The organism is Kitasatospora sp. NPDC086801, from assembly GCF_044745805.1.
In the GTDB taxonomy this organism is placed as follows: Bacteria; Actinomycetota; Actinomycetes; order Streptomycetales; family Streptomycetaceae; genus Kitasatospora.
This window is the reverse complement of the sequence record NZ_JBIVAX010000049.1, coordinates 1-52,420: the sequence shown is the minus strand read 5'-3', so window position 1 is coordinate 52,420 and position 52,420 is coordinate 1. Positions and strand designations below refer to the sequence as shown.

Below are 52,420 nucleotides of genomic sequence, written 5' to 3'. Positions count from 1 at the left end.
GGAACCGGCCACACGGCAGCTGCGGCAAGCGCCGCAAACCGCGGAAAGCGTAGGCACCAGCAGCCCAAAGAGCGATCTACAGCTGGAGTACTAAGAGGGTCAATCTCGATCAAGGATTCACTCAACAGCTTCCATGGCCATTATCTTTTCTCGCTCGCCGCACCCGACGTGAGCACATCCGAGAAGACGAACGAATTCGTCGATCATGTGCAGACGTTTCTGGGAAGCATCGCGGGCGCAGGTGAACGGGTCTGCACTTGGCTCCCCAACTCCGGTCCGCCGCTGCGGAAAGGATGGGAGCGGTTCGGCTTCACCTTCAGAGCGGATGGCCGGACCTGGCGGTTGAATTCTCGCTTCGCCCCGCAGCTCCCTGCCGATATCGCCCTTCTGGTACCCACCGAAACGAAAGTCTCCGACGGCCCCACAGGGCTGGTCCTCTCCGGAGAGGGGTCCAACGAGATCTCCTTCGCATGGGAGGGCAGCAATGCTCCCAGCGTCGACCCGAACCAGTCCCGGCTTCCTCTCAGCGGCCCCTACTCGGGCTGCCTGCTGGTCGGCGGAACCCTCTATTTCGCGTCGACGCTGGACAAGTACCGGGCCGGCATGCGTTTCGCGCATCCCGGTCCTGAGGGGTCGTCGATCGCCCAGGTCTACCGGTTGCTGGCGGGCACCGCGCCAACCGAGCTGCCGTACATCGCCTCGTGCGACGTGTTGGACCCCTTCAACGAGTCCGACTCCACCGCGAACGGTGTGGACGGACTGCGGAGGACGCTGTTCGCCCTCTCCGCCCCCGGGACGACGGGCCTCACCAGCTATCTGCGCACGCCACCCGGCACGACCGTATCCCTGGTCCCCCTCGGCGGTGTCGACTCCCAGAACCAGCCCGTGGCGAACGCCGCGGGGGTCGTCTTCGAACGCTCCGATCCCACGGGCAAGGACAGGGGCGCCGCCTACCTCACCTTCTCCGGCGACTGGGGGATGGAGGTCGACGGCGCCGCCGGCACCGAGCAGGAACTGCTGTGCGGCGTCTACGGCCTTGAACGCATCCGCTTCCGGGCCTACACGCCGGAGGCAGGAGCTACCTTCGACCGGTTCCGCCTGGTACCGGGCCAACCGGCGTTCGCGGAGCGGTTCCCCTACACGGACGTGTCGCTGGAGCGCCCCACCGACTCGGCGCCGCCCCTGACCGACCAGTTGCGCACCTCCTACGCCACCGTGGTCTCGGGAGACTCCCGCCCGGTCGAGTACCGGGCGCAGCCGGAGAGCGACCCGCTCTACGCATCGACGGCCACCGGTGCCTCCACCGGGGTGCTGGACTTCCTGAACGTCGGCCTTCCGCTTCCGTCGAGCCCGGGGTTCGCGATGCCGCTGACGCCTTCCGCCGGGGTGAGGGCCCGGGAGGGCGACCCGCAGTTCCCGCCCGAGGAGCTCGGCCCCTTCGAGAGTCAGATCCTCTCGGTGGTCCGCAAGGCGGCGGTGCGTCCGGCCGCGCTGGAGACCTTGCGCGCAGCGGCTCGCACCGCCGCCGCTCCGGACGCGAGGACCACGTTGACCACGGCGACGACTCCGCAGGGATTCCTGGTCAGCCTCGACGGCGCACGCTACGAGACCGTCACCATGGCCCGGACCGAGCAGCCGGACTTCTCGTTCCGCACGCCGGACGCCGAGTTGATCAGCCTGCTCCAGACCAACCAGCTCTTCGCGGTCGTCGCCAGTCCGGCGCACGTGGGCACCCTCGGCTCCGGTGGTGCAGCGGCGTTCCAGAACACCGTCGGGATCAGCGGCTGGACCATGACGGCCGACATCGGCCGGGCGTCGACCGCCAGCGACTACCGCAACGTCCTAATCCTCAAGTTCTGCGACGGCTCGCTGCGCGACCGCGTCGCCAACCCGGACATGTGGAGCGACCCCGAGGACTTCTCGCTCCTGCCCGGCCAGACCGACCGCACCACCGCGCTCACCGGGCTGTCCCAGTGGCTCACCGGGTTCATCGACCAGGCCCAGCGCGAGGCTAAGTCCGGCAACAGGCTCTACACCGAGTTCGCCCGGGTGGCCGCGGACCCGGCGTGGAAGGGTCTGCTGGTCCTGCGCGCGGACGTGGACCCGACGGGCCTGCCGGACCAACTGCGCGGCCTCGCCGCCGGGATCGACTTCGAGCAGTTCTACGCCCACCACTTCGGGGTCACCGTCACCCCGGTGACCGCACCCGGCGGCTCCGTCGGGATCTCCGGCCCCAGCAGCACCTTCGGGCTGATCGACTACCAACTCCCGCAGTTCCGCGCGTCGGTCGCCAACGGGGCCTCGCCGGACCTGCCGCTGCCCCTGCCGGTCGACGGCCCGTACGGGTTCGCCGTCCTCCAACTCCAGGCGCTGTTCCGCAACTCGGTGCTGACCGACTTCCGCAGCCGGGTGCAGCTCACCGCCAACGAGCTGTTCGGCTCCCGGGTCCTGGCGGTGTACGGGGCGACCGGGCGTGAGCCCGCCAACGCCGTCGTACTGAAGGGCACCTACCAGAACCAGGGCGGCGCCCCGGCGTACGTGATCGAGAGCAGCGCCCCCACGGTGTTCACGCTGGACGGCAACGTGCTGCCGGCGGTGGGCTTCGACCGGATCCAGTTCAACACCCTCACCCCGAAGGCGGGGACGAGCGCCGAGATCCGCAGCCGTCTCCAGGTCTGGGGCAGCCTGGCCTTCGCCGAACTCGCCGACCCGAAGGGCGAATCGTTCGACCTGTTCTCCTTCGGGCCGGTGCCGAAGGACAGCACGCCCGGGCCCAGCGCCGACGGACTGTCCTTCTCCGGCCTGCACATCGACCTCACCTCCCCGTCGGCGACGCCGAACGCCGTCACCTACGCCTTCGACGCCACGGGGCTCGCCTTCAACCTCTCCAGCAGCAAACCGCGCGGCGAGGGCCTCTTCTCGACGTTCGCCCTGCAACTGGACGGCTTCCACGTCGGCTCGGACGACCGGCGCCCGCGCGACCTGGGCTATCTCCCCGTCGCCCTGGACGCGCCGGTCGACCAGCTCAAGGGGCCCTGGTACGGGATCTCCTACAAGGTCACCATGGGCACGCCCGGCGCGCTGGTCGCCCAGGCCGGCTTCACCTCACGGCTGATGGTCGCCTGGTCGCCGCAGACCAAGTCCGGCGATCCCACCTACGCCGCCTTCGCCGGCCTGCAACTCCCCGGCGCAGCCCCGGGAGCGAAGCTGCTCAGCCTCGAAGGCGTCCTGAAGCTCTCGATCGGCCGACTCCAGCTGCTCCGCCAACCGGTGGCGGGCGGCACCAACCAGAGGGCCTTCGTCCTGAAGCTCGCGAACATCGGCCTGTCCGTCCTCGGCCTGGCCAAGCTCCCGCCCGGCGTCGCCATCAACTTCTTCCTCTTCGGCGACCCGGCGGGGACGGGAGCGCTCGGCTGGTACGCGGCGTACGTCAAGAAAGGATGACGATGACCACTCGGATCCTGTACTGGAACATCGACAAGTTCGGAGAACTGGTCGACAAACGCGGCAGGCCCAATCCGGTGAAGGACGCCGACTACATCGAGAAGGTCATGACGGCCGCTGGCCCGCAGTTCGTCGTCATTGTCGAGGTATTATCCGACGACCCGACCGGCCAAAATTCTGAATCATTTCGCGGAAGCCTCCGAGATTCGAATACCGGCCCTCAGGAATGCCTGAAGCTGCTATCCGAGATCGCCAAATACCTCGGCGCGGACTGGAAGCTTGTTCCGCCGCTCCACACCGGCCCCAGTGAAGCTGTAGCAATTTTCTACGACTCGAGAAATTGGTATTTCACCGGTCCGAACATCTGGGCCGGATCCCTCTCGGATGCGCCAGCCCAGGGGAGGGGGGCCGGGTCCTATCCGGATCAATTCTCCAAAGCGATGAGCAATCGGAAGATCCCCGGATCCTCCCATAATAATCCAAATCTGGAGGAAAATAAGTGCGCAGCCCGAGTCATCCTCCGCGACTCCGCAGGCGCACTCATCTCCGAGATCGGAGGCCCCAAGCTGCACGCCCCCTACATGGCGACGTTTATGGCAGAGAACCCCAAGGGGGGCGACTGTAAAGCAGTCTCGATCATCGCCATCCACGGTCCGGCGAGCAATCAGCCTGCCACAGGTTATCTGACCGCGCTGGCGCGGGCGAAAGAAGTCTCCGAAGACCTGCAGGGGGGCGAGGTCAGAGTTGTCCTGGGCGACTTCAACCTGAACTCTGTCGCCAATGACGGGGTAAATTTTAAGCTGAACTCCACATATCATGCACTGACCGGCGCCGGGTCGGGCTACAGCCTCCTCCTGGAGGCGAAGGGTGGAAAAGTTGTCGCCAATGAGTCCGGCGGATACCCGTCCTTCTTCGGTACCTATCTAGAAAAGACGGGGGCGGCGTCCTACTGGCCGCTCGGGGTCAATACATCAAAATATCCCGGGTATCGTTACACGGCTAGCAGCGGCAAGAATTTCAGCCTTGACAACGCCTACCTCAAGGCTAAGGGATTCGATCTGTCCAAGGCTGATCTGACGGTCTTCAATCCAATCGTGGGATCCCCGTACACGGCATACCCGAGCTCTGAGAATCCACACACGGGCTCTCGGCCTCTGACCAACCTCCTGGCCGCAAATTTCACCCCCAGGGCGGCTGTTCAAGAGACCTGCACAAGTCAGGCGCCAAAGGGGGAGCAGCCGCGCTTCGACAACGCGTACAAAAGATTCTACGAGACAAGTGACCACCTGCCGCTCGTGATCGAGTTCTAGGGGAGGATATCCATGCCCACTGACCCGCTTGCCGGGCTCTTCGACGCGTTGGAGTCCGCCAAACAGGCTGGGCGGTCGATCTCCCTCTGCGCCGCCTTCATGACGTCCTCCGGGGCAACCCCGCCCAACGACCTGGACCCGCTGTTGCGCAAGGCGTTCCGCCTCCGTGAGGGGGATGGGCTCCAGGTCGGACTGGGCTCCGCCGAGATCGGGCCGGTTGCCGGTGACACGCTGACCGTGACGGGCGCTCAGGTCTCCTTCCTCGGCCGGGATGCCGCGAAGTCGTCCGTCACCCTGCTGTTCACCCGTGGCGCCAAGGCCGTCGAGGTGCTGGTCGCCGTGGAGCTGACGGGTGGGTGGACGTTCTCGGACACCTTCACCGCCATGGTGGACCCGCCGTTCACGCTCTTCCCCTGCACCGATGCCACCCACCCCACGTTCGCCTTCACGACCCTGGCGGGGCCGTACGTCTGGCAGCCGGGCGTGGAGGTCCGGCTCAGCCGTGGCCAGAACTTCGTCGGTCAGTTCGCCGATCCGAGCGAACTCGGCCCGTATCTGGCCCTTCTGGAACTGCGATCGGAGCGGACGGTCGTGCTCGCCGGGCCGATCGAGGTGGATCGGGTGACCGAGATCGACGGCGTTCCGGAGACGGACGAGGCCGTCGTTCTCTACCCCGACATGGACCTGTCGGCGGTACGGGCCGAGCAGCCGGTGGAGCTCTTCGACGGGCTGGTGTCCGCGAAGTCCCCGGGGCTTCGGCTGCTGGTGGCGACGGAACCGGCAACATCGGAGGACGACCTCCAGGTCGATCAGGGCGTCCAGCTCTTCGTGACCCTTCAGATGGACGTCAACGGGACGCCCTACGAGCTGCGCACGCCGGTCTCCACCTGGGGGAAGACCTTCACCCTCGATCTGCTCACCCCCGAGGGCAAACCGCTCCTCTCCCTGAGCGACGCCGTGGCGATCCTGGGCCGCACGACCCAGCAGAATCCCCTGTCCCGGGTCCCTTCCCCGCTTCAGGGAGCGCTGTCCTCCGTCGGCCTGCAAGGCCTGACTCTCCGGGGCGCTCTGGAACCGCCACCGGGCAGGTTGGCGTGGGCCGAAGTCGTTCTGGGCACGAGCGGCAAGGTGCCGCTGTTCACCGATCCCTCCAACGGGCAGGCGTTCGCCCTCGACGCCTTCGCCGTCGACTGGACCGTCCTCGATCCGCTCGACGCCAAGAACCGCTCCAGCCTGGTCGCGCTGTCCGCGCGGTTCCGGCTGTGGCCGAAGGTGTTCAAGGGGATCTTCGTGGTCTCCATCGACCAGAGCCTCTCCCTCCAGGGGCGGTTCGACGGCAGTGTGACGCTGTCCGACGTCATCACCGGGGTGACCAACGGGGCGGTGCAGCCACCTGACGGGGTGAACGTCAAGGTCTCCGACATCAGGCTGGGCGTCGGCACCCCGTCGAAGAGCTACGCGCTCTCCGGGGTCGTGGACGCCGACGTCTCGTTCATCACCCTGGGCGGCAAGCCGCTGATCACCGTCGAGAACATGAACGTCCTCCTCGCCGCCGTGACCCCCAACACGTCCGGTGCCAAGTCCGGAAGCACCGCCTACCGGGCGGAGTTGAGCGGGTACCTCGCCGTCGGGCCGCTGGCCGCCGATGTCGGCATCCGCTACCAGAGCGCCGGCAAGGCCAGCCTCTGGGAGCTGCACGCCGCACTCGCGCAGTCGGTGCCGCTGGGGGAGTTGGTCGACCAGTTCTTCCGGGCCTACTCGTTGCCTGCCGAACTCCTGCCCGAAGACCTCGCCATCTCCGAGCTCGCCGTCGACGCCGCCATCCCGTCCTCCGGCAAGGGCAAGACCGCGGAGTACGTCAACGGCGCCTGGGTGGTCCCGTCCGATGCCGAGCTGTCTCCGGGAACGCCCACCGCCACCCGGTCCTCCTACCGGGTGGCCGGCGAACTGCTGTGGACGATCGCCTGGCTGGACAACGCGAAGGCCAAGGCCGCCGTCGGGCTCCAGTACGACGGGGCCACCGGATTCTCCGGCCAGGTCGTGGGCGACCTCTACCTCCCCTCCCTCGGCACGCACCTGACGGCCGGCTACCGCTTCGGCACCGCGGCACAGGACGCCGTCTTCGCGGGGGCCGTGCCGCTCCCTCCCGGCACCGGGAGCGGCGCGGACAGCAAGGTGCTCTGGATCCAGTGGGAGGGCGTCACCGGGCAGTACGACAGCACGACCGGGAAGCTGACCCTGAGCCTGGCCGGCTGGACCGTCGGCGGGCTCGTCCAGGCGCTCGTCCACACCCTCGGCGACCCGTACTTCACCCTCGACGCGCCGTGGGACATGCTGAACAAGATCTCCCTCGACGGGCTGAAGCTCACCCTCGACCTCGGCGCCAAGAAGCCCACGATCGCGGCCTCGTACACCCTCTCGGCCCCCATCGACCTGGGCTTCCTGAAGATCACCGGGCTGACCTTCCTGCGCAACGACCAGGGCAAGGTGACCCTCCAGATCGTCGGCTCCTCCACGATCGGGGACATCCAGAGCTCCCCGCTGATGAAGCCCGGCGGCCAGGACGTGACCAGCCTGCCCGCCGCCCCGGGGCAGGGCACGCAGTGGTTCGACCTGCGGCTGCTCATGCTGGGCCAGCGGGTCGGCATCAACGGCGGCTCCTTCGCCGACACCGAGGCGGTCATCAAGTCCCTGGAGGGGATCCCCGGCACCCAGGGCGATACGAACCCGGTCAAGCCCGACGACCAGACCCCGGGCCAGGTGCGGTACGACGCCGACTCCAACTGGCTGATCGCCGCGCACTTCGTGCTGCTCAAGGGCACCATCGACGCGATGCTCGTCTTCAACGACCCGAACCTGTACGGGTTCCGCCTCGCGCTCAACGGCGAGAAGGCCAAGGTGCTCGACGGGCTGGTCCTGGACGTCATGTACAAGAAGGTGACCGACGACGTCGGCGTCTACAGCCTCGACTTCACCTTCCCCAACTCCCTGCGGAACCTGGACTTCGGGGCGGTCTCCGTCACGCTGCCCGCCATCGGGGTGCGGATCTACACCAACGGCGACTTCCTCGTCGACTTCGGCTTCCCGTACCGGATGGACTTCTCGCGCTCCTTCACCCTCCAGGCGATCGTCGCCGGCATCCCGGTGATCGGCTCCGCGGGGTTCTACTTCGGCCGCCTCAGCGTGGGCGCCAAGTCGGAGCTGCCCGCCAACGCCAGGGGCACCTTCGGCACGGCCACCACCTTCGGCATCGGCCTCCAGCTCGGGGTGGGCAAGACCATCGAGAAGGGGCCGCTCAAGGCCGGGTTCAGCGTCACGGCCTTCGGCATCGTCGAGGGCATCATCGCCAGCTGGGAGCCCGAGAAGGCGCCCGCCGTCCGCTCGGCGAACTCCGCCGCCCTGCAGAGCGACTACTTCTTCCGGCTGCGCGGCACCTTCGGGCTGAGCGGGCAGCTGTACGGCGCGGTCGACTTCGGGGTCATCAAGGGCAGCGTGGACGTCTCCGTCAAGCTGTCGGCGACCATCCTGTACGAGGCGTACGCCGACATCCAGCTGTCCGCCTCGGCCTCGGTCCGCGTCGCGGTCTCGCTGCACGTCAACCTCGGCCTGTTCAGCTTCGACCTGCACTTCTCCTTCGCCGCCACCGTCACCGCCGAGCTGACCATCCACACCTCCGACCGCAATCCGCCCTGGGGCCGGTCCCTCACCAGGCCGAGGGCCACCGAGCTCCCGGCCCTCACGGCGGCACCGGTCTGGAAGACCGTGAAGCGCACGGGCGCCAAGCCGGCCCTCACCCTGTGCCCGGTCCCGCAGTACACCGTGCACGCCCCCGCGTCCGCTTCCGCGGCCAAGGACCAGCAGGGGTCGTTCGTCCTGCTGCTCGCCACCGACGCGCCCACGGCCACCGGGGACGGCAATGCCTCCGGCTCCTCGTTCCAGTCGCTCTGCGACGCCCTGCTGCCCTGGGTGATCGACGCCTACACCACCGGGACCGGCACCGAGGTGGACCTCGACACGGTGCTCAAGCAGAGCGTGACTGGCGCTCAACTCCGGTCGCTCGTCGTCGAGTTCGGCTCGAAAACGGCACCGTTCACGGCGTCGGACATCGAGCGGAAGCTGCTGGGCGCAGGCTTCACCGTGAAGATCACTGCGGCGGCCGAGAACGGCGGGCTCAGCCGGGGCGCCACCACGTTCCCCGCCTTCGCCGGCCTGACGGTGACGTTCCCCGTCAGCACCGGCACCGCCACCGTCGCCCTCGACCAGTACACCACCATCGACTCCGCCTACCGCGACCGGATGGACGCCTGGTTCGCCGAACTGGCGGCCCGGGTCGAGCAGGAGCAGAAGAGCACCGAGGCCGGGGAGGAACCCGAGGCGGGCGCCGACACCCAACCGCTCGCCCAGTACCTCTTCGAGGACTGGTTCCGGCTGGTGATCCGCCAACTGCTCCAGGCCGGTGCCGACTCGTTCGGTGACTACCGCTACCCGCTGACGCAGCAGGGCAACGGGCTCAAGGCCGTCCTGGACTGGGCGCACGGTCGCGGCAACGAGCACCTCACGGCGCTGGACGTGGCGGTGCCGAACGCCGCCGTCCCGCTCACCACCGGCAAGCGGCTCCGGATCACCGCTCTCGCCTACACCGTGCAGAACGGCGACAGCCTCACCGGCATCGCCGGCCGGTACTCCGACACCGGCTCGTCGCCGCGCTGGACGTGCGACGCGGGGGAACTGCTGCGCACCAACGCCGACCGGCACGGGCTGGTCGCGGCCGGCGCGGTGATCAGCAGCTCCGGCCGGGGCCCGTACACCACCCAACCGGGCGACTCCTTCACCTCGGTGGCGGACGCGCTGGGGCTCACCGTCCGGCAACTGGGCGACGACAAGGCCCTGTCGGCCCGGACGGACCTGCTGGCGCCGTCCGTCCCGGTCGACATCCCCACGATCACGTACACCACCGGCGCCGACGACTCCCTCCAGTCCGTCGCCCAGCGCTTCGCCACACCGCTGGCCACCCTGGTCGACGATGCGGAGAACCAGGCCGTCACCGGCCTGTTCGCCGCCTCCGCACTCCAACTGCCCGACCTGGACCGGCTGCTGCTCTCGGACGTGCTCACCGCGATCACCGCCGACGGGCAGGTGGCCCACACCGCGGGCATGGCCGCGCGCTACTCGCTGCACGGGATGCGGCTGCCCAAGCTGGACGGCCTCGCCCTGCCGAAGGACTTCCGCTACCCCGCCGACCAGAGCGACTACGGCCTCTACCAGCTCACCGGCCAGCAGTTCCCGGTGCCCGAGACGATCCCCGCGACGTACGACATCACCCTGGGCAAGGGCGCCGGCCTCGGCTGGCTCACCTTCTCCGAGGGCGCGGCCACGGTCGACCTGTCCGAACCGGCCCGTCGGCTGCGCCACGTCCGCGACTGGGCCCGGAAGAACCTCTACGACCCCGCGCCGGCCCTGGAGCTCCAGCCGGCCTCCGTCGCGGACGGCAAGCGGTACGCCGCCCAGTCGGCGACGCCCTGGTCCACCTCCGACCAGGCCGCACTCACCGCACTCACCAGCTCCGCCGCCGGCGCCCGCGCGGCCGGTGCCGCACCGCAGGCGCAGCCGCTCCTGTGGGACCTTCCGCCGAGCCTGCTGCGCCACGTCGAGCAGCGCCAGGCCGCGTTGGCGACCCGCTTCACCCCCGTGCAGGCCCTGCCCCACCTCCCGCTGTTCACCCCCGAGACGGCGACGGCCGACCCGACCACGGCGCACGCCGTCCTCGCCCCCGTCAGCGACTACGTGTACGCGACGCGGGTGCAGTTCCAGGTCAAGAAGCTCGCCCAGACCGACGGCGGGGCCCCGCAGACCCCGCAGGCCAACGACGTCCTGCCGCCCGACGACGGCAACAAGGGCGGGCCGGCCCCACTGGCCCCCTTCACCTACCAGGTGATCGGCCCCAGCCCGGCCGACGCCGCCGTGCTGGAACGGCTCCTCACCTCGCTCGGCACGGACGGCACCCGGGACACCGACCTGATCAGCGGCCTGTTCCTGCTGCTGCCGGACTCCGGCCGCGGCCGCGCCGGGCTGACCAGCCGCGGCACGCGGGAACTGCTGGCCTTCCTGACCCGCACCAACCTGACGACCGAGACCGCGCCGCCCACCCGGCTCGCCGACGACGCGACCGGGGACGAGCCCGCGCGCGGCATCCTCACCCCGCCGGCCGAGCTCGTACGGCTGCTGTGGGAGCTGTCCACGGTCCGGACCGGCGGCTACTACCTCTACTACCAGGTCCCGAAGGAGGGCGCGGGCCTGCCCGACTCCGTCTTCGACAGCAGCGGCACGGCCACACTGACCCTGGTGGTGACCTACCGTCGGGACGGCGACGGGCAGCCGGGCGACGGACGGCTCACCGGCTACGTCAACACCCTGCTGACCACGGGGGCGATCGACCCCGAGCACGCCACGCTCACCTTCGCCTCCCAGCCTTCCCCGGCCCGGGGCGCCAAGCTCGACGGCCATGAGACGCTGGCCGACCTGGCCGGGCTCTACGGCACCGACCCCGGTGTCCTGGCCCGGCTCAACGCCTCCGTGGCGCTGCCGACCGGGCTGAAGATCCCCGTCCCGGACGGCCTGCACCAAGTCTCCGCGGACGACCTCAGGAGCACGGACGTGCTGGCCGCGGTCGCGGCCCACTGGTCCGAGAACGCCTCGGAGAAGATCACCAAGGAGCAACTGGCCGCCCACAACCCCGGAGTCACCCCGTCGCTCGGCACGGCCCTGCGCATCCCGCCGATCACCCGCCTCACCGCCTCGGGCGACACCCTCCGGAAGCTCGTCGACCACTACGGGATCTCCCCCGAGGAGCTCGGCTGGGCCGCCCGGGACGTCGTGGGCGTCTTCCCGGCCACGACGCAGCCGTCGACCGACTCCGAGGAACTGACGGTCTCCCCCGTCCTGGGCAGCGGGAACACCGGCGTCAGCCTCACCAGGAACACCCCCGCCACCCCGGGCGACCTGCCGAACGACCCGACGGAGCAGCAGGTCGAGGACTTCTCCACCGCCACCCTCGGCCAGCTGTTCTCATTGCTGTCCCCGGGCGTCGAGGGCAACGCCTTCTTCACCGCGAGCCCCCAGGGGCTGCCGGCCGGGCCGGTCGACTCGTCCGACGCCCCCGGGACGCGGCACGTCCGCAGGCCGGAAGCGGCCCGCGCGCTGCTGCTGGACCTGGCGAACGCGGGGACGCAGAGCTACCGGCAGACCGTGGGATTCCGGGCCTACGCCAAGGTCAACCCCGCACCCGCCGTCGAGGCGTCCAGCGGCCTGCCGTCCAGGGCGGACAACCCGTACGCCGGGGTCGGCACCCCGGCCCAGCTGCGGCTGCGCTGGCACGACGTGTTCGGCAACCTGGCGGTCACGCCCTTCGACGCGCCGCCCGCCGGTTACTCCGGCCCGCTGGACCGCAGGCCCGACCCGCTGCACTACGAGGACCGCGTGATCGGCCTCGCCCAGTGGCCCAACGTCCGCACCGGCTACTCCTACCAGGGACAGGCCGGATCCCCCAGCCTGACGGTCGGCCTCCAGCTGATGACCGAGGCCTACGAGGAGCCGACCGCCGCGACGGACCCGCGCGCCAGGATCCTCCCCACCGGCCTGCCCGACTGGCAGCAGCGCGCCGTCAACGACCTGCGGACCTTCACCACCGTCTACTACCAGCTCAACCAGGACTACGACCGGGTGAGCGTACCGGGGCTGAGCGGCAACGCGATGACCCTGACCTGGACCAACAGCCTGCTCAGGGAACCGGAGCAGTCGCTCACCACCGCCCACGCCACCGCGCTGCGGTCCTTCGTCGCCGACTGCGTGAAGTACCTGGGCAAGCGCGCCGCCGGACAGGCCGGCGGCACGGCTCCCGGCGTCGACCTGACGTCCCCGGTGCCCGTGACGGACCTCGTCCCCGACGACATCGTCCCGCTCAGCCTGGCCCTCACCCTGGCGCGCCGGGACGAACTGGTCGACCCCGCGCTGCGGAGCACCGCCGTCCACGCGGACACCACGGCGATCATGCCGGCGGCGGGCGCCGACGACCGCACGGAGGTCTCGCTGCAGTCGTTCGCCACGGCCATGGAGGCGGCGTTCCGCACCGACGACTGGCAGTTCCGCGTGGGCACCTCGGCCGCGGCCACCGGACCGGGCCCGGGCGACGACGCCACGCTCTGGGCCGTCCGGATGGCCCTCAAACCGGGCAAGGGCCTCGGCTACACCATCGGGCGGACCCCGGGCTTCTACGCCCCGAAGCCGCTCGCCACGGCGCTGCGGGACGGCACCGCCACGGTCGGCCGGTACAGCACCGGGCAGGAGTTCAAGCCCCGGTCCCAGTCCCTCGCCTTCACCGGCATCGACCTCAACACGTGGGCCCGGCAGGCACTCACCGCGATCGACGCCTTCCTCACCCCCACCTTCACCTCCCCGGCACGCATCGTCGACCAGCTCACCGCCACCGATCCGGAGGACAACGGCGCGCTACCGCAGATCCTCCAGCAGAAGAAGCGCCTCGCGGCGGCGATCGCCGCCACCGTCTCCCCGGTCCTGAAGGACAGCCCGGACGACGGCACCACCCTGGCCGCGGCCTCCGACAAGATGGAGCAGGCGCTCCTCGACCACCTCGGAGCGGCCTACACGGTCAGCGCCGTCACCGTTCTGCCCGTCACCGACGCCCGGGTACGGGAGCCGCTGCCCGCGGGCGTCACCGCCCCCCGCTTCTACGGGCAGGTGCGGCGCGATCCGGCGAAGAGGAGCGCGGAGGTCCAGGACTTCGCGCTGTCGACCGCCAAGATCCCGCTCACCCCGCAGAACGGGACCGGGACCAGCCGGCTGGCCTTCCTCTTCGAATCCAGGAACGCCACCGCCCGGACCCACGTCCGGCTCGACGTGCAGTACCCGGTGACCCACCTGGAACACGACATCAGGAGCGTGCCGGGCATCGAGGACTACCGGAGCAGCCGCTGGATCACCTGGGTGACCGGCCCCGTGACGACCCCGCTCGGCACGATCGACTTCCCGGTGGTCCTGCGCGAACTGCCGCAGCCGCCCTCGGTGACCGACCAGAGCGCCCTGCCCACCCGTCGCACCGCCGACGGATTCCCGCAGGAGAGCGGCACGCTGACGCCGAAGGACCTGACCGAGTGGGACTACGCCTTCGACTACCGCTACGACAGCGCGGCCCAGGACCTGGTCCATGCCCATGTGGTCTTCAACACCGGGAGCCAGGCCAGGGCCCTGCGCGGCGACGCCGAGGCCGCCCTGTTCACCGCCCTGGCCCAGTTCACCGCCGTCCATCCGGCCGTCGCCGCCGACCTGGAGACCCACCTGCGCCCGGTCGACGCCGCCGCCAAGGCCTCCGACACCGGTGTGGTCGACGGGAAGTTCGCGCTAGCCGCCCTCGTGCGGATCACCACCGATCTGGCGGACGCCTACGCGGCCTGGGCCGGGGCCGGGCCGGCGGCCGGTGCCGGAAAGGCCGGTCCGCAGCTCATCGAGTACGACTTCCGGCTCGGGCTGAGCGACGACGCGGGCAGCGCCCGGGTGGACGTCTACTGCGACAAGGCGAAGGTCCCGGAGCCGCAGGTCCGGATCGCCCCGGAGACCTACGCCGCCCAGCGGGTGACGCCGCCCTCGGATGCCCAGTACGCCTGGGAGTTCACCGACAAGGACGCCGTCAAGCTCCGCTACGCCGACGCGCCGGCCGAGCGTACCGTCGGCTTCTCCGGGCTGGGGGTCTTCGGCCACCAGGACGGCCACGCCTCGGTCAAGGTGGTCCGCAACGAACACCTGGTGCCGGCGAAGGCGACCGCCGACGGCTTCGTGTTCACCACTCCCACGGTGGCCTTCGCCGTCCCGGTGGTGCCGTTGCTCGCCCATGCCTCGTACGACCTCGGGTCGCTGAAGGTCACGGACAAGACCGTCAAGGGCTACCTCACGGAGTTCGTCCGGCAGTTGCTGGCCGACACCGGGAACCTCGCGGTGGCGGTGAAGCTCTCCGCGGCGTACGCCTTCAGCCTGCAGAAGGCGATCAAGGAGCTGCCGCTCACGGTGCTGCCGATCAGCCTGCTGCCGCTCACCGTGACCGGTTCCTCGGGCGCCGCGGCCTGGATCGGCCAAGTGGCCGAGAGCGTCGAGGACTTCCGCGCCGCGTACCGGCCGGTGAGCGACGAGAGCGCGCGGGTCACCTTCCGGTTGGAGGTCTTCGCCGCGGGGGAGGCGCAGCACACCATGCCGCTGCTGACGATCCGCGAGCTCTTCGTCATGGTGAGCCAGCTGAAGCAGGGCTGAAACGGCTGTGGGCCGGCTCGGGCCCACCGCTTCCCAAAGTGGTTTCACTTTCAACTATGATGGTGTGGTGACCTGCCGGCCACGAGTGATTCGTCGATCCGTAGATTTGTAGGTCCGCCGATCCGCCGATCCACCGATCTGTCAGAGGAGTTCCCGTGAGTGACGTGACCACCGATGCGACTGCGGCCCCGGTGCGCCAGCGGGTGTTCATCGACAAGCAGAGTCCTGAGGCCTACCGTGCGCTGCGCGCGACCGCCGAGGCGGCCCGGGCGGGTGCGGCGGAGGCCGGGCTGGACCGCAGGCTCGTGGAGCTGGTCAACCTGCGGGTGTCCCAGATCAACGGCTGCGCCTACTGCCTCAACGTGCACACCCGGGCCGCCCTTCAGGCCGGCGACACCGCGCAGCGCCTGGGCACGCTCCCGGCCTGGCGCGACACCGAGTTGTTCACGCCGCAGGAACGCGCCGCCCTCGCCCTGGCCGAGGCGACCACCGACCCGTCGGACGCCGTCGCCCAGGAAGCCGCCTACGCCGCCGCCCGCCAGACCCTGACCGACGACCAGATCTCCGCGGTCATCTGGGTGGCGATCGCCATCAACGCCTTCAACCGCGTGTCCATCCTGAGCAAGCACCCGGTGCGCCCGATCCCGGCGCAGTGACGGCGCAGTGGTGGTGTAGTGGCGGTGCCGCGCGGGATCCGCGTGACCCCGGTCCCGTCCCCGTGCGGCAGCCCTCAGCCGGCCTCGGTGATCAGGGCGCGGATCGCCGTGGCCACGGGGGCCGGCCGTTCCTGCATGGCGACGTGGCCGACGCCGGGCAGGGTGAGGAGCCGGGCGTCGCGAAAGGCCGCGTAGGCCCGGGACGCCGTACGGAAGGGGACGAGGGCGTCGTCCCGGCCGTACACGAGCAGGGTGGGGGCGGTGACGCGGCGCGCCAGGTGCCAGGCCGAGGCCTCGCCCCGGCGCAGGAGCGCGCGGACCACCGCGCGCACCCCCTCGGCCAGCATGTCCTGCGCGTACGGCAGTTCGGCGCGGCGTCGGCGCTCGCGCGCTTCCACCGCCCGCTGCTCGGCGCCGACGAGGGCGGGGTCGGCGTAGATCAGGCGGTAGAGGTCGTCCAGTTGGCGGTCGGGGCTCTGGGCGGCCAGGAGGCGGGAGTGCAGCCGCGGGGCGCCCGGCAGGCCGAGCAGGGCCACCCGCAGGGCCGGTGCGGGTGGGAACGTCGGCAGCACGGGCGAGATGAGCGTCAAGGTGCCGACCAGATCGGGCCGTTGGGCGGCGAGGCGCAGGGCGATCAGGCCGCCGAGGGAGTTGCCGACCAGGTGCACGCGGCGGTGCCCGCCCCGGTCGAGGTGGCCGGCCACGGCCGCGGCCTGGCGTTCGACGGTGACCTCGCCGTCGGGCGGGGGCGCCGACCTCCCGAAGCCCGGGAGGTCGAGGGCCAGGCAGTGCGCGGAGGTGCGCAGCAGGTCGATCAGGTGGGCCCAGTTGTGGGTCCAGCCGCCCAGCCCGTGCAGGAACACGGCGGTGCCGGCGGCCGGAGCGGCGCTGCGGACGTACTCGGCGGCGAGGGGGTGATACATGATGGTCGGTTCCTTCGGAGTGGTTCCGTCGGTCGTCGTTTCCTGACAGCCTGCTCAGCGCCGTAGGGTCCCGGCCGCTTCCGTGCGGGCGAACCGGTAGTGCTCGACGAGCCGGTCGCCGACCGTCTCCCAGCTGCGTTCCGTCGCCGCGGCACGGCCCGCCCGACCGAACGCCGCCCGCAGTTCGCCGCTGCGGGCGAGACTCTCGACGGCCTCCCGGAACCCGCCCCCCGCACCGGGCGGGACGAGGAATCCGGTGTGCCCCGGGCGTACGAGGTCGAGCGGTCCGCCGGCCGCCGGGGCGACGACGGGCAGTCCGCTCGCCATGGCCTCCTGGAGGGTCTGGCCGAAGGTCTCGAACGGCCCCGCGTGGACGAAGGCGTCGAACGAGGCGTAGAGCCGGGCGAGTTCGTGCCCGGACCGGCGGCCCAGGAAGACCGCGTCCGGGAGCACGGCCTCCAGCCGGGCACGGGACGGACCGTCGCCGACGACCACCAGCCGCACGCCCGGGATCCGGGACACCTCCGCCAGCCGGTCGACCTGCTTCTCCGGTGCCAGACGTCCGACGTACCCGACCAGGACTTCTCCGTGGCGGCCGAGGCGGCGGCGCAGGGTCTCGTCGCGATGGCCGGGGTGGAACCGCGCGCAGTCGACGCCGCGCGGCCACAGGTGGACCCTGGGGATGCCGTGCGCCACCAGGGCGCGCAGCGAAGCCCGCGACGGGGCCAGCGTCCGCGCGGCCCCGGCGTGCACCCGCCGCAGCCGCCACCAGGCCAGCCGGGGCCCGGCCGCGCCCAGCACCGGCAGGTAGGTCCTGGCGTAGGAGGCCAGATCGGTCTGGTAGACGGCCACGGAGGGGATCCCCGCCCGGTCGGCCGCCGCTGCGCCGACCGCCCCGAGCGCGAACGGGCTGGCCAGGTGGACCACGTGCGGGCGGTGCCGCTCGATGGCATCGGCCACCCCGCGCCCCGGGAGCGCGATCCGCACCTCCGGATACCCGGGCAGCGGCACCGACGGGACGCGGACCACCTCGTAGCCGTACGCCCGCTCCCGGCGCCCGCCCGCGTACCGTCGCGCGGCCTGCTCCGCCGGTACCGCCGGAGCCACCACCACCGGGGTGTGGCCCCGGGCGACGAGGTGCTCGGCGGTCCTGAGGACGCTGTGGGCGACACCGTTGAGCTGTGGGGCGAAGGACTCGGAGACGATCAGGACGCGGAGCCGTTCGCCGCCGGGGGCCGGGCCGTCCGCGGTGCGCGCCGCCGGCCCGTGCAGGACTCCGCTCACCGCGCCGCCGCCCCCGCTTCCGATGCGGCCTGTGGTTCCGGAACGGCCTGTGGTTCCGGTGCGGTCGGCTGGGTCGGCTGGGTCGGCTGGGTCGGCTGCCGAGGGTCGGCGGGGACGGAGCGGCCGACCGCCCGCAGGTCCCGCAGGATCTCCCGGAAGGAGGCGACCAGGCCAGCCTCGCAGTACGGTACGCCGAGCTCGGCGCAGTAGTCGCGCACGAGGCGCGAGGCGGGGCGCAGCGCCGCCACCGGCATGGCCGGGAAGAGGTGGTGCTCGATCTGGTAGCCGAGGCCGCCGAAGACGAAGTGGACGAACCGGCCGGCCCGCAGGTTGCGGGACGGCAGCACCTGCCGGCGGAGGTAGTCGGCACGCTCCGCGTCCGGGCCGATCATCGCCATGCCCTTGTGGTTGGGCGCGAAGATGCACCCCAGGTACACGCCGAGGACCGCCCCGAACAGCACGGCGAAGGCCAGCGCCTGGAGCGGTGCGAGCACGACGGCCAGGAGGGCCGTCGCCAGGACGTAGTGCAGCGCGGCGAGGGTGCGCTCCAAGGCCGGGTACCGGACCGTGCCGCGGGTCAGGGTCAGGCAGGTGGCGACGAGGAGCCCGAGCGCCTGCAGGGACAGCAGCGGGAAGAACAGCTCCGCCTGGTACCTGGCCACGATCCGCCTCAACCCCCGTGTCCGGTCCGCCTGTTCGGTGGTCCTGGCGAAGAGGAGGGAATCGGCGGCCGGGTCGTGGCCCTCGCGGTTCGGGTGCGCGTGGTGCCGGTTGTGGTCGCTCACCCACCACCCGTAGCTCATGCCGACCACGAGGTTGCCCAGCACGATGCCCGCCAGGTCGGTCGTCCGCCGGCCGGCGAACACCGCGTGGTGGGCGACGTCGTGCCCGAGCAGCGCCAACTGGCCGAGCACGAGCGCGAACAGGGGCGCGAGGCCCAGCTGCCACCAGCTCGCGCCGAGCACGACGAACCACACCAGGAGCAGCGCCAGGGCGGTGAACAGCCCGGCGCTGCGGCCCGCGTAGTACAGGGGCCGCCTGCGCAGCAGACCGGCGTCGCAGACGCGCCGGTGCAGCTCGGCGAAGTCGCCGCGCCGGGTGGCCCCGGTGGGCGGGGTGTCCTGAACGGTCATGCCACCATCTCGGTCTCGGGTTGCTCCGGCTGGCCGTGGCAGCCGTGCCGCGAGGCCCCGGGCCGGGTGGCGCCAGCCTTCCCTATCCGAACCGCCGTTGTCCCGGTGCTGCGCCGTGTCCCGGGTGGAGGTGGCTCGATCGGGTGGGTGGCGAGCCCGGCGGCTCCGTCGTGCGTGTGAAGGCCGGTTGTCCGTTCGCTTTCCCGTGCGTTCGGTGGGTGTTGTTCGTCTTGTTCGTCTTGTTCGTCAGCCCTCCTCCCGTTACCGGATCGTCTTCTCGACGATCGTGTGGTCGGGGAAGAGACCGCTGCGGGCCCCGTTCCAGTTGACGTCGATGCTGAACTCGTTGACGGTGGCGTTGATCGCGGGGTGTCCGTCGACGGCGCCAGGGCGCCGGCGGGCTGGTGCCACCCGTCCCGGGTGTCGCCGCCGGTGGAGGAGGTGTTGATCCAGACGTAGCCGTCGGCCCCGATGCGGGCGAGCATCTGCCGGCGCTGGTTCGCGTACTGGGGGTCGCCCGGGGCGACGGTGTAGTCCTGGTACGCCATCCGTGCGGCCGACACCCCGGAGATGCCGTCGGCTGGCCGGGCCGGCCGCGACGGCGCTGATCGCCTTCCTGGTGTTCGCGTTCGTCACCCAGCTCACCGCGATGCACGGCGAGAACGCCGGGACCCCGTTCCTCTTCATGGTGCCGCTGGCCGTCATCGCCTGGAACCGGCGCGCCGAGACGGCCGAGCTGCTCGGCCGCCGACGCTGACCAGGCGCTCGGAGAGGGCAGCATCCCCGACCCCGTCTTCGCCGGCTCCTCGGCCCGCGTGCGGGCCGAGGAGCCGGCGCGACCAACGCGCCCGCAACCCGAAGTTGCCGCCATGACGCGCACCCTTGTCGCAGACCCCCACGCACGCGTCGGCGAGACGGTCACTGTCTACGGCTGGGTGAACGTGCTCCGGCTGCAGCGTCGCACCGGGTGGTCGATCCGGGAAGCGACGTTCCTGTTCCGGGGGCCGCACCGGCTGGAGCCGTAGGCCTGTCTTCCGGATCGGTGTCCATCGGGCGTCTACTTCGACGTCGTCGGGGCACTAATCGCCACGCTGACATGGGTGTTGACCGATCGTCTGCCACCGTCCACGACCGTTGTCGGAGTCCGGTCACGGACACCGGCGCCCACCGGTTCGGGGCGCCGGCAGACGATCCAGGAGGACTCCCATGTCCGCAATCCCCTTCCGCACCCGCGCCGCGGCCGTCGCGGCCCTGGCGATGGCCGTCGCGCTGCCCCTCGCGGGCTCGGCCACCGCGTCGGCGGCGGTGCCGACCGGCGCCCAGCAGGTACAGAGCTCGATCCAGTCCGGGGACTCGCCCACGAGCTGGGCGACCAAGAACGGCGGCTACGTCCAGATCAACTGGAACCCGCCCTTCAACGTCGGCAAGTACGACTGGGTCGGCCTCTACAAGCAGGACCCCGGCGTCATCGGCCTCAACAGCTACGTGGACTGGCAGTGGGCCTACGGGCACGGCACCTCGTACCTGTCCAAGATCCCGGCGGTCAGCGGGGACTACTGGACCGCCTACGTCTCCTACGACTACTCCTCGGGCCAGTACCGCATCGTCTCCTCCTCCCACGACAAGATCGACTGAGTCATGACCGTGCTCACCAGGGCGGCGGCCACGGCCCTCGCGCTGCTGTGCGTGCTGCCGGTCCAGGCCGCCTCGGCGGCCGGGCCGGCGGTCCCTGCGGCGGTCCCTGCGGCGGTCCCTGCGGCGGCCGCAGCGGCCGCCGCCTCGTCCACGCCGGGCACCTGGGCCGCCGCCATCCACGTCAAGGAGACCCAGCTCGTGACGATCGGCTGGGACTACGGCGGCAACCCGGTCGGCAAGTACGACTGGGTCGGGCTGTACTCCTGCGACCCGCAGGAGTGCGGCGTGAACAGGTACGTCTCGGGCGCCTGGCAGTGGGCCTCGTCCGGCACCTCGTACACCTTCACCCGGGCGCTCAGCGACTCGCTCATCGGCACGTACTGGACGGGCTACGTCTCCTACGACTACGCGTCCGGCCAGTACCGCCTGCTGTCCTCGCACATGAACCTGCTCGCCTGAGCAAGGGCCCGCACCCCCGCACGTGACATCCATCGAAGGAGATGACCATGAAGGTCCCCAGGAAGGCGCTCGCCAAGGGCGCGGTCGCGGTCCTGCTCGCCGGGCTCGCCATGGCGCCCGGCGTGGCGCCGAGCTCCGCCGCCGGCAGCCTCGCCTTGCCGGTCCCGTTCACCCCGCAGACCGCCGCGCGTGTGGTGGCGGCCCAAGTCGGCCTCCCGGAGGCCGAGGTGGCGCAGCGGCTCGCCGCGCAGGACGGGCTGGCGGCCACCGCCAAGGCGTTCGAGGGCAGTCAGGGCGCGAAGGCCGCGGGCGTCTGGGCCGACGTGATGCGCGGCGAGGTCCACGCGAACGTCGTCGACGACGCGGGGGAGCGCGCGGCGAAGGCCGCCGGGGTCATCCCGCAGCGCGCCGCGTACACCACCGCCGTCCTGCAGGAGGTCCAGGCGCGGCTGGATGCCGCATCCCGCAAGGGGCTGATCCCGAAGGACAGCTCCTGGGGGGTGGACACCCAGGAGAACCGCGTCAGGCTGGAGCTTCCGGCCTCCGCGGACGGCGAGGCGCTGCTGCGCGAGGCCGGTGTGACCGGGGAGGAGCGCGGAAAGGTCGCGGTCTCCACGCATCAGGGGACCGCCAACCACCAGACCGGACTCGCCGGCGGTGACGGTCTGTCGATTCCGGGCAGGGGCCTCTGCTCGGCCGGGATCATGCTCCAGAGGGGTGGCGACACCTACCTGGCGACGGCCGCCCACTGCGTCGACATGGGCAGCGAGATCCGGCGGAACGACGGCAGCACGGACAGGAACGGCAACGGCCTCATCGGCAGGGTGGCCGTCAAGGAGTACCCCACCTCGGACTACGCACTGATCAAGGTGGACCACCCTCGGGACTGGAGCCCGTCGGGAGGGCAGGCCAAGTCCGAGGGGGCGTGGTTCAACATCTACAGCGGCTACGTCGCGAACCCGGCGACGGACATGGTGGGCAATCTGTACACCTGCATCTCCGGCGCGGCCGGCGGCTGGCAGTGCGGCAAGTGGTTCGCGTCGGGGTGGAGCTTCACCAACGGGGACAAAACGACCACGTACGGCGTCGTCGTCGTCAGGGACGTCGCCACGCACGGCGGCGACAGCGGGGGAGCCGTCCTGTACGGAACCAAGGCCGCCGGTACCCTGATCGGCACGGCGACCGTCGCCGGGGAGCAAATGTCGACGGTCCAGCCGATCTCCAGGATCGTCCAGGACTTCGACGGGACCATGACCCCCGTCGACTGGCGCACGTGACAGTCACCCCCGACCGGGACGGCCCCTCGCGCACACCCGCGGACGCTGGTGGCTCAGTGGGATCCTGGTCATTTTGCCCCGCCGAGCTGGTGTTCCAGCGAGGCGGGGCGAAGTGCTGCGAAGTGGCGGGTGCGGGTGCGGGTGCGGGTGCCCGCCCGCAGCGAGGTCGCCCCGGCCAGTACCGCGCATGCCGTCAGGGTGAGGACGACGGCCGGCGTGTACCGCACACCGCGCGGATCGCGTGGGTCAGGTACCTGGGCCACGCGCTCCAGCAGGCAGGGCACCTCCCCGGGAGCGGCGTCGGACTGCTCGCGTAGCTGGTCAAGGGCAGGCGGGATCGGTGGCGCCGCGTCGGCAGGCACGGTCTTCCAGACAGGTCACGGGGCGTCGAGAACTCCATGATCTTGGAAGCCGTGCCTGTCCTGCCTCCAGGGCACCCACCAGCCAACAGATCACCACAAACCGGCGTCAGACAACCGCGCCGAAGCCCTGGGTGCCGGATGGCGTGGAATCGCCATTCGGGCTGCATGGGCCGGGCCCTCGGCGAACGGCTGCTGCGCTGGCATCCGGGTGAAATGGTGCGGAGTCGCCTGGCGCGAATCGAAGCCGGGTACGACGCTGCCAGAATGCGATTTCCTTGAAGGACACCTGCACAGGCAGTGCCGCCGGACAGCTGGAGCAGAACATGCGAATCATTCGACCACGAAACAGTCCGGAAGAATCGCCCGGTGCAGGTGCGGGGCGTTTCCCGTGGACGCTGATGTACCACTCGGTGGCTTCGACGAGTGAGGACCCCTATCTGATCACCGTCGACCCCGCACGGTTCCGCCGTCAGCTGCGCTGGTTGTCCGCCCGCGGGCTGCGCGGGGTGTCGGTGGGTGCCCTGATGCGCTCCCACCGGGGTGGCGCCGCGGCGGGCATGGTCGGGCTGAGTTTCGACGACGGATACCGCGACTTCGTGGAGGAGGCCATGCCCGCACTGGCGGAGTACGGCTTCACGGCGACGGTCTACGTGGTGGCCGACCGGCTGGGCGGATACAACGACTGGGACCGGCAGGGCCCGCGCAAGCCGCTGATGACGGCGTGCCAGGTCCACGAGGCCGCTGCCGCCGGGCTGGAGATCGGCTCGCACGGGCTGACGCACCGGCGGCTGGCGGGCCTGGGGGCGCGGGACCTGGCGGCCCAGGTCGCCGACAGCCGCCATGTGCTGGAGGACCTCACGGGCCGGGCGGTCGAAGGGTTCTGCTACCCCTACGGTTCCCTCGACGCCGCTGCGGTGGAGGCGGTGGCGCAGGCCGGCTACGGGTACGGGTGCGCGGTCAGCCCCGGGGTTCACAGCGGGGTGTACGCGCTTCCCCGCTGCTACGTCGGCGACCGGGACGGTCCGCTGCACCTGACCGCGAAGCTGGTGCGCGACCGCTGGCGCCGCTGACCGCCGACGGCGCCGACCGCTGGCAGCGCTGACCGCCGACGGGGACCGCCGACGGGGACCGCCGACGGGGACCGGCCGAGTGCCGCGGAGCGCGGTGCCCGGCCGGTCAGTGGGCGGTGGCGGCGGGTTCCAGGTGCAGCCAGGACTCGTGCCAGAGCAGGGCGCAGCGGCGGTCGCAACCGGTGGCGAGCGGTTCGCCGCCGCAGCGCAGGCCGTTGAGGATGAACCAGCGGCCTTCGGAGGGGTGCTGCCACCAGGCGAGGGAGCGGTGGCGCAGTTCGGCGGCGCCGTGGCGGGTGCCGGCGTGGCGCTCCATGCCCGGCTGGAAGGGGACGCCGTCCAGCCGCCCGTCGGGGCCGAGGGTCGCGTGGATCTCCGGGAGGCTGCGCACGGTTGCCCATAGGGCGGCGGGCCGGGCGGTGGGGATCGGCGTGGGGGCGGGCTCCAGCCATTCGTCGCGGAACAGCAGTGCGCAGTCCAGTCCGCAGCCCTGGGTCCCGTCGGCGCCGTGGCAGGTGGCGCCGGCCAGGGCGACGGTGCCCGACAGGCGCCGCACCCGGTAGTGGTCGTCGATCATGCGGCGCACGATGCGTTCGACCTGGTGGACGCCGCCGCAGAACGACCACTGGCTGCGGGTGAACCACAGGCCGCGGTGGCGGTCCCTGGCGTCGAGGGTGGCGCGCACCGTGGCCTCGTCCTTGACCCGGACCCAGTCCCCTTCGGCGAAGCGGGAGGGCCGGCCGGGCGTCGGAACGGCGGCGTGGCGCTCACGCAGGCTTTCGCGGGCGATCCGGGCGCGCCGCACGACACCGAGCGGGGGAAGGTCGCGCAGGGGGAGGCTCTTGTACTGGCACCGGCTCGCCGCGGTACCGCAGCGCAGCTCCGTGGTACGGGTGAACCATGATTCCTCGACGGCCATCAGCGAAATCCCATCGGGTCGGAGATATCGGCACAGGCTAGCGCACCGTGACTTTTCCGCACTGGCCCGCCGGAGCCTGTCGGCGCCATGTCGAGAGAAATCGCACTAGACGGATTAAGAGCCTTCTGGAGTGAATAACCGCCGGTGCCGTGGAATCTCCGTTCATGCGCGTGTAATGTTTCCACCGTTGCCGTGGTGGTGGAGTGGCTGAGTGGTGAGGCGACGGCTTGCAGGGCCGTTTAGATGGGTTCGATTCCTGTCTCCACCTTTTCTTTGGGTGATTTCGCCCATATTCCCGGCCCGGGGATTTTCCGGGTCCGTGCGACTCGTGGGAAACCCCGCAGCTGAACTGGGCGACAAGCCCACCCGGACGCACCCGCAGGCACCGCGGACCGGCCACCACGCCGAGGATCGGTACACGGCGGGTGGCCGGTGGTGCCGGGGCTGTGGCGTGACTCCGTGACTCTGGGTCAGTGGGTCAGTGGGTCAGTGGGTTCAGTGGGTCAGGATCGCGGTGACCTTGTCGAGGACGTCGGGGTTCGTCAGGAAGTCGTTGTGCTTGAGGCCGTCCACCTCGATGTTGGTGGCGCCGTTCAGCTTGGTGCTGGTGGTCGGGGAGATCTGTTCGTCCTCGGGGGACCAGAAGGTCGTGTACTGGGTGGGGCCCGGCGTTTCGGTGTCCTGGTTGAGGTGGCTGATGACCCACGAGTTGGGCGTCATGTCCTTGCATCCCTGGTCCCAGAGGGCGCAGAGGTAGCCGAGGGTGGTGCCGTGGTTGGGGCCGGCCAGGGATATCCAGTTCGCGACCGTCCGGTTGCCGCCGTCGAACTTGATGTACCAGCGGCTCGGCAGGCTGCCCAGGCTGTGGGCGACGATGTTCACCTTGGTCGCGCCGGTCTGGCTGAGCACCTGGTCGACGTATCGGGTCAGTTCGCCGGCCAGGACCTCGTTGGTCGACTGGGAGGTGTCGTAGCCCCAGGCGAAGGCCGGGACGTCCTTCGAACGGAGGCCGGTCATCAGGGTGCCCCATACACCGGGGTCCGCGTTGCGGCCGTGGATGAGGATGACGGGGAGGTGCGCGGTGTCCGCGTGGGCCGGGACGGCGGCCCCCGGTCCGGTCAGCAGGGCCGCGGTGATGGCGGCGGTCAGGGCGGTTGCGGCGGCGGTGGTGGGGCGACGCATGTGTGCTCCGAGGTTCGTCGGCGGATGGACGGCACGGATCGCGGGGGCGCCCGCAGGATGGCGGGTGCCCCCGTGTCGCGCCAAGCGCATCATCGGTGACGGGGTGCCGAATTGGCGGAGAGTGTTCGACCTTCACTCGATCGGGTGATTTGTGGGCGCGGGTCGCACTCGTTCGAGGACCGTCCTCGGTCAGCAGCCACCCACCGACGAAGACCACCCCACCGGACGGCCGACCTGCTGGAGCTCGTTCGGGTCGCCGCCCAACCAGCCGAACCCGCCGGCGCCGACGGCTTCCTGGTTTGGCGGCGGCGGGTTCGGCCTGGGCGGTGCGCGGGTGGTCAGTTCCCGGGGGCCGGGCGGAGCCAGTGCGGTCCCGTGGTCCAGCCCAGGAGACGGCGCCCGGCGTCCGTGTCCGCGGCGCCGCCGTCCGCGGCCTGGCGCAGCCCGGCCAGGGCGGGGGCGAGACGGGCCGCGACGTGGGCGGGGTGGCGGGCGGCCTCCTCGTCCAGTCCGGCGATCACGCGGGCCTGCGCCGCGGGCCCGCACAGGGAGAGGTGGAACACCAACTGGCGCCACGCGTACGCCGCGTCCTTGATCGTGGACAGCGGCCGCGGGTTGTCGTGGATCCGGGCCGTCGTGCGGCACACGGTGGTGAAGCTGCGCCGGGCCAGGTCGTCCCAGCCGGGTTCGGGGCTGATGCCGACCCGGGCGACCAGGGTGGCCAGGTTGTGGGTGGTGAGGATCTGGGCCTGCTCGACGACCTTCCCGTTGGACGCGGCCGACCATCCTCCGGACACCTCGGCGCGCTGCGTGCACAGCTCCGTGAACCCCGGGGAGGAGCGGGGGCGTCGGCCTCGCGCGGGGGCCTTGCCCGCCTCAAGGGTCGCGAGGTCGTGGACGGCCGCGTAGTCGATGGCGTAGTAGCGCTCGTACAGCGTGCCGCCGAGCAGTTCCGCGGCGGCCCGGGCCGCCGCGAGGTACTTCGGCGTGAAGGTGCCCGTGAAGATGTCCGCCGCCAGTTCCTCCACGAACGGTGCGTCGAGCTCGGCCTGCCGGGCGAGCACGCCGAGTTCGCGCACCAGCGGGTTGGGCAGGAGCGTGCCGGGGAACGCCTGCACGGCCAGTTCGCCGAGCCGGCGCAGCGCGGTACGCGCGGGTGCCCGGCCGTCCTCGCCGACGCGGTGTCCGGCCACCGCCCGCACCCAGGGCAGTTCGTCGACCCGCACCTGCCCGGCGAGGTCCTGGAGGAGGAGCGAGCGGCGGTTGCGGAACGCCCGGTAGTTCGCCGTCATCAGGGTGCGCAGCGCCTCGTCCGGGTAGGCCTGGGCGCTGGTCACGGCGACGAGCTGCGGGACCAGTTCGGCCAGGACCTCGGCGGAGGGCACCAGGCCGCGCTCCACGAGTGTGCCGATCGGGGCGCTGAGCGCGGCCTCGACCACCTGCCGGATCGCTGCGGGCACCGGGGTGCCTGCGGGGAGGCGGGTGGCGTTGGTCGCGTTGGTCGCGTTGGTCGTGTTGGTCGCGTTGGTCGCGTTGGCTTCGGCGGCTTCGTGCGTGTGGTGCGCCTCGTTCGCCGAGACGTCGGCGACCAGCGGGGCCACGTCGGCCGCGCCCGCCTCCTGGGGCAGCCCGGAGAGGCGGCGCAGCACCAGTTGGGCGAGGGCGTGGTGCGAGGGCTGGGCCGCCTGCACGGCCTGGCGGGTGCGCAGTGCGGTGTGCCGGTCGGAGCCCGGTCGGCCGCGTCGGCGCACCATGGATTCCACCGCGTGCCGCAGCAGTCCGAGGCGGCGCGCGTCCAGCGGCCGGTCGGCGACGGTCTCCGCCAGGGCGCCGCGCAGGATGCCGAGGTTCTCCTTCGGGTCGCGGTGCTTGGTGCAGCGGGTGTGGGCCGCGGCGAGCTCCTCGTAGCGGCGCAGCAGCATCGCGCCGCGCTCCGTCCACGCGCTGTCGGGTGTCCGCTCCAGTACCCGGTCGGCCTCGGCGGTCTCCAGCCAGTGGGCCAGCAGTTGGTCGCCGAAGGGCTGCCAGACGGTGAGCGCCTCGCGCTGCGCTTCCACGGCGGCGTTCGGCCGTCGGCCCGTGAGGGTCGTGACGGCGTCGCCGACCGTGCGGCGGTGCACCGCCTCGACGTCCGGCGCGGGCAGCGCGGACGGCCGGGGTGCGAAGCGCAGCCGGTCGGCGAACGGCTCCAGGACGTCGAGGAGTTCCAGCGCGGCGGCCGTGTCCCCGGCCCGCACCAGCCACGCCACCGTCAGCAGCGCCGCCTCCTCCGCCTCGGCGGCCTCGTAGCGGCCGCTGTCGAGCAGGTCGTACAGCCGGGACAGGCCGGGCTCGGTGAGGCAGTACGCGAAGAGCGCCCCGCGCTCGGCCGCCACCCCCGCCAGGGCCGCAGCCTCGCGCTCGTACGGCTGGAGCGGGCCCTCGGCGCCTGCGGCGGAGGTGGCGAAGCCGCCCCGTACGACCTCGGGCGTCACCCAGGCGGGCAGTCCGGCCACCGGGGTGCGCGAGCCGATGGCCAGCCGGTCGTCGGAGATCCCGGCGAGCACGGCGCGCCAGCGGGCTGCCCGGGCCTCGGCGCTGCGTCGGGTCTCGCTGTCGCTGTCGCTGTCGCTGTCGCTGTCGCTGTCGTCGTCGGTGCGGGTCGGCGAGGTCAGGAATGCCTGGGCCAGGGCCAGTTGGCGCTGCGGGTAGTGCGCGGATGTCCCGGCCCCGGTGGGGTGCTGCTGGTCAGCGTCATCGTTCATAGGCCGACGTGGCAGGTCCCGCCCCTGCGCCCTCCGGGTCCAGAGCCCGGCGCTCTGCTGCTGAGCTACACGTCGATGGGCGTGAGACTAGACGTCCGGCAGGCGGCCGTGCAACGCACTTGCGCTGCCGCCGCCGGGCTCGCGGCGTAGCCTGGCCCTTCGGGTGTCCGATGGGGGGAGTCGTCGTGTCGATCGAGTTCGTTCGCCGCCTGGACGGTCTGCTGTACCACTTCCGCGCGGACGGCGTGTTCAACGGCAGGCCGTCGTACAGGCGGGTGGACCTGGACGTGTGGTGCCGGTGGCTGCCGGAGCGAGGCTGGTGCACCGTCGGCGCCGACGGGGTCGCCAACTCCGGGCCGCTGGCGGGGCGGACGGACGACCAGGAGCTGCTCCCTCCGCTCGGCCCTTGGCGCAGCTGGAAGGCCGGCAGGTCGTACCTCTACGATCTGCGCCGCGTCGACGATCTGGGCGGTAGCGGTACTGCTGGTGCTGATGGCAATGATGGGACTACTGGCGTTACCGGCGTTACTGCTTGACGGGGTGCGTAATACTGTAACGCGCATCCCAGCAGCTCGGAGCACCACATGCACCCCTTCCTCGACCACCCCGGGCCGCTCGCCTTCGCACACCGGGGCGGTGACCTCGGCCACCCCGAGAACTCGCTCGCCGCCTTCGCGGCCGCCGTCGCCCTCGGGTACCGCTACCTCGAAACGGACGTGCACGCCACCCGCGACGGCGTACTGGTGGCCTTTCACGACACCCGCCTCGACCGGGTCACCGACCGCACCGGTGCGGTGGCCGACCTGCCCTGGGACACCGTCAGGCAGGCCCGGATCGGCGGCACCGAGCCCGTGCCGCTGCTGGAGGACCTGCTCGGCGCGTTCCCCGGGGCCCGCTTCAACGTCGACGTCAAGGCGGCCGCCGCCGTCGGGCCGCTGGTCGAGACGATCCGCCGGACCGGCGCCTGGGACCGGGTCTGCGTCGGCGGCTTCTCCGACAGCCGTCTCGCCGCAGTCCGCGCCGCCGCGGGCCCCCGGCTGGCCACCTCGCTCGGCCCGCGCGAGGTGGCCCGGCTGCGGCTGCGTTCGCTGGCCGGGCCGCTGCTGCGGGGGTGTGGGGCGCGGTTCGGGGCTCCGTCCGGGGCGCGGTTCGCCGGGGCGCCGTTCGCCGGGGCGCCGTTCGCCGGGGTGTGCGCGCAGGTGCCAGAGCGGCACCGGGGCGTCCGGGTCGTCGACCGGGCCTTCGTGCGCGCCGCCCACCGCCTCGGCCTCCAGGTTCACGTCTGGACTGTGGACGATCCCACACGGATCAGGGCTCTCCTCGGCCTCGGTGTGGATGGCATCATGGCCGATCGCATAGACGTCCTGCGGGACGTCCTCGGCGAGCGCGGCTGCTGGAGCGACGGCAGCACCGGCTCCAGCACGGTGATGGGAGCCCCATGACGAGCACCACGGACAACCTGCCGGACCGTCTCCCGGACGATCTGCCGGACGGCCCGCCGGAGCGCGAGGCGGCCGCCGCCGACGGCAGTGCCCTGCGCCGGATACGGTTCGGCTGGTACATCAACGACTGGGCCAACGCAGCCTTCTCGGCCACCGTCCTGACGGTGTTCCTCGGGCCGTACCTGACCACCATCGCCAAGAACGCCGCCGACGCGGCCGGCGACGTGCACCCGTTCGGACTGTCGGTCCGCGCCGGGTCGTTCTTCCCGTACACGGTCTCCTTCTCCGTGCTGCTCTCGGTCGCGGCGATGCTGCTGACCGGCACGGTCGCGGACCGCACCGGGCGGCACAAGGAGCTGATGTGCGGCTTCGCCTACGTCGGCGCGGTCGCCACGATGGGGATGTTCTTCCTCGACGGCGACCGCTACCTCCTCGGCGGCGCACTGCTGGTGGTCGCCAACATCGCCTACGCGGTGTCGGTCGCGCTCTCCTACGCCTACCTCCCCGGCCTGGCCGCCCCCGATGAGCGCGACGCGGTCTCCTCCAAGGGCTGGGCCTACGGCTACGCGGGCGGCGGACTGCTGCTGATCGCCAACCTGGCGCTGTTCGAGGGCCACGACGCGCTCGGCCTGTCCTCCGGCACCGCCGTGCGGATCTGCCTGGCCTCGGCCGGCCTGTGGTGGGCGCTGTTCACGATCGTCCCGATGCTGCGGCTGCCCTCCCGGGCGGGCGCGGCCTCCGGCCGTACCCCGGCCGTGTCCGGCCGTACCCCGGCTGCGCCGGACCGGCCCGCCGCCACGCCGGACCGGCCCGCCGTCGGCAGCCTGCGCGAACTCGCCCGCACCCTGCGCGGCATGCGCCAGTACCCGCTCACGCTGCTCTACCTGGGCGCCTTCCTCTGCTACAACGACGGCATCCAGACCGTCGTCTCCCAGGCCTCGCTCTACGGCAGCGAGGAACTCGGCATGGACCAGACCTCGCTCGTCGCCGCCGTGCTCATGGTCCAGGTCGTGGCGATCGGCGGCGCGCTGCTCCTCGGCCGGATCGCCCACCGCTACGGCGCCAAGCGGACCGTCCTCGGATCCCTGGTCGGCTGGGTGGCCACCCTCGCCCTCGGGTACTTCATTCCCGCCCACCAGCCCGTCTGGTTCTTCGTCCTGGCCTGCATGATCGGCCTGGTGCTCGGCGGCAGCCAGGCGCTCTCCCGCTCGCTGTTCTCCCACCTCATCCCGGCCGGCCGGGAGGCCGAGTACTTCAGCGTCTACAAGGTCAGCGACCGCGGCACCAGTTGGATGGGCCCGCTGCTCTTCGGCCTCGCCTACCAGATCACCGGCAGCTACCGCTCGGCGATCATCTCCCTGCTGGTCTTCTTCCTCATCGGCTTCGCCCTCCTGCTGAAGGTCCCCGTCCGCCGCGCCATCGAGGCGGTCGGCAACCCCGTCCCCGAACGGCTCTGACGCCCCGGTCCGGCGCGCGTACGGCCGGCGGCTGCCTCCGCTGACGTCGAGGGCTGGGCTTACGAGCCGGGGAAGAGCCGGCCGAGGTGGTAGTGCAGGACCGCCACCGCGTCGTCCGCCGTCCGCTGGCCGAGGAGGACGCTCAGGCCCAGGCCGGCGGAGACCGCCAGGAGGACGACGGCCTCCTGGCGGGCGTCGATGCGCGGGTCGGTGTCCCCGGCCTGCTGGGCGGCGGTCAACTGGCCGACCAGGAAGTCCTCCATCTCGTTGGGCGCCGCGAGGAACGACTGGCCGGCGAGTGCGGGGTCGGTGATGGAGAGCACCGCGTACTCGGTGTAGACGAGGTGGAAGGTCCGGCCCTCCTCGTCGGTCGGCACGGATTCCAGCAGCACCGCCTCGACGATGTCGCGCGGTGACGCCGAGGGCCCGGCGGCCCTGGCGCGGTCGCGGACCCGTTCCTGGATCCGTTCCTCGACCCGTCCCTGGACCCGTTCCTGGACCCGTTCCTGGACCCGTTCGCCCATCCGTGCGGCGAGGCGGGTGAGCGCCGCGAGCAGCAGCTGCTCCTTGGTATCGAAGTAGTACTGCACGAGCCGCACCGAGACGCCCGCCTCGATCGCGACGGACCGCATGGTGACGGCGTGCAGCCCGGTGTCCGCCGCCGTGCGCAGCAGGGCGTCGATGATGTGGGCCCGCCGCTCCTCGTGATCCACCAGCTTCGGCATCGGGTTCCCTCCAGACGTTTTTATGGTACAAACATACCATCAAGCGCTGCTGTTTCGTGCACCGTTGCACCGGGAGGGACCATGACCAGGACCAGCGTCGGACACTTCGTCAGCGAGAAAGCCCGCACGAAGTTCCTTGAGGCCTACGACCGCGCGATGACGCTGTGGCCGGACCCCCGCCGGGAACTCGACGTCGAAACCAGCTACGGCACCGTCCACGTCCACCACTACGGACCCGAAACCGGCGAACCGATCGTGCTGCTGCACGGCCACGCCGGACACCCGTCCAACTGGTACCCGCAGATCGCCGCCCTGGGCGAACACCACCCGGTCTACGCCATCGACACGCTCGACGACCCCGGCCGCAGCGTCCAACGCGCCGTCGCGGTCGGCTCCGAGGAGAACGCGGCCTGGCTCGGCGAGGTCTTCGCCGGCCTCGGACTGGACCGCATCCACTTGGTCGGCCTGTCCTACGGCGGCTGGCTGACCCTCAACCAGGCCATCCACGCACCCGAACGCCTCGCGTCGATCGCGCCGATGGACCCCGGCGGCATCGAGAAGGTCCCCGCCCGGTTCTACGCCCACATGATCGGCGGCCTGTTCGGCATGCTCGCCCCGCGGCCGCTGCGCCCCGCGCTGGGACGCCTGCTCGCCAACCCCGCACTCAGCTCGCCGCCCGAGATGATCGCCCCCCTGATGCTCGGCATGCGCAGCTACAAGCCGAACACCCGCCCCGCCGCCAGGCCGTTCACCGACGAGGAACTGGGCTCCATCCGGCTGCCCACCCTCGTCCTGCTGGGCAGGCGCAGCGCCCTGCTCCGCCCGCGCCACGTCCTCCAGCGGGTCACCGCGCTGATCCCGGGAGTCCGGGCCGAGATCGTGCAACGCGCCGGCCACGGCCTCAACCTGGAACGCCCCGACCTGGTCAACGAACACCTGCTGCGGTTCATCACCTCCTCCCGGCAGGAGACCCGGAGCTGACGGGCGGCCTCCCTCGCCCGCCGCCGTGATCAACCACGGCGGCCGGATCCTGCTCGTGGGTCGCAAGCCCGACGACCACCTGGGCGGTCTGGGGGAGATCCCCTCCGGGACCGTCGAGGGCGGGGAGGGGATCTGGACGCCCTGCGCCGCGAGACGCCGAGGAGATTGATCTGATGAGTGGTCAGATGGTGGGCTACATGGGCTACATGGGCGACTTCGGCGGGCCGCCCTCGGCAAGCTGCCCGAGGTGAGCGACGCCGTACGCGAGTTGCTCACCGCTGACGCACGGCGTAGAAGGGCTGCCCTCGGCGGGGCGGCCCTTCTGCCTGCCTCACGGGCCTGAACAGCTCGTTCGCCAATGCGCCTATCCGAGTTCGCTGGTCCGCCGCCAAGGCTAGGGGCATGTCCCGGTGATCAACGCCGGGTTGGTTCTGTCATCGGACGATCGCTCCACTCATCCGAAACGCCATGTCCTATTTCCGCCAGTGCCGGCGTCCCGCTCACGAGAGAGTCGGCGACGGCGCCGGATACCGGGCGCTCCGTCCAGATCTTCACCGCGAGATCTCAAGGGAGCGCCCTACGGATCTCGCCCTCGGCACGGGAAGTCGGCCGGTCCGACTTCCCGTGCTGCAAGAGCCCCACGTGCTGCCCGCGGTCCTCCACGTGGCCTCAGCTCGCCGGCCCGAGCCCCTCCGGGAGGGCGGCCACCACGAGGGCGACGGCTTCCTCCGGCGTCTCGGTGCGCGCGACCAGCTCGCCGTCCTTCCACACCCCGTACAGCCCCTCGTCGTACGGGCAGATGACGAACCCGACCTGCGCCTTCTTCCTCCAGAACTCCTCGACACTGGTGGAGAACCAGAGATTGAAGTGGCTGTTGACCGGCATCAGTCGGCGGAGCACCGGCTGGGCGTACGCCGCCGCCAGCAGCGCGTGGGCGCGCGGATGCCGGTCGTACGGCGGGTTGTGGATGCGGTCGAGCTTGACGCGCCACGTCAACTCGACGTCACCGAACGGCTCCCGCTCGTGGGCGAGGGCCCAGGGCCTGAACCGGATGAACGGGGCGCGCGCCCGGGTCGCCTCGAGCCCCGCACCGCCCGTCCAGGCCGCCGTCGCCCTGACCACCTCGGCCAGGTCCGAGGCCCACCCGCAGGCCAGGGGTGCGCGGTAGCCCTGGAGGTTCACCCGGAAGGTCCGCTGCCCCTCGTCGGGCGGATACACCACCACACGCCGACCGCTCCCCGCGTCGACGTACTCCGCGATGCGGCCCGACTGCCCGTCCGCCTCGGGCAGGGCCAGCCCGAGTTCCTCGGCCGTACGACTCAGCGCAGCCGGAGGGCCCCGTCCTCGTCCCAGCCGTCCTCGCCAAGCCCCGCCTCGAAGTCCATCGCCCCATTCTGCTCACATCAGTGCCGCCTGGTGGCCGTTTCCTTCCGATCATCGGATCGTGGGTCTGGTCGTGCCGTCGGCTGATGCACAGGGGGTGCGGACGGAGCCGCTGTTGCTGGACCAAGTTCGCCTCAGGGGCATGGGACGGCCTCGCCCGTGTTGCCTCTTGTTCTTGCCGGCCATGTGGGAAGCATGATCGGCCCGTCAGACACTCGCGGTAGCTTCCCTGAACGAGGCCGTCGAGAGTCTGACGTCGGCACTGATCCGGGGCCGGTTCGGGGCGGAGACTGGCCTTCACAAGTCAAGGGATGGCCCAGCTGGGCCATCGACATGCCGGACGCCAGCTCCAGGCCGGCACTTGCTGGTGTGACATCGCGATCAGCCGATATGCCCGAACCGCGATGACCTGACCCGTCTGCTTCATCGCGCTTGTGCCGGGCATGCCGAGGCTGGTCGGGTCTTCTTCGCGTCCCGCCGACTCATTTTCATGAATAAGTTAGGGTCGGCAAGTCCCTCGAAAAACTCGGTTTTATACGGAGAGAGCAGCCACAACCTAGTACCTGCAGGTAGCATGTCAGGCAGGGTGGCCTTACACGTGCTGCATGCGCCTGTCGGGTAGTCGATGAAGAGTTTGCCCTTCGTGAGGCCTGGGTTCATTCGGAAGAACGCCGTGGCATTGGTCTCCACGTGATCTTTGTTTGCCTTCACTCGGCCCGGAATATTCTTAAGGAGTTCTGACTGGCCGCCTGGTCAGCTAATCATGGGGAGCTGATCGTTTCCGACATCAAGGATCCCCATGGTGCGCCTATTGTAGTCCTTTGGCAAATCCTTCAGGAGAAATCCGCAATTTGCATTATGGACAAGGATCGGCGTGGCCCCTGCCAGCACATAGAACGCGTGGAGCTGGCCAACGGTGAGGTTAAAATGCGATCTGCGAATGGGCCTCGCAGTTGCGCGAAGCTGCCACCGTAACCAGCTCGCCGTTGGTGGTGCAGAGATTGTCGCCGGACTGGAGCTGAGAACCGTCGGTCAAGCGGTGGGCTGCCTCGTCCCAGTAGGGCAGTTTCAGGACGAGGTGGTCGCTGTGGGCGGGGGAGCGCGGAGCGGTGCCGCCGCCGACAATGAGGTCGCTGAACTGGCGGCCCAACGAGTACATACGTTCGAGGTCCTGCACTGCTGGCAGGGCGAACGACGGCCGGATAATAGCATCGCCCGCTGGCATGGCTGGCGGGCGGGTGATTGCGCAAGGGACTTCTTACTTACTGAAGCCCGGCCCCCTCTGCAATACGTGGAGCAGCTCGGTCGCTGCGGCTGAGGCCGAGCCGTCCGCATCGTCTCGGAGTCCTGCAACGTCCACCACGATATCGGAGAATGCGCGATCCACAGCAATCTCCCATGCGACCCTGTGGGTGTACCGGTCCTTGTACTGGGGCAGTGCCAGATCTTCTGATCGACGCCACGCCCCGGAGGCACGTCGGATGGTCGTCAGAAGTCCCAGAACCTCCGATCGCAGAGATGTTCGCCCCTCCATGACCAGCAACGTCAGAATGGGAACAGCGTACGAAGTCGACTCGTTCACGGACAGTCCCTGATAGCAGACCCGGTATCTGACCTCACAGAGCGCTTCGGACGCCATGGCTGGATCGCTGCTACAGACCGCATCCAGCAGGGCCGGTAGGTCCGATGCCACCCCGTGCGAATGACTGAGAGCGGTCCAGTCCAACTCGCCCGACGAGCTCATAGTGAATACCATCCTTCTATTCGAAATGCCGCACCACATCGCCGGTCAGGCTGTACTAGTTATGCATAACCCTGATTCCCAACTTCGGAAGCAGCGGCGCACACTCATTCGGACACGGCTTTCGCGGCGTTAGATGCTTGGGTGATCCGGGCGCCACATTTACCGTTTCCATCACGGCTCCCTTCATCGAATCCCCTGCCTCAAAAGCGTCACTAATGCAGCCGATTTCGGCGCAACCCGTGTGATGGCCAGCTGCTGCATCAATTGCCGTTCTGGCATTGTGCGACTCCCGCCAAACGTTGCTGCGGCACTGAGGGTATCCGAGTCACCAGGGCTTACCCGGTAAGTAAACAGGTTTCCCGGCTGCCCCACGGATCCGCCAGCAGAATTACTCCGAGCCGCATCTCCACTCAACCCATTGGCCTCGATGTTGTCAGCATGAGACGAGCTCGTTCCATGCACGAAATCCATCGACTCATTGCAGTTGTGGACCAGGACCGGCGTGGCTCCTACCAGCACATAGTACGTGTGGCAGGCGGCCCCTTCCGGCCTGCGTTTTCGCAGGTGAGCGGGAATCTACCTGTGCGCGGAGGTGCGTGGAAGTGCGTTGTTGTCCGGGCTTGTTGCTGTCGACGTTTATTTCAGTGGCCTATATCGCGACAGGCGGTCAGGCGCGTTAACTCGTTCAGGTTTCCAGCCTCGTATTGATGTCTTCCAATTCCAGCCAATGCCGCTCAGTAAATGTATCCGGAGCCCTGTCGAGAAATCCTCGACAGGGCTCCCGCTCTTACTTCTCGAATCTGGGAAGCATCTGAAATTCTCTACTCGATCACCAAAGGCGAGCCATCTCCTCGCCGCTGGAGTCTAGAACGATGAAGTCGGACTCTCCCGGATAGGGGAGCCAAACGGAAATTCCGTTCGGCCAGTGGTAGATCTCGATTGAAGATACCGACCCGGAGTCCAGCCTCAACGAGATGAAATCATCGACGTCAACCTCGAACGCCGTCCCGCCCGGCTCGAAACTAATCCGAGCAGGTTCGCCGGTCGCAGCAAGTTTGATGTCTATGGGCGAATCCATGGTTGTCAGCTCCAAGGGTCGATGATTTCCTGTAGTAGGGTCACGCGATTCCTCGCCGTGTCCACTGGGTTCCTGGAGTTCTGCGACCCCCGCCCAGAAGCACCACCCTTACCAGCATTGGCGGCTCCGGTATAGAAGTCTTGGAGTTTTTCTGCATCCGCCTTACTGGCAATACCGCGAAGTGTCTCAGGCGCGCGGGCGCCAATGAGATGCTCAGGATCGCTGTTACCCCAGATCTTGTTGCCGACGCCGGGAACGGTCCCTCCGTCAAGTTTCGGCACAGCCACATAGCCGCCACTGCGCCGTCGCCCTCCACGGCCGCTGCAGCCGCCACATCGACGAGACCACCCGCCACGCCACCGTCGAACTCAACGAGTTCCCGCATGCCCTCGCCTGGTACCTGTGCGGCGTCACCACCGGCCCCTACCGCTGGGCCGACAACCCCCACCTCGCCCTCGAAGCCGCCCCCGGCCACACCCAAGACCTCACCGTCCAGGACCTCACCGTTCACCTGGACGGCATCCGACCCATCCCCTTCACCGACGCCGACATTCCCGACGGTGACCCCCACGCCAACGACCCGCTCTTCCGCACCTGCCGGAACTGGCAGTTCGCCCACTACCTCCGAGCCTGCGGCGTTCCCCACGTCCACGGCGACCGGCCCCGCATCACCACCCTGCGGCCCGGCAACGGCCAAACTCGACTCCTGTAACCCGTCGCCCGGAGGCCCCCCGCCGGGTGCAGCAAGCCCGAGGCCGGTCGGCGCCCCGCCACGCCCTGGCCGGAAGTTGCTTTCGATTGAATCCTTCTATGCGCGCTGTCGTCGAACGGCGGCGCCGAATGCTGAAGCCCTGCCATGACGAACCATGGCAGGGCTTCATGACGCGCGATGGCCGGGTGGGCCGCTACTCAGCCGTCCTGTTGTGATCGGAGGTCGTCGGCCTCGGAGAGGTTCTCTTGGATCATCGCTCGGAAGAACTCGCCGAACGAGGAGTATCGTTCGACCTCCGCGCCGGCGATCCAGATCACCGGCGCCGGGTCGTTGGTCTGAGGTACCGGCATCACAAAGAAATCCACGGTCGTTGTGGACAGTGCGATCGGAAGCAGTGACTCAGGATCAAGTCGGGAGCCGGCGAGCTCGTCCGGCTCAAGGGTCTTTACCAGCTCGCGCGCCATTGTCATGGGCGATCCGAGCAGCTCCGAGGTGCCGAACAGGTCCACGTCCTGCATGAGTGCGGGCCAGCCGTCTGCCTGGAGTAGGAAGGAGGCATACTCGGGGTCGATTCGGTGTCCCAGTCTGCGGGCCACCTCCTCCACCCGCTCCGGGCTTGCGGGGGGCCTGGGTGTCTCACAGCGCCACAGGCTCTCCACATCGGCGGTGCGGACCTGAGCTTTGGCCTCAGTCATCCGCTGGATCTCGGAGCGCCAGTCGATCATTGTTGGTCCCTGTTGTCCACTATGACGAATCGCTTGGGTTTGCAGCCTACTGGGCAGCGTTGGCCCTGAGCGGAGAGGCTGCTGTTCACTGTCATATGCATGTCGATCCAGGTTGGCGGGGTTCCGTGCCCCAGCCACATGGCGTCCGGGGCGTGGCCCGCGACTCCGGTGTACGGGGTGCTCGCCTTTTCGGCGCGCTTCCGCTCCTTCTTCGCCTCACGGGCCGCCTCGCGGCGGATTTTGCCAGCGGTCGAGACGCGGCCGGTCGGTGACAGGAGCCCCTTGCTGATCGCGTCGTTCGCTGCCTCTACATATGCCTCGAACTGCCCGACCTGGTCGTCGGTGGCCCAGTCCGGGATGCGGACCTCGGCTTCGCCGTCGTCGCTGCAGTTGTGTACGAGGACCGGCGTGGTGCCTGCCAGCACATAGTACGTGTGCTACGCGGAAGCTGGGGCCGGAAATGCGCAACACCCGCCCGCCGAATGACCGGCGGGCGGGCGATTTCCAACATAGGGCTCTAGCGCCATTTAGAGCAGCGTTACGGAACCGGCCATGGGGCCCGGCCGGGTTCGGCGTGGACACACACTAGAGGACGATGTGCAAGCACCATGAAATCCACAGCGTCGCGCGCATCTGCTCCGATCTCCCAAACCAGACGATCGAACCAAGAATAGACGCGCCCCGATCCGGAGATGTATATATGCGCGCCGCTCAGCCATCTACAGAAAGGTGAGAAATCTTCTCCGTAGAGAGACTCCAGCCGCAATGCTTCTGCACGATGCCGAACCCCCCAGCCTGCCGAGAATTGAATAGGGTCAGAATTCATGAAGCACGCGCCAGGATGATCCACCGGCTGAACGGACAGCCCGTACAGGTTCTGGTAGAGCTCGGAAACTTGCTCGCCGAGATGATATCCAGCCTCTCGGAGAGCGCCCACGACGGGTGCCACATCGACACTCCGGTCTATGCTCCATCCCGACTGCATAAGCGCATTCTGGACCTCAGGGAGCAGGCCTCCCAACCCGAATCCAAAAGTGTTACCCAATTCCCAGGTTCCCCTGCAGTCGAGCGCAACGACCGCAAGGCCGCGCCCTATCGAAATGTTCCCACTGTCCATCGAGATCGTCGCTCACGTGAACAACGTCCATCTTACCTCCACGCGTTGCCGCCATCCCCTCGGCGTTGTACGCCTTGATCAGGCACTTCGTCTCGGCGCAGCCACCATGATGGTCATTCTTCGGATCCTTGAAGACCTTATTCATCTCGTCTGGAACCTCAAGCTGCTCGGCATTGTGTGCCCGGTATACCTTCCCGGTCGGCGAGGTGTATTCGGCCGCATAATCAGCGCGCGCAATCTCGGCCTTGTCGGCGAACTCCTCAAAGGTCTCACCACAGTTGTGAACGAGTACTGGCGTGGCGCCCGCGAGCACATAGTACGTGTGCTATGCGACCCCTCTCCACCTGCTTTTTCGCAGGTCAACGGTGGTTTGACGGTCCGTCGGTGTTCGTGGATGTGCGCTGGAGTCCGTGGTTGTTGCCGTCGCTACTGCCGTCAGAGGTGTAGACCGGTAGTGCTGTCGTCGGCGGCGCGCGTGATCCTACTGCCAGGCTCCGGGCTCGGCGCGGACGACGGTGCGCGTGGTCTGCTCGTACGCCTGGTGGCCGGTTTGCGCGCAGTGGCCGGCGATCCAGCGCGTCAGCTCCTCGGGGGTGTGCAGCTGGCCGGAGGCGGCAGCGCAGTCCCGTTCTTCGCCGGTGACGCAGACCGCTTCGAAGGTCGGCAGTGCCATGGGGTCGGTCACGGTGGTCACGTGGTACTCGCGGAAGCGGTAGCGGGTGGTCTTGCCCATCAGTCTTCCCCCTGTTCGGCAAGGGGGCTGGCGTTCGCAGGCTCATCCTCCTCGGCTGCCTCCTCCTGCGGCGCCGGGATGCGCTGGCCGCGCGACTCTGCGACCCTGAGCGCGTCCGACAGGGCCTCGGTCAGCCGGCAGGCGAGCCAGCGGTATTCGATGGCCGACTGCGCCTTGGCTCCGGGGGCCAGGATGCCCCGGGCGTACTCCAGGAGTTCCTGTCCCATGCCGAGCTGGACGGTTTCGATGCCGTCGGCGAGCGTCGAGATGTAGCCCTTGCCGTCGGTGCTCAGGTAGCAGGGGCGCCCGTCCTCGGTGGTCCAGGGCAGCAGGCGGGGTCCCGCCATGCCCGACGCCGCTTCGTGCAACTCCCTGCGACGCAGACGGTCCGCGTCGCTCCTCGGCATACCCACAGTGGATCTCCGGCCTCGGTCGCTGGAACAGGACACGGCGACCGTAACGACCTGACCACACCTCAATCCACGGGCCCAGCAGGGCAGATCACAACGCAAGGTCCGCGAACTGCCACGCTACGTAGCAGCTATCCGACGACGCCCAGGTAACCGGCCATCTCGCGCATGTCGCTGGTCAGCGTGCGCTTGCGCTTGCTCAGGATCTCCTGCATCGTCTCGGCCGCCGAATTCTGGTGCCTCAGCCACTCGGGGGCGGCCTCACGAGCGCGGGTCAACTCGTCCATAGCCGCCGACAGGTCTCCGGTCCGCGTGTGGGCGCGCGCCATGTCCAGCGTGAAGCGATTCCCGTCATTCGTGCTCGGCCTGCCCAGTCGCTTCCACGCCTTCGGCGACAGCTCGACCTCTTCACCCGCCTTGCGCACCACCGCACGGGCATCCCCGACGACCATGGAATCTTCGAGTGCCTTGATGGCAGCGGTCACCGGCCCGAAGACGGACCAGTGCCGGGAGACGTTGCGGTGCGCCGTGCCGACCGCGGTTGCCGCCACCCGCGCCGCCCTGCGGTACTCCTTGGCCTCGTCCGGGCGGTTGTTGCGTGCCGCCGCGGCTGCGGCCTCCATGGCCAGACCGCCCCACACCGCGTAGTGGTCGGGCTCCGCTCCGGTGATCTTCGGCTCCACCACGTCCATGCTCTGGGCGGCGATCCGTTCCGCCTCCTCCAGCCGGCCCTGCCGCACCAGCAGCCAGCACATGCAGCCGACTCCGGAACCGGCCGCGAGCATGTCCCCACCCTCCCGGGCGTCCGTGATGGCTCCTCGCAGGGCTGTGTAGGCGATGTCGTACTGCCTCACCTGCGTGAGGTACGTGCCGGCCAGGCGCAACGCCTCGGCGCGGGCGAGCAGGGCCTGCCGGTGCTCCTCGCCGCTGTCGTAGTGGGCGACGGCCCGCGCGGCGTCCCGCAACAGGCCGGGCAGTTGGGCGGCGACGCTCTTGTAGCTGTCGGAGAAGTACAGCACCCGCGCGTCTCGAACCGTTCGAGCGTAGGCCCGCAGGTTCGGTTCCTCGCCCACGGCCTGGGCGTCCTGGTCCACAAGCCCCACCGCTGGAGTTAGCGCGGCGCGAAGCTGGATGAGGTTGAGCCGGTTCGGCTCCTCCGCCCGCCCTACGGGCTCCGGTGCGTCGGACGCCACGAGTGCCGCCGTGGGGATGCCCAGAGCACGGGCCAGAGCGTGAAGCGTCTCCATGCGGACCGTTCCGCCTTGCTCGACCTTGCGGACGGTCGCCGGGGACAGGCCCGCCGCGTGGGCAAGCTCCTCCTGGCTCATCCCAGCCCGTCGCCGGTACTTCCTTACGTTGTCCGCGAGTTCCATCGTCATCTGCTCACCACCTCCAGCGCCACGGTACGCCTGGTGGGCGAACTGACCGGGCTCTCGGGCAGATACCCACCCGGGACGGTGACCTACCGCCACGCGCGACGTCGGGCACGCGGTTGACTGGAACGGCGCGGCGCCGGAGCCTCCGGCAGGCTGCGGGCCTGAGCGGGACGGGTCCCTCGTCGGTCGGGCAGCTTCGCCGGACCAGGGTTCTCCGGGGGCCGCCAAGGCTCACCTGGTGACGCTGGCGCTCGGCCTTGGCGGCCTCCGGGGGTTCCTGGTACGCCTCCGGGGACCGGCCGGCGCGGGGCACGACCCGCGACCCGCGACGACTCACCACGGCGGTGCCGCACCAGTGCTCGGCCCCCGGTCCCTCGGAGGGAGGGCAAGGGTTGAGGTAGAGCCTTGCGGACTGCGCTGCTCTCGCTGGTGTTGCGCGCCCGGACGGGCGGGGGTGCCGCTGAGCGGGGCGGAGACAGGAGCGGGCGGCGGCCCCGCTGGGCCGGAGCGCGCGCGGCCCGCGACAGCGGGCCGCCTTGATCCAGTAAAGAAACTCTGAACAGCTCGACCTGCGCCCTTTGCCCCGAGCTCCATCTCTGCTGGCCGGACTCGGTGGAGCTACCAGCGCTTGCGGCCCTCATCGAGCCTGTCGCGAAGTCGCTGGGCAGCGTTCTCGTCCGGCTCGCCACGCAGGCGCTTGCGCTGCTGCACGACCGCGGTCATGGCCTGGACGTCGGCCATCGCGGCTTCGTACTCGGCGCTAGCCTTCGCCAGGCGCTCTTCCGCGCTCTCCAGCTCGGCGGCAACCTCTTCGTCGCTCTTGCCGCTGAGCCGTACGGCTTCCTCATCGGCCCGCCGTTGAGCCGCCATCTCTTCAAGGCTCTCGTGGTAGCGCTTCATGAGCTGTTCACGGGGGCTGGGAGTCCGGACGAACACGCCCCGGCCTTGGACGGAGTAGATCAGCCCTTCATCCTTGAGCTGCCGAAGCGCGTTCTGCGCAGTCGAGTTGGCGATGCCGAACCGGTCTTGCAGCTCGCGCGCGGAAGGCAGCTTGCCACCAGGTGGCAACCGCCCGTCCTGGATCTCCTTGCGCAGGGCGTCTGCGGTCTGGACATAGGGCGGGCGGGGGTCGTCCGGGGCAGGTTTCCAACCAGTGAGGAGACCACCGAGCCCGACGTACACGGGATCGGACATGTCGGCGCCGGCCTCTGGGGACTCCTCCTTGGCCGCCCGTACGTAGCTGCCCCTGCCCAACACGGAGTAGATCAGGCCCTCGTCCTTGAGCAGGCGAAGCGCGTTCTGCACCGTCGAGCTGGCGATGCCGAAGCGTCGTTGCAGCTCGCGGGCGGAGGGAAGTTTCTCGCCTGGACGCAGCTCACCCTTGTGGATCGCGGTACGCAGAACCTCCGCCGCCTGCACGTACGGCGGCCGGGGGTCCTCTTCCAGGGGCAGCGTCATGCCTCCGAGGGTAGCGGCCCTTCCGCACCCACGGCATACCCGCGCACCCGCGCGTACCCGGGCACCCGAGCGTGCCGCCCCGTACTAGGTGTGCCGATGCGTTGCGGGTGTGACGAGTCGTATCGTATGGTTCTGGTGGGTCGAACAAGCGACTCCCGAACAAGGGAACTGCCATGGCTATGACCAGGATTCGCGTCGGACTGCTGCCCTCGGCCGTCTGCATGACGGGCACCGACGCGACACCGAAGATCAAGGACCCGCAGACCGGGGAGATCGCCACCGACCGTGAGACGGGCGAGCACCTGTTCACGGTCACGGTGATGCTGATGGAGGAGGGACGCGCGGAGATCATGAAGCTCACCGTCCCCCAGTCCGGCCTTCCCGACGGACTGAAGCCGGGTGTCATGGTGCGACCGGTGGACCTGTTCGCCACCCCGTGGGCCCGGCTCTTCAACGGCCAGCTCTCCGAGGGCATCGCCTACCGGGCGGGCCGCCTGGATGCGGTCAAGTGATCTGCACTGCAGGGACGTTGGCGCACCCGCTGCCCGTTCCGACCGGCGCCGACAGCCGGTTCGCCCTCGGGTTCATCTACGACGTGGAAGGCGTGAAGTGAAGGACGTGAACGAGACCGCCCCGGTCCTGATCGGGGCGGTCCTCGCCCTGGCGGCGCTGTGGGCCGTGGTGAGCATCGTCCGCTACCTGCGGGTGGACCGCGAAACCCGGGCGAGCATCCGGCAAGGGGTACGCATCCGGTTCGGGTGGGAGCGACTGGCCAAGATGGCGGGCCTGTCAGTGACTGACAAGACGCCGACGTTCCTCGCCGAACTGGTCAGCCGCGAGGGTGAGACGCCCAAGCCCCGGGTTCTGGTACCTCGGATCAAGGTGAAGTCGGACCGGTTCGGGGTGGTGGTGCGGGCCAAGTGCCTGCCCAAGGTGGGGCTGGAGGAGTTCCAGCGCTCCGCGCGCTTCCTCGCCGATGCCTGGCGCTGCACACGGGTGTCCGTATTGCCGGACGGTCCCGGGCGGGTGGTGATCCGGGCCGTGCGCCTGGACCCGCTCATCACGGCGACCGAGCACGCCCCCACGGGCACGGTGCCCAAGAGCCTGGACACGTGGGGGCTGGGGCTGGACGAGTACTCCGAAGACGTCAGCCTGCCCCTGGCGAACGTTCCCGGGGTGACCGTGGCCGGCCTGCCCGGCTTCGGCAAGACCTCGCTGATCAACAAACTCATCTGCGACCTGGCACCCTCCGACGCAGTCCAGTTCGCCGTGGCGGACGGCAAAGTCTCCACCGCCCACGAAGGGGACTACGCCGATCTGACGCCCCGCCTGTTCGCCTTCGCGGGTGACGACCCGGAGGAAGCCAACGCGCTCTTCAAGCGCATGGTGAAGCTGCGGCGAGGCCGGTCCTCGTCCATCCGCGCCGTCCTGGGGGTGAAGAACATGTGGCACGTCGGGCCGTCCCGCATCTGGCCGCTGACGATCCTGATCATCGACGAAGCGCACACCTACTTCCGCGAGTACAAGGGCAACGACGCCGAGACGAAGAAGCTGGCTGCCCTGTCGGCGGAGAACGCCCGGCTGGTCGAGGACCTGGTGAAGAAGGGCCGCAGCGTCGGGATCATGGTCATCCTGGCCACCCAGAAGGCGACCGGCGACGCGATCCCGACGTTCATCCGGGACGTGTGCCCGCTGGGGCTGTCCTTCGCGCAGAAGACGGCGGAAGCCTCCGTGGCCGCGCTCGGGGACGACATCCGCAACTGGCCGGACGCGAACCCGGTCAATCTCCAGGACCCGGCCTACGTCGGGGTGGCCTCCATGGGAGTGCAGGGCCGTCCGGGCTTCACCCGCGTGCGCACGCCGTACGTGTCCGACGCCGACGCAGCCCGGATCGCCGACGACACCGCCCACCTGACCGAAGACCCGGCCGCCTATCTCGACGTCTACCCGGGCCCCGTTGGCTGGAAGCCCGCCTTCATGGACGACGACGCCGACACCCTGATCACCGAAGCAGCCTGACGCCTGTAGTAACTCACCATCCAGAGAGGAGTGTTGGCCTGATGGCCGAGGATCGCCTCACACAGCGCACCGTGACCGTGGTCATGGCGGTCATCGCCCTGCTGGCGTTCGTGTTCTCCTTCGGCAACGTCTGGGCACTGGCCCAGCGCTTGGGAGTGCCCCACCCGGTCGCGCCGCTGATCGCCCCCATGGTTGACCTGTCCGTGATCGGACTCCTCGTCGGCCTGCGCTCGCTGTCCCTGCGCGGTGTCCCCCAGGAGGAGCTGACGGCCGCGACGCGGTTGATGCACCTGTGCGGCCTGCTGACCCTGGCCCTGAACGTCGCCGAACCTCTGGTAGTCGGACACTACGGCCGTGCCGCTGTCGATGCGGTCGCCCCGCTGCTTCTGCTCGGCTGGGGTCAGGTCGGCCCGCAGTTCCTCCGCCACTTCCACACCCTGGCCGCCCCGGCCGTGGAACACCTGCCAGCCCGCCCCGATTCGCTCGGCCCGACGCCGGAACCGGTCCTCGCGTCGCCCTCCGAGCCGGCGCCTGCCCCCGCTGCGATTCTCACCGCTGAGCCCGCGCCTGCTCCCATGTCGGCCAAGACGACCGCGCCCGGCGCGCTCCCGGCCGTCCCCGAGGCCCTGCTGATCGCTGCCCGGCGCATCGCCGAGACGCACCACGCCGAACAGGGCGAGCACATCACGCCCGGTCAGCTGAAGGCCCGCCTGGGCGTCACGCTGCCGCTGGCCACCGCCGCACACGCTCAGCTCTCCGCCTGAGCCCCGCCGGCCCCTTCCCCACCTGACCGACCCCGCCCAACCGGGCTCGGTTCGCCATGCCCCGAGCAGCACCAACACGCCCTCCTGCCTGGCTGGTTGCTGCTCGGGGACACCCCGCCCACAGAAGGGACACACCCCGAATGGTCACCCTGGACCCGCGCCACGTGGCAAGCCCCGCCCTGCGGGACCTGATCCACCTCGTCAACCTGCCCGACTTCGACCGTGCGCACCAACAGATCGACCGCCTCGGCGGCTGCACAGAACCCGTGCGCCTGCTCGGCCAAACCACCACCATCGACACGGCAACCGGTGAAGTACTGCGCTCCTACAGCACCACCAATGAGCCCACGGGCAGCCTGCTGACGGCCTGCGGCAACCGCCGCGCCTCGCGCTGCCCGGCCTGCTCCCGCGTCTACGCTGCCGACACCTTCCACCTGATCCGGGCGGGCCTGACCGGCGGCAAGAACGTGCCGGACACCGTCCGCACCCACCCCCGAGTGTTCGCCACCCTCACCGCGCCGTCCTTCGGCCCCGTCCACAACCGCTCCACCGACACAGCCGGTGCCCTGCGGCCCTGCCGCTGCGGCAAGCGCCACGAACCCGCGGACGCGCTGCTCGGCACGCCGCTGGACCCGAAGACCTACGACTACCCGGGCGCGGTACTGTTCAACGCCCACGCCGGAGCCTTGTGGGCGCGCTTCACGATCTACCTGCGTCGCGAGATCGCCGCCCGGCTCGGCCTGACCCAGAAGGCGGCCCGCGCGGTCCTGCGCGTCTCCTTCGCCAAGGTCGCCGAGTACCAGAAGCGCGGCCTGGTCCACTTCCACGCCGTCATTCGCCTCGACGGCCCGGACGGAAGCACCCAGCCCCCACCGCCGTCCGCCACCGTGACCATGCTCGGCGACGCCATCCGGGCCGCCGCCGCCCGCGTCTCGGTCAGCGTCGTCTCGGACGCGGTCGGGGAACGCGAACTCGCCTGGGGTGAACAGCTCGACGTGCGCGAGATCGCCGCCTTCGGCGCCGACGCCGAGCTGACCGATCACACGGTCGCCGCCTACGTGGCCAAGTACGCCACCAAATCAGCCGACTCATCCGGCGCTCTCGACCGCGCACTGTTCTGCCGCCCCTGCCAGGGACGCGGCATGACCCTGGCCTCACACGGAACCCCACTCACGTGCACCACGTGCACCGGCACCGGACAGGCCCGGCCGCTGCCCCGTCTCGCCGTCGAACGCCACGTGCGGCAGATGATCCGCACCTGCTGGGAACTGGGCAAGCGCCCGGAGTTCGAAGCGCTCAAGCTCTGGAAGTGGGCGCACATGCTCGGCTTCCGGGGCCACTTCTCCACGAAGTCCCGCTGCTACTCCGTCACCCTCGGCGCTCTGCGCGACGAACGGCGCGATTGGCGTGCCGAACAGGCTCGCGCCCACGCCGGCCTGCTCGACCTCGACCCGAGCACGACCCTCGTCATCGGCCAGTGGGCCTACCACGGCTCGGGTTACAGCCCCGGCGCGGAGCTCCTCGCCGCCGCCGTGTGGCACCGCAGAGAGCTGGAACGGCAGTTCACGGCAGAGGGCGGCTGCTGATGGCCACACGCCTCGGGCCAGGTACGGGCGGAGAGCTGCTGACGGTCCCCCAGGTCATGGCCCGCCTCCAGCTCAGCCGGTCCGCCGTCTACGACCTGCTCCGCTCCCGGCAGCTCGCCTCCATCACCCTCGGCCGCTCGCGCCGCATCCCCGCCCATGCCCTCAACGACTTCATCCGGACCCGACTCGAACAGGACGCCGCCTGATGACCTCCCCCCGTGACACCCCTGCCTCGCGCCGCAGCCGCGCCAACGGCGACGGGACCGTCTACCAGCGCAAGGACGGCCGTTGGGAGGCCGCTGGCTACGTCCTCGCCCCCGGCGACACCCGCAAGCGCGTCCGTGTCTACGGCATCACTCGCAAGGAAGCGCTGGCGAAGCTCACCGAGAAGATCGCGGCGAGCAACCGCGGCGTCCCCGTGGTGTCCGCCCAGGGCAGCCTCGGGGCGTACCTGACGTACTGGCTGGAGAACGTCGCCGTCCACCAGCTCCGCGAGACCACCCACACCCGCTACACCGCCTGCACGAACCGCTACCTCATCCCCGGCCTGGGAAAGAGGAAGCTCGCCAAGCTCACCGCCAAGGATGTCCGCGCCTGGCTCAACCAGCTCCGCACCACCTGCCAGTGCTGCGCTCGCGGGCTCGACGCGGCCCGCGACCAGCCCCGGTGCTGCGCGACCGGCACGTGCTGCGGCAAGCGGCTCTCCCCGCTGACCCTCGCCTACATCCACTCCGTACTCAAGTCCGCCCTGGAGCACGCCGTCCGGGAGGAAGAGATCCCGCGCAACGTCGCCCGCAACGTCCGCACCGGAACACCCCGGCCCCGCCGCTTCGAACCCCTCACCGCCGACGAGGCCCGCACCTTCCTCACCGCTGCTCAGGGCCATCGCCTCCACGCGCTGTTCGAACTCGCCCTCCGCACCGGACTCCGCAAGGGCGAACTCCTCGGCCTGCGTTGGGAAGACCTCGACCACACCAGCGGCACCGCCAGCATCCGCCGCACCCTCCAGCGCACACGCACCGGCGGCCTGACCACCCTCCCCACCAAGACAGTCAGCTCCGAACGCCGCATCGCCCTCCCGGCCCCCTGCCTGCTCTCACTCCGCGCCCACCGCAATCAGCAGGCCCAGGAGAAGGAGAAGGCCGGCGCGAGCTGGGTGGACAACGGCCACGTCTTCACGCGACCCGACGGCCACCCCATCGAACCCGCCACCCTCACCCGACACTTCAACGCACTTCTCCGCCGCGCCCACCTCCGCCAGATCCGCTTGGTGAGTCGGCCCGGGGCGCGGTGCCGGGATTGCTCCCGGTCCGTTTCCCCGGACCGCTCTCCGAACCCGGCGTGCGACTCTCACCGCACCGGGCTCTCCACGGTTCCTGCCGTCAGGCGGGGTTCGCAGGGGGCCATGGGGTTGGGATCTTGTTGCCCCGGTAGGTGTAGCGGGAGACCGACACACCCTCGATCCGGAAGTACTCGACCCCGTCCGCTGCGATCCTCCACCGCCCGGAGGCGGCGAGGTGTCGGCGGACCTGTCCCCAGTTCCAGCCGTGGCGCGCCCGCAGCATGTGGACCAGCCTCCACCAGGTGAAGTCATCCAACTTGCTGAAAGTGCGTTTGGCCACGGCGTACTTGAAGTAGTTACCCCATCCGCGCATGATCTGACCGAGTCTGGTCAGAACCGACGCGAAGTCCTGCTGCGATGTCTTGTGCGTAAGGGCACGGATCTTCGCCCTCAGCGTCCGGACGGGCCGGGTCGCGATGAAGGTGTAGACGTACCACTTGTTCGTCCCCCTCTTGCGCTTCCACCGGATGCGGAAGCCGAGGAAGTCGAACCCGTCGCTCATGTGAACCACTTGGGTCTTGGCCGGTGACAGCCTCAACCCGAGCGGAGCCAGCGCGACGGCGACCTCTTCGCGCAGCGCTTCAGTGTGCTCGCGCGCGCCGTGCACCAAGACGACGAAGTCGTCCGCGTAGCGGACCAGCCGCCACGTCGGTCGCCCCTTGGTGTGCCGGTAGTCGCGCTTGCCGCGGGTCGACATCGCCCCGCCCGGCTTCCACGGCGCCATCACGTGCTCGTCGAGCACGCTCAGGGCGATGTTGGCCAGCAGCGGGGACAGGATGCCGCCCTGCGGCGTGCCGGTCACTGTGCCCTGGTAGTCGCCGAGTTCGGTGAGGATCCCGGCTTTCAGGAACGCTTTGACCAGTGCCAGGACGCGTTTGTCCTTCACCCGAAGGCGCACCCGGTCCATGAGGGCCGCGTGGTCGATCGAGTCGAAGCACGCCTCGATGTCCGCGTCCAGCACCCAGCGGTAACCGCGGGTGCCGAAGTGGTGGATCTCAGCGATCGCGTCCTGGGCACGCCGCTTGGGCCGGAAACCGTACGAGCACGGCAGGAACTCCGCCTCGAAGATCGGCTCCAGCACCAGTTTCAGCGCCGCCTGGACGACCCGGTCCGCAACCGTCGGAATCCCGAGCTTGCGGACCCTCCCCGACCCGCCCGGTTTCGGGATCTTGCGTTCCCGCACCGGAAGCGGTCGGAACGAGCCGTCCTTGAGTCCGGCCCGCAGGTCGTCCAAGAACCCGGGCACGCCCACCTGCTCCGCGACGTCGGCGACCGTGAGGCCGTCGATGCCAGGCGTACGCGCGCCCTGGTTCCCCGCGACCCGGTCGAACGCCACGATCAGCGTCGCCGGGTCACACACGAAGTTGTGAGGTCGGCCCGGGACGCCCTGCTGGTGTTGCCACCAGTGGGTTTCCCCGGACCGCCTCCCGCACCCGGCGTGCCCGTCTCCAGGCACCGGGCGCTCCACAAGTCCCGTGGAGGTCCGAACAGTTCAGATCATGCCCGCCCACGGCGTGGGAATCGCTGTCCCCCGGTAGCGGTAGCGGGTCGTCCGCATCCGTCCCGGATCGAACAGCGCCGTATCGCCCTCTGATGGCCACCACTGGCCCTGGCAATACCGGCGGCGCACCTGCTTCCAATTCACACGCGGGTGTTTTCGGTGCAGCCAACCCATGACCCTGCGCCAGGTGAACGCGCGCAGGAAGTGGAAGGTGGCACTCGAAACCCCGGGCTGAAAGTAGACACACCAGCCCCGCAGCACAGGATTGAGATTATGCAGCAGGACTTCGAGCGGCAGGTTCTTGTCCAATCGGCTGATCGTCTTCACCTTCCCCGTGACGGATTTAACCGCCTTCTTGCTCGGGTAGGTATAGACGTAATGCTTCGCCGTGCCCCGCTTCTGGTGGCGCTGGATGCGCCATCCAAGAAAGTCAAAGCCCTCATTGATGTGCACCAGCGTGGTTTTCTCCTCCGAGAGACGCAAGCCCATCGTGGAAAGCACCTCGGCCGCCTCGCCGCGAATCGCCTCAGCATCAGCCCTGTCACCGCGAACCAGGGCCACCCAATCGTCAGCGTAGCGGATTAGCCGAAATGATGGCTCTCCGCGCCGCTGCTGCCGGGTCATCCGTCTCTGGTCTCGGTGGCGCCGAGCGAAATGCTCATCGAGAACGGACAGTGCGACATTAGCGAGCAAAGGTGACAGAATTCCGCCCTGTGGCGTTCCCATGTGCGATTCCCTGAAAAGCCCCTCTCTATTGAGGATTCCGGCCTTCAGGAACGCCTTGACCAGCACCAAGACGCGCTTGTCGGAGACCCGTAGCCGCACCCGGTCCATAAGCGCCGAGTGCGAGATCTCGTCAAAACACGCCGCGATATCACCCTCCACGACCCACTCGTAACGGTGGGGCGGGCTGGCGAAAGTGCGGATCTCAGCAATCGCGTCATGTGCTCGCCGATTGGGCCGGAATCCATACGAGCACGGCTCGAAGTCCGCCTCGAAAATAGGCTCCAGCACCAGTTTCAGCGCAGCCTGAACCACGCGATCACGCACAGTGGGAATACCTAGTACTCCAGCTGTAGATCACGATCATGCTTGGGTCGCGGCTTGGCGTCTGTAGTGACTGGCCTGGGAACGGGCTTGATGACGACGTCTCCA

At 69.7% G+C, this 52,420-nt stretch carries 42 protein-coding genes, 2 tRNA genes and 1 pseudogene; 20 read left to right on the top strand and 25 right to left on the bottom strand.

What is annotated here, in order from left to right:
• Window positions 1-603: 603 nt before the first annotated feature.
• The 4 genes from ACIPLC_RS33405 (at window position 604) to ACIPLC_RS33390 (ending at window position 15,724) form a co-directional block, all read left to right on the top strand.
• On the top strand, window positions 604-3,444 hold the full coding sequence (locus ACIPLC_RS33405; RefSeq protein WP_400476785.1) for a hypothetical protein: 2,841 nt from the start codon (window positions 604-606) through the stop codon (window positions 3,442-3,444).
• A gap of 2 nt (window positions 3,445-3,446) precedes the next feature.
• On the top strand, window positions 3,447-4,754 hold the full coding sequence (locus ACIPLC_RS33400) for a hypothetical protein (RefSeq protein ID WP_400476784.1): 1,308 nt from the start codon (window positions 3,447-3,449) through the stop codon (window positions 4,752-4,754).
• Window positions 4,755-4,766: 12 nt separating this feature from the next.
• On the top strand, window positions 4,767-15,068 hold the full coding sequence (locus tag ACIPLC_RS33395; RefSeq protein WP_400476783.1) for a LysM peptidoglycan-binding domain-containing protein: 10,302 nt from the start codon (window positions 4,767-4,769) through the stop codon (window positions 15,066-15,068).
• 155 nt (window positions 15,069-15,223) lie between these two features.
• Window positions 15,224-15,724: a carboxymuconolactone decarboxylase family protein gene (locus ACIPLC_RS33390; protein WP_400476782.1), complete on the top strand. Its 501-nt coding sequence runs from the start codon at window positions 15,224-15,226 to the stop codon at window positions 15,722-15,724.
• A 74-nt stretch (window positions 15,725-15,798) separates the two neighbouring features.
• Here the strand turns inward: ACIPLC_RS33390 and ACIPLC_RS33385 are convergent, their stop codons facing one another.
• The 4 genes from ACIPLC_RS33385 to ACIPLC_RS33370 form a co-directional block, all read right to left on the bottom strand.
• Window positions 15,799-16,647 carry an alpha/beta fold hydrolase gene (locus ACIPLC_RS33385; RefSeq protein ID WP_400476781.1) on the bottom strand — a complete coding sequence of 283 codons (849 nt, stop codon included), beginning with the start codon at window positions 16,645-16,647 and terminating at the stop codon, window positions 15,799-15,801.
• Window positions 16,648-16,701: 54 nt separating this feature from the next.
• Window positions 16,702-17,856, bottom strand: coding sequence for a glycosyltransferase family 4 protein (locus tag ACIPLC_RS33380; RefSeq protein WP_400476786.1), 1,155 nt, complete (start codon window positions 17,854-17,856; stop codon window positions 16,702-16,704).
• 71 nt (window positions 17,857-17,927) lie between these two features.
• Window positions 17,928-19,064, bottom strand: a complete 1,137-nt coding sequence (locus ACIPLC_RS33375; protein ID WP_400476780.1) for a fatty acid desaturase family protein — start codon at window positions 19,062-19,064, stop codon at window positions 17,928-17,930.
• A 261-nt stretch (window positions 19,065-19,325) separates the two neighbouring features.
• On the bottom strand, window positions 19,326-19,475 hold the full coding sequence (locus ACIPLC_RS33370; protein ID WP_400476779.1) for a hypothetical protein: 150 nt from the start codon (window positions 19,473-19,475) through the stop codon (window positions 19,326-19,328).
• A 139-nt stretch (window positions 19,476-19,614) separates the two neighbouring features.
• On the opposite strand from ACIPLC_RS33370, the gene ACIPLC_RS33365 reads away from it, so the two are divergent.
• From ACIPLC_RS33365 to ACIPLC_RS33350, 4 genes are all read left to right on the top strand, one after another.
• On the top strand, window positions 19,615-19,821 hold the full coding sequence (locus tag ACIPLC_RS33365; RefSeq protein WP_400476778.1) for a hypothetical protein: 207 nt from the start codon (window positions 19,615-19,617) through the stop codon (window positions 19,819-19,821).
• Window positions 19,822-20,270: 449 nt separating this feature from the next.
• A complete protein-coding gene (locus tag ACIPLC_RS33360; protein ID WP_400476777.1) occupies window positions 20,271-20,699 on the top strand; it encodes a hypothetical protein in 429 nt (142 codons plus the stop codon).
• Window positions 20,700-20,702: 3 nt separating this feature from the next.
• On the top strand, window positions 20,703-21,158 hold the full coding sequence (locus ACIPLC_RS33355) for a hypothetical protein (protein ID WP_400476776.1): 456 nt from the start codon (window positions 20,703-20,705) through the stop codon (window positions 21,156-21,158).
• 47 nt (window positions 21,159-21,205) lie between these two features.
• A complete protein-coding gene (locus ACIPLC_RS33350; RefSeq protein ID WP_400476775.1) occupies window positions 21,206-22,435 on the top strand; it encodes an alpha-lytic protease prodomain-containing protein in 1,230 nt (409 codons plus the stop codon).
• Window positions 22,436-22,503: 68 nt separating this feature from the next.
• On the opposite strand, the gene ACIPLC_RS33345 is transcribed toward ACIPLC_RS33350, so the two are convergent.
• The gene (locus ACIPLC_RS33345) at window positions 22,504-22,698 is read right to left on the bottom strand and encodes a transposase family protein (protein ID WP_400476774.1); all 195 of its coding nucleotides are present in this window, start codon (window positions 22,696-22,698) and stop codon (window positions 22,504-22,506) included.
• Between the two features lie 509 nt (window positions 22,699-23,207).
• Between ACIPLC_RS33345 and ACIPLC_RS33340 the strand changes: the two genes are divergently transcribed.
• Window positions 23,208-23,867 (top strand): polysaccharide deacetylase family protein, encoded by a 660-nt coding sequence (locus tag ACIPLC_RS33340; RefSeq protein ID WP_400476773.1) that lies wholly within the window; start codon window positions 23,208-23,210, stop codon window positions 23,865-23,867.
• A gap of 106 nt (window positions 23,868-23,973) precedes the next feature.
• Here the strand turns inward: ACIPLC_RS33340 and ACIPLC_RS33335 are convergent, their stop codons facing one another.
• The gene (locus tag ACIPLC_RS33335; RefSeq protein WP_400476772.1) at window positions 23,974-24,786 is read right to left on the bottom strand and encodes a hypothetical protein; all 813 of its coding nucleotides are present in this window, start codon (window positions 24,784-24,786) and stop codon (window positions 23,974-23,976) included.
• Between the two features lie 197 nt (window positions 24,787-24,983).
• Between ACIPLC_RS33335 and ACIPLC_RS33330 the strand changes: the two genes are divergently transcribed.
• Window positions 24,984-25,054 (top strand) — tRNA-Cys (locus ACIPLC_RS33330).
• Between the two features lie 227 nt (window positions 25,055-25,281).
• Here ACIPLC_RS33330 and ACIPLC_RS33325 read toward each other — a convergent pair.
• The 3 genes from ACIPLC_RS33325 to ACIPLC_RS33315 all read right to left on the bottom strand — a co-directional run bounded on the left by ACIPLC_RS33325 (window position 25,282) and on the right by ACIPLC_RS33315 (window position 28,787).
• Complete coding sequence (locus ACIPLC_RS33325) at window positions 25,282-25,968, bottom strand: esterase/lipase family protein (RefSeq protein WP_400476771.1); 687 nt, start codon at window positions 25,966-25,968, stop codon at window positions 25,282-25,284.
• A gap of 338 nt (window positions 25,969-26,306) precedes the next feature.
• On the bottom strand, window positions 26,307-28,712 hold the full coding sequence (locus ACIPLC_RS33320) for a hypothetical protein (protein ID WP_400476770.1): 2,406 nt from the start codon (window positions 28,710-28,712) through the stop codon (window positions 26,307-26,309).
• Window positions 28,713-28,715: 3 nt separating this feature from the next.
• Window positions 28,716-28,787, bottom strand: a tRNA-Gln gene (locus ACIPLC_RS33315).
• A 110-nt stretch (window positions 28,788-28,897) separates the two neighbouring features.
• On the opposite strand from ACIPLC_RS33315, the gene ACIPLC_RS33310 reads away from it, so the two are divergent.
• From ACIPLC_RS33310 to ACIPLC_RS33300, 3 genes are read left to right on the top strand one after another with little or no spacing between them, the layout of a single operon-like run.
• On the top strand, window positions 28,898-29,248 hold the full coding sequence (locus ACIPLC_RS33310) for a hypothetical protein (RefSeq protein WP_400476769.1): 351 nt from the start codon (window positions 28,898-28,900) through the stop codon (window positions 29,246-29,248).
• Between the two features lie 48 nt (window positions 29,249-29,296).
• Window positions 29,297-30,154 carry a glycerophosphodiester phosphodiesterase gene (locus tag ACIPLC_RS33305; protein WP_400476768.1) on the top strand — a complete coding sequence of 286 codons (858 nt, stop codon included), beginning with the start codon at window positions 29,297-29,299 and terminating at the stop codon, window positions 30,152-30,154.
• Window positions 30,151-31,611 carry an MFS transporter gene (locus tag ACIPLC_RS33300; RefSeq protein ID WP_400476767.1) on the top strand — a complete coding sequence of 487 codons (1,461 nt, stop codon included), beginning with the start codon at window positions 30,151-30,153 and terminating at the stop codon, window positions 31,609-31,611. Before ACIPLC_RS33305 ends, ACIPLC_RS33300 begins: the two co-directional genes overlap by 4 nt.
• 59 nt (window positions 31,612-31,670) lie before the next feature.
• On the opposite strand, the gene ACIPLC_RS33295 is transcribed toward ACIPLC_RS33300, so the two are convergent.
• The gene (locus ACIPLC_RS33295; RefSeq protein WP_400476766.1) at window positions 31,671-32,336 is read right to left on the bottom strand and encodes a TetR/AcrR family transcriptional regulator; all 666 of its coding nucleotides are present in this window, start codon (window positions 32,334-32,336) and stop codon (window positions 31,671-31,673) included.
• 81 nt (window positions 32,337-32,417) lie between these two features.
• Here ACIPLC_RS33295 and ACIPLC_RS33290 point away from each other — a divergent pair, with 81 nt between their 5' ends.
• Window positions 32,418-33,317 (top strand): alpha/beta fold hydrolase, encoded by a 900-nt coding sequence (locus ACIPLC_RS33290; RefSeq protein ID WP_400476765.1) that lies wholly within the window; start codon window positions 32,418-32,420, stop codon window positions 33,315-33,317.
• 669 nt (window positions 33,318-33,986) lie between these two features.
• Here ACIPLC_RS33290 and ACIPLC_RS33285 read toward each other — a convergent pair.
• The 13 genes from ACIPLC_RS33285 to ACIPLC_RS33225 all read right to left on the bottom strand — a co-directional run bounded on the left by ACIPLC_RS33285 (window position 33,987) and on the right by ACIPLC_RS33225 (window position 44,053).
• A complete protein-coding gene (locus ACIPLC_RS33285) occupies window positions 33,987-34,541 on the bottom strand; it encodes a DUF6193 family natural product biosynthesis protein (protein WP_400476764.1) in 555 nt (184 codons plus the stop codon).
• A 582-nt stretch (window positions 34,542-35,123) separates the two neighbouring features.
• Window positions 35,124-35,411, bottom strand: coding sequence for a DddA-like double-stranded DNA deaminase toxin (locus ACIPLC_RS33280; RefSeq protein WP_400476763.1), 288 nt, complete (start codon window positions 35,409-35,411; stop codon window positions 35,124-35,126).
• Window positions 35,412-35,622: 211 nt separating this feature from the next.
• Window positions 35,623-35,877, bottom strand: a complete 255-nt coding sequence (locus tag ACIPLC_RS33275; RefSeq protein ID WP_400476762.1) for a hypothetical protein — start codon at window positions 35,875-35,877, stop codon at window positions 35,623-35,625.
• 1,396 nt (window positions 35,878-37,273) lie between these two features.
• Window positions 37,274-37,537 (bottom strand): hypothetical protein, encoded by a 264-nt coding sequence (locus ACIPLC_RS33270; RefSeq protein WP_400476761.1) that lies wholly within the window; start codon window positions 37,535-37,537, stop codon window positions 37,274-37,276.
• A gap of 25 nt (window positions 37,538-37,562) precedes the next feature.
• Window positions 37,563-38,219 carry a hypothetical protein gene (locus ACIPLC_RS33265; RefSeq protein ID WP_400476760.1) on the bottom strand — a complete coding sequence of 219 codons (657 nt, stop codon included), beginning with the start codon at window positions 38,217-38,219 and terminating at the stop codon, window positions 37,563-37,565.
• Between the two features lie 212 nt (window positions 38,220-38,431).
• Window positions 38,432-38,959 (bottom strand): SMI1/KNR4 family protein, encoded by a 528-nt coding sequence (locus tag ACIPLC_RS33260; protein WP_400476759.1) that lies wholly within the window; start codon window positions 38,957-38,959, stop codon window positions 38,432-38,434.
• Window positions 38,956-39,384: a hypothetical protein gene (locus tag ACIPLC_RS33255; RefSeq protein WP_400476758.1), complete on the bottom strand. Its 429-nt coding sequence runs from the start codon at window positions 39,382-39,384 to the stop codon at window positions 38,956-38,958. Before ACIPLC_RS33255 ends, ACIPLC_RS33260 begins: the two co-directional genes overlap by 4 nt.
• Window positions 39,385-39,497: 113 nt before the next feature.
• Window positions 39,498-40,076, bottom strand: coding sequence for an SUKH-3 domain-containing protein (locus tag ACIPLC_RS33250; protein WP_400476757.1), 579 nt, complete (start codon window positions 40,074-40,076; stop codon window positions 39,498-39,500).
• Window positions 39,997-40,389, bottom strand: a complete 393-nt coding sequence (locus ACIPLC_RS33245) for a hypothetical protein (protein ID WP_400476756.1) — start codon at window positions 40,387-40,389, stop codon at window positions 39,997-39,999. The genes ACIPLC_RS33250 and ACIPLC_RS33245 overlap by 80 nt, the downstream gene beginning before the upstream one ends.
• A 168-nt stretch (window positions 40,390-40,557) precedes the next feature.
• Window positions 40,558-40,809: a hypothetical protein gene (locus tag ACIPLC_RS33240; protein WP_400476755.1), complete on the bottom strand. Its 252-nt coding sequence runs from the start codon at window positions 40,807-40,809 to the stop codon at window positions 40,558-40,560.
• On the bottom strand, window positions 40,809-41,216 hold the full coding sequence (locus tag ACIPLC_RS33235) for a hypothetical protein (protein ID WP_400476754.1): 408 nt from the start codon (window positions 41,214-41,216) through the stop codon (window positions 40,809-40,811). The genes ACIPLC_RS33240 and ACIPLC_RS33235 overlap by 1 nt, the downstream gene beginning before the upstream one ends.
• A gap of 134 nt (window positions 41,217-41,350) precedes the next feature.
• Window positions 41,351-42,598 (bottom strand): helix-turn-helix domain-containing protein, encoded by a 1,248-nt coding sequence (locus ACIPLC_RS33230; protein WP_400476753.1) that lies wholly within the window; start codon window positions 42,596-42,598, stop codon window positions 41,351-41,353.
• A gap of 615 nt (window positions 42,599-43,213) precedes the next feature.
• Window positions 43,214-44,053, bottom strand: coding sequence for a GntR family transcriptional regulator (locus ACIPLC_RS33225; protein ID WP_400476752.1), 840 nt, complete (start codon window positions 44,051-44,053; stop codon window positions 43,214-43,216).
• Window positions 44,054-44,232: 179 nt separating this feature from the next.
• Between ACIPLC_RS33225 and ACIPLC_RS33220 the strand changes: the two genes are divergently transcribed.
• The 6 genes and pseudogenes from ACIPLC_RS33220 to ACIPLC_RS33195 all read left to right on the top strand — a co-directional run.
• On the top strand, window positions 44,233-44,565 hold the full coding sequence (locus ACIPLC_RS33220; RefSeq protein ID WP_400476751.1) for a hypothetical protein: 333 nt from the start codon (window positions 44,233-44,235) through the stop codon (window positions 44,563-44,565).
• Between the two features lie 166 nt (window positions 44,566-44,731).
• Window positions 44,732-46,072, top strand: coding sequence for an FtsK/SpoIIIE domain-containing protein (locus ACIPLC_RS33215; protein ID WP_400476750.1), 1,341 nt, complete (start codon window positions 44,732-44,734; stop codon window positions 46,070-46,072).
• 41 nt (window positions 46,073-46,113) lie between these two features.
• Window positions 46,114-46,836: a DUF2637 domain-containing protein gene (locus tag ACIPLC_RS33210; protein WP_400476749.1), complete on the top strand. Its 723-nt coding sequence runs from the start codon at window positions 46,114-46,116 to the stop codon at window positions 46,834-46,836.
• Between the two features lie 140 nt (window positions 46,837-46,976).
• The gene (locus ACIPLC_RS33205; RefSeq protein ID WP_400476748.1) at window positions 46,977-48,422 is read left to right on the top strand and encodes a replication initiator; all 1,446 of its coding nucleotides are present in this window, start codon (window positions 46,977-46,979) and stop codon (window positions 48,420-48,422) included.
• Window positions 48,422-48,628: a helix-turn-helix domain-containing protein gene (locus ACIPLC_RS33200; protein WP_400476747.1), complete on the top strand. Its 207-nt coding sequence runs from the start codon at window positions 48,422-48,424 to the stop codon at window positions 48,626-48,628. Before ACIPLC_RS33205 ends, ACIPLC_RS33200 begins: the two co-directional genes overlap by 1 nt.
• Window positions 48,628-49,689 (top strand): annotated as a pseudogene (locus tag ACIPLC_RS33195) (tyrosine-type recombinase/integrase); the annotation flags it as partial. The gene ACIPLC_RS33200 and the pseudogene ACIPLC_RS33195, both read left to right, overlap by 1 nt.
• Window positions 49,690-49,804: 115 nt before the next feature.
• Here ACIPLC_RS33195 and ltrA read toward each other — a convergent pair.
• Complete coding sequence (ltrA, locus tag ACIPLC_RS33190) at window positions 49,805-51,100, bottom strand: group II intron reverse transcriptase/maturase (protein ID WP_400476746.1); 1,296 nt, start codon at window positions 51,098-51,100, stop codon at window positions 49,805-49,807.
• A 156-nt stretch (window positions 51,101-51,256) separates the two neighbouring features.
• Window positions 51,257-52,315, bottom strand: a complete 1,059-nt coding sequence (locus ACIPLC_RS33185) for a reverse transcriptase domain-containing protein (RefSeq protein WP_400476745.1) — start codon at window positions 52,313-52,315, stop codon at window positions 51,257-51,259.
• Between the last annotated feature and the right edge of the window lie 105 nt (window positions 52,316-52,420).

Coding starts and splice junctions, on each gene's coding strand:
- ACIPLC_RS33405 (WP_400476785.1), top strand. CDS start 604: ATGCGTTTCGCGCATCCCGGTCCTGAGGGGTCGTCGATCGCCCAGGTC.
- ACIPLC_RS33295 (WP_400476766.1), bottom strand. CDS start 32,336: ATGCCGAAGCTGGTGGATCACGAGGAGCGGCGGGCCCACATCATCGAC.
- ACIPLC_RS33305 (WP_400476768.1), top strand. CDS start 29,297: ATGCACCCCTTCCTCGACCACCCCGGGCCGCTCGCCTTCGCACACCGG.
- ACIPLC_RS33225 (WP_400476752.1), bottom strand. CDS start 44,053: ATGACGCTGCCCCTGGAAGAGGACCCCCGGCCGCCGTACGTGCAGGCG.
- ACIPLC_RS33205 (WP_400476748.1), top strand. CDS start 46,977: ATGGTCACCCTGGACCCGCGCCACGTGGCAAGCCCCGCCCTGCGGGAC.
- ACIPLC_RS33385 (WP_400476781.1), bottom strand. CDS start 16,647: ATGTATCACCCCCTCGCCGCCGAGTACGTCCGCAGCGCCGCTCCGGCC.
- ACIPLC_RS33250 (WP_400476757.1), bottom strand. CDS start 40,076: ATGGACAGTGGGAACATTTCGATAGGGCGCGGCCTTGCGGTCGTTGCG.
- ACIPLC_RS33220 (WP_400476751.1), top strand. CDS start 44,233: ATGACCAGGATTCGCGTCGGACTGCTGCCCTCGGCCGTCTGCATGACG.
- ACIPLC_RS33335 (WP_400476772.1), bottom strand. CDS start 24,786: ATGGCCGTCGAGGAATCATGGTTCACCCGTACCACGGAGCTGCGCTGC.
- ACIPLC_RS33400 (WP_400476784.1), top strand. CDS start 3,447: ATGACCACTCGGATCCTGTACTGGAACATCGACAAGTTCGGAGAACTG.
- ACIPLC_RS33235 (WP_400476754.1), bottom strand. CDS start 41,216: ATGCCGAGGAGCGACGCGGACCGTCTGCGTCGCAGGGAGTTGCACGAA.
- ACIPLC_RS33355 (WP_400476776.1), top strand. CDS start 20,703: ATGACCGTGCTCACCAGGGCGGCGGCCACGGCCCTCGCGCTGCTGTGC.
- ACIPLC_RS33325 (WP_400476771.1), bottom strand. CDS start 25,968: ATGCGTCGCCCCACCACCGCCGCCGCAACCGCCCTGACCGCCGCCATC.
- ACIPLC_RS33350 (WP_400476775.1), top strand. CDS start 21,206: ATGAAGGTCCCCAGGAAGGCGCTCGCCAAGGGCGCGGTCGCGGTCCTG.
- ACIPLC_RS33230 (WP_400476753.1), bottom strand. CDS start 42,598: ATGACGATGGAACTCGCGGACAACGTAAGGAAGTACCGGCGACGGGCT.
- ACIPLC_RS33200 (WP_400476747.1), top strand. CDS start 48,422: ATGGCCACACGCCTCGGGCCAGGTACGGGCGGAGAGCTGCTGACGGTC.
- ACIPLC_RS33260 (WP_400476759.1), bottom strand. CDS start 38,959: ATGATCGACTGGCGCTCCGAGATCCAGCGGATGACTGAGGCCAAAGCT.
- ACIPLC_RS33360 (WP_400476777.1), top strand. CDS start 20,271: ATGTCCGCAATCCCCTTCCGCACCCGCGCCGCGGCCGTCGCGGCCCTG.
- ACIPLC_RS33240 (WP_400476755.1), bottom strand. CDS start 40,809: ATGGGCAAGACCACCCGCTACCGCTTCCGCGAGTACCACGTGACCACC.
- ACIPLC_RS33375 (WP_400476780.1), bottom strand. CDS start 19,064: ATGACCGTTCAGGACACCCCGCCCACCGGGGCCACCCGGCGCGGCGAC.
- ACIPLC_RS33395 (WP_400476783.1), top strand. CDS start 4,767: ATGCCCACTGACCCGCTTGCCGGGCTCTTCGACGCGTTGGAGTCCGCC.
- ACIPLC_RS33210 (WP_400476749.1), top strand. CDS start 46,114: ATGGCCGAGGATCGCCTCACACAGCGCACCGTGACCGTGGTCATGGCG.
- ACIPLC_RS33290 (WP_400476765.1), top strand. CDS start 32,418: ATGACCAGGACCAGCGTCGGACACTTCGTCAGCGAGAAAGCCCGCACG.
- ACIPLC_RS33300 (WP_400476767.1), top strand. CDS start 30,151: ATGACGAGCACCACGGACAACCTGCCGGACCGTCTCCCGGACGATCTG.
- ACIPLC_RS33320 (WP_400476770.1), bottom strand. CDS start 28,712: ATGAACGATGACGCTGACCAGCAGCACCCCACCGGGGCCGGGACATCC.